General features: G+C 50.2%; 56 protein-coding genes and 1 other annotated feature. Of the genes, 24 read left to right on the forward strand and 32 right to left on the reverse strand.

Features of this window, described 5'->3' with window-relative positions:
- Positions 1 to 233 precede the first annotated feature (233 nt).
- The 3 genes from clpB to rluD all read right to left on the reverse strand — a co-directional run bounded on the left by clpB (position 234) and on the right by rluD (position 4,644).
- On the reverse strand, positions 234 to 2,807 hold the full coding sequence (clpB, locus tag B3Z23_RS03495; protein WP_294901603.1) for an ATP-dependent chaperone ClpB: 2,574 nt from the start codon (positions 2,805 to 2,807) through the stop codon (positions 234 to 236).
- A gap of 125 nt (positions 2,808 to 2,932) precedes the next feature.
- Positions 2,933 to 3,667: a purine nucleoside phosphorylase YfiH gene (yfiH, locus tag B3Z23_RS03500; protein WP_294901606.1), complete on the reverse strand. Its 735-nt coding sequence runs from the start codon at positions 3,665 to 3,667 to the stop codon at positions 2,933 to 2,935.
- Positions 3,664 to 4,644 carry a 23S rRNA pseudouridine(1911/1915/1917) synthase RluD gene (rluD, locus tag B3Z23_RS03505; RefSeq protein ID WP_038022790.1) on the reverse strand — a complete coding sequence of 327 codons (981 nt, stop codon included), beginning with the start codon at positions 4,642 to 4,644 and terminating at the stop codon, positions 3,664 to 3,666. Before rluD ends, yfiH begins: the two co-directional genes overlap by 4 nt.
- A gap of 127 nt (positions 4,645 to 4,771) precedes the next feature.
- On the opposite strand from rluD, the gene bamD reads away from it, so the two are divergent.
- The 3 genes from bamD to pheA all read left to right on the forward strand — a co-directional run bounded on the left by bamD (position 4,772) and on the right by pheA (position 7,510).
- Entirely contained in the window at positions 4,772 to 5,512 is a 741-nt protein-coding gene (bamD, locus tag B3Z23_RS03510) for an outer membrane protein assembly factor BamD (RefSeq protein ID WP_294901608.1), read from the forward strand.
- A 256-nt stretch (positions 5,513 to 5,768) separates the two neighbouring features.
- Complete coding sequence (gene raiA, locus B3Z23_RS03515) at positions 5,769 to 6,095, forward strand: ribosome-associated translation inhibitor RaiA (RefSeq protein ID WP_294901610.1); 327 nt, start codon at positions 5,769 to 5,771, stop codon at positions 6,093 to 6,095.
- Positions 6,096 to 6,189: 94 nt separating this feature from the next.
- Positions 6,190 to 6,315, forward strand: a sequence feature (Phe leader region).
- Between the two features lie 34 nt (positions 6,316 to 6,349).
- The gene (gene pheA / locus B3Z23_RS03520) at positions 6,350 to 7,510 is read left to right on the forward strand and encodes a bifunctional chorismate mutase/prephenate dehydratase (RefSeq protein WP_294901612.1); all 1,161 of its coding nucleotides are present in this window, start codon (positions 6,350 to 6,352) and stop codon (positions 7,508 to 7,510) included.
- 58 nt (positions 7,511 to 7,568) lie between these two features.
- Here the strand turns inward: pheA and tyrA are convergent, their stop codons facing one another.
- From tyrA to B3Z23_RS03540, 4 genes are all read right to left on the reverse strand, one after another.
- On the reverse strand, positions 7,569 to 8,690 hold the full coding sequence (tyrA, locus tag B3Z23_RS03525; protein WP_294901614.1) for a bifunctional chorismate mutase/prephenate dehydrogenase: 1,122 nt from the start codon (positions 8,688 to 8,690) through the stop codon (positions 7,569 to 7,571).
- Positions 8,691 to 8,693: 3 nt separating this feature from the next.
- A complete protein-coding gene (locus B3Z23_RS03530; protein WP_294901616.1) occupies positions 8,694 to 9,770 on the reverse strand; it encodes a 3-deoxy-7-phosphoheptulonate synthase in 1,077 nt (358 codons plus the stop codon).
- 371 nt (positions 9,771 to 10,141) lie between these two features.
- Positions 10,142 to 10,924, reverse strand: a complete 783-nt coding sequence (locus tag B3Z23_RS03535; RefSeq protein WP_294901618.1) for an ABC transporter substrate-binding protein — start codon at positions 10,922 to 10,924, stop codon at positions 10,142 to 10,144.
- A gap of 87 nt (positions 10,925 to 11,011) precedes the next feature.
- Positions 11,012 to 12,184, reverse strand: a complete 1,173-nt coding sequence (locus B3Z23_RS03540) for a methionine aminotransferase (protein ID WP_294901620.1) — start codon at positions 12,182 to 12,184, stop codon at positions 11,012 to 11,014.
- A 129-nt stretch (positions 12,185 to 12,313) separates the two neighbouring features.
- On the opposite strand from B3Z23_RS03540, the gene B3Z23_RS03545 reads away from it, so the two are divergent.
- On the forward strand, positions 12,314 to 13,180 hold the full coding sequence (locus B3Z23_RS03545) for a LysR substrate-binding domain-containing protein (protein ID WP_294901622.1): 867 nt from the start codon (positions 12,314 to 12,316) through the stop codon (positions 13,178 to 13,180).
- On the opposite strand, the gene B3Z23_RS03550 is transcribed toward B3Z23_RS03545, so the two are convergent.
- Entirely contained in the window at positions 13,155 to 13,679 is a 525-nt protein-coding gene (locus B3Z23_RS03550; RefSeq protein ID WP_294901624.1) for an isochorismatase family protein, read from the reverse strand. The genes B3Z23_RS03545 and B3Z23_RS03550 overlap by 26 nt on opposite strands.
- Positions 13,680 to 13,890: 211 nt before the next feature.
- On the opposite strand from B3Z23_RS03550, the gene B3Z23_RS03555 reads away from it, so the two are divergent.
- The 3 genes from B3Z23_RS03555 (at position 13,891) to B3Z23_RS03565 (ending at position 16,194) form a co-directional block, all read left to right on the forward strand.
- Positions 13,891 to 14,655 carry a basic amino acid ABC transporter substrate-binding protein gene (locus B3Z23_RS03555; RefSeq protein ID WP_294901626.1) on the forward strand — a complete coding sequence of 255 codons (765 nt, stop codon included), beginning with the start codon at positions 13,891 to 13,893 and terminating at the stop codon, positions 14,653 to 14,655.
- A 65-nt stretch (positions 14,656 to 14,720) separates the two neighbouring features.
- The gene (locus B3Z23_RS03560; protein WP_294901628.1) at positions 14,721 to 15,485 is read left to right on the forward strand and encodes an amino acid ABC transporter permease; all 765 of its coding nucleotides are present in this window, start codon (positions 14,721 to 14,723) and stop codon (positions 15,483 to 15,485) included.
- Positions 15,472 to 16,194: an amino acid ABC transporter ATP-binding protein gene (locus tag B3Z23_RS03565; RefSeq protein ID WP_294901630.1), complete on the forward strand. Its 723-nt coding sequence runs from the start codon at positions 15,472 to 15,474 to the stop codon at positions 16,192 to 16,194. Before B3Z23_RS03560 ends, B3Z23_RS03565 begins: the two co-directional genes overlap by 14 nt.
- Before the next feature lie 49 nt (positions 16,195 to 16,243).
- Here B3Z23_RS03565 and B3Z23_RS03570 read toward each other — a convergent pair whose 3' ends face one another.
- The 7 genes from B3Z23_RS03570 to gpt form a co-directional block, all read right to left on the reverse strand.
- A complete protein-coding gene (locus tag B3Z23_RS03570) occupies positions 16,244 to 16,717 on the reverse strand; it encodes an RcnB family protein (RefSeq protein ID WP_294901632.1) in 474 nt (157 codons plus the stop codon).
- 40 nt (positions 16,718 to 16,757) lie between these two features.
- Entirely contained in the window at positions 16,758 to 17,213 is a 456-nt protein-coding gene (locus tag B3Z23_RS03575; protein WP_294901634.1) for an RcnB family protein, read from the reverse strand.
- A gap of 287 nt (positions 17,214 to 17,500) precedes the next feature.
- The gene (gene proA / locus B3Z23_RS03580) at positions 17,501 to 18,754 is read right to left on the reverse strand and encodes a glutamate-5-semialdehyde dehydrogenase (protein WP_294901637.1); all 1,254 of its coding nucleotides are present in this window, start codon (positions 18,752 to 18,754) and stop codon (positions 17,501 to 17,503) included.
- 9 nt (positions 18,755 to 18,763) lie between these two features.
- Positions 18,764 to 19,867 carry a glutamate 5-kinase gene (gene proB / locus B3Z23_RS03585; protein WP_294901639.1) on the reverse strand — a complete coding sequence of 368 codons (1,104 nt, stop codon included), beginning with the start codon at positions 19,865 to 19,867 and terminating at the stop codon, positions 18,764 to 18,766.
- Between the two features lie 538 nt (positions 19,868 to 20,405).
- The gene (gene crl, locus B3Z23_RS03590; RefSeq protein WP_294901641.1) at positions 20,406 to 20,804 is read right to left on the reverse strand and encodes a sigma factor-binding protein Crl; all 399 of its coding nucleotides are present in this window, start codon (positions 20,802 to 20,804) and stop codon (positions 20,406 to 20,408) included.
- A 58-nt stretch (positions 20,805 to 20,862) separates the two neighbouring features.
- On the reverse strand, positions 20,863 to 22,110 hold the full coding sequence (gene frsA / locus B3Z23_RS03595) for an esterase FrsA (protein ID WP_294901643.1): 1,248 nt from the start codon (positions 22,108 to 22,110) through the stop codon (positions 20,863 to 20,865).
- Between the two features lie 115 nt (positions 22,111 to 22,225).
- Positions 22,226 to 22,684 carry a xanthine phosphoribosyltransferase gene (gene gpt / locus B3Z23_RS03600; RefSeq protein ID WP_038022812.1) on the reverse strand — a complete coding sequence of 153 codons (459 nt, stop codon included), beginning with the start codon at positions 22,682 to 22,684 and terminating at the stop codon, positions 22,226 to 22,228.
- Between the two features lie 251 nt (positions 22,685 to 22,935).
- On the opposite strand from gpt, the gene pepD reads away from it, so the two are divergent.
- The 3 genes from pepD (at position 22,936) to B3Z23_RS03615 (ending at position 27,359) form a co-directional block, all read left to right on the forward strand.
- Complete coding sequence (gene pepD / locus B3Z23_RS03605; protein WP_294901646.1) at positions 22,936 to 24,393, forward strand: beta-Ala-His dipeptidase; 1,458 nt, start codon at positions 22,936 to 22,938, stop codon at positions 24,391 to 24,393.
- A 459-nt stretch (positions 24,394 to 24,852) separates the two neighbouring features.
- Complete coding sequence (locus B3Z23_RS03610; protein WP_294901648.1) at positions 24,853 to 26,358, forward strand: sugar ABC transporter ATP-binding protein; 1,506 nt, start codon at positions 24,853 to 24,855, stop codon at positions 26,356 to 26,358.
- Positions 26,355 to 27,359, forward strand: coding sequence for an ABC transporter permease (locus B3Z23_RS03615; RefSeq protein WP_294901650.1), 1,005 nt, complete (start codon positions 26,355 to 26,357; stop codon positions 27,357 to 27,359). The genes B3Z23_RS03610 and B3Z23_RS03615 overlap by 4 nt, the downstream gene beginning before the upstream one ends.
- Before the next feature lie 52 nt (positions 27,360 to 27,411).
- On the opposite strand, the gene dinB is transcribed toward B3Z23_RS03615, so the two are convergent.
- Positions 27,412 to 28,467, reverse strand: a complete 1,056-nt coding sequence (gene dinB, locus B3Z23_RS03620; RefSeq protein WP_294901652.1) for a DNA polymerase IV — start codon at positions 28,465 to 28,467, stop codon at positions 27,412 to 27,414.
- Positions 28,468 to 28,729: 262 nt separating this feature from the next.
- Here dinB and dpaA point away from each other — a divergent pair, with 262 nt between their 5' ends.
- A complete protein-coding gene (dpaA, locus tag B3Z23_RS03625; RefSeq protein WP_294901733.1) occupies positions 28,730 to 29,470 on the forward strand; it encodes a peptidoglycan meso-diaminopimelic acid protein amidase in 741 nt (246 codons plus the stop codon).
- On the opposite strand, the gene B3Z23_RS03630 is transcribed toward dpaA, so the two are convergent.
- Both B3Z23_RS03630 and lpcA read right to left on the reverse strand, forming a co-directional pair.
- Positions 29,435 to 30,208: a class II glutamine amidotransferase gene (locus B3Z23_RS03630; RefSeq protein WP_294901654.1), complete on the reverse strand. Its 774-nt coding sequence runs from the start codon at positions 30,206 to 30,208 to the stop codon at positions 29,435 to 29,437. The two genes, dpaA and B3Z23_RS03630, sit on opposite strands and share 36 nt — an antisense overlap.
- A 137-nt stretch (positions 30,209 to 30,345) precedes the next feature.
- Entirely contained in the window at positions 30,346 to 30,924 is a 579-nt protein-coding gene (gene lpcA, locus B3Z23_RS03635; protein WP_294901656.1) for a D-sedoheptulose 7-phosphate isomerase, read from the reverse strand.
- A 250-nt stretch (positions 30,925 to 31,174) separates the two neighbouring features.
- On the opposite strand from lpcA, the gene fadE reads away from it, so the two are divergent.
- Entirely contained in the window at positions 31,175 to 33,625 is a 2,451-nt protein-coding gene (gene fadE / locus B3Z23_RS03640; RefSeq protein WP_294901658.1) for an acyl-CoA dehydrogenase FadE, read from the forward strand.
- A gap of 36 nt (positions 33,626 to 33,661) precedes the next feature.
- On the opposite strand, the gene mtnK is transcribed toward fadE, so the two are convergent.
- Entirely contained in the window at positions 33,662 to 34,861 is a 1,200-nt protein-coding gene (gene mtnK, locus B3Z23_RS03645; protein WP_294901660.1) for an S-methyl-5-thioribose kinase, read from the reverse strand.
- A 113-nt stretch (positions 34,862 to 34,974) separates the two neighbouring features.
- Between mtnK and mtnA the strand changes: the two genes are divergently transcribed.
- Entirely contained in the window at positions 34,975 to 36,006 is a 1,032-nt protein-coding gene (gene mtnA, locus B3Z23_RS03650) for an S-methyl-5-thioribose-1-phosphate isomerase (RefSeq protein WP_294901735.1), read from the forward strand.
- Positions 36,007 to 36,024: 18 nt separating this feature from the next.
- On the opposite strand, the gene B3Z23_RS03655 is transcribed toward mtnA, so the two are convergent.
- Positions 36,025 to 36,567 carry a 1,2-dihydroxy-3-keto-5-methylthiopentene dioxygenase gene (locus B3Z23_RS03655; RefSeq protein ID WP_294901662.1) on the reverse strand — a complete coding sequence of 181 codons (543 nt, stop codon included), beginning with the start codon at positions 36,565 to 36,567 and terminating at the stop codon, positions 36,025 to 36,027.
- 1 nt (position 36,568) lies between these two features.
- Entirely contained in the window at positions 36,569 to 37,252 is a 684-nt protein-coding gene (mtnC, locus tag B3Z23_RS03660) for an acireductone synthase (protein WP_294901665.1), read from the reverse strand.
- A gap of 199 nt (positions 37,253 to 37,451) precedes the next feature.
- Here mtnC and B3Z23_RS03665 point away from each other — a divergent pair, with 199 nt between their 5' ends.
- Together B3Z23_RS03665 and B3Z23_RS03670 are read left to right on the forward strand one after the other, a co-directional pair.
- The gene (locus B3Z23_RS03665) at positions 37,452 to 38,612 is read left to right on the forward strand and encodes a pyridoxal phosphate-dependent aminotransferase (RefSeq protein ID WP_294901667.1); all 1,161 of its coding nucleotides are present in this window, start codon (positions 37,452 to 37,454) and stop codon (positions 38,610 to 38,612) included.
- Positions 38,600 to 39,373: an amidohydrolase gene (locus B3Z23_RS03670; RefSeq protein WP_294901669.1), complete on the forward strand. Its 774-nt coding sequence runs from the start codon at positions 38,600 to 38,602 to the stop codon at positions 39,371 to 39,373. Before B3Z23_RS03665 ends, B3Z23_RS03670 begins: the two co-directional genes overlap by 13 nt.
- 54 nt (positions 39,374 to 39,427) lie before the next feature.
- On the opposite strand, the gene uraH is transcribed toward B3Z23_RS03670, so the two are convergent.
- The 9 genes from uraH to B3Z23_RS03715 all read right to left on the reverse strand — a co-directional run bounded on the left by uraH (position 39,428) and on the right by B3Z23_RS03715 (position 46,670).
- On the reverse strand, positions 39,428 to 39,763 hold the full coding sequence (gene uraH / locus B3Z23_RS03675) for a hydroxyisourate hydrolase (RefSeq protein ID WP_294901671.1): 336 nt from the start codon (positions 39,761 to 39,763) through the stop codon (positions 39,428 to 39,430).
- Complete coding sequence (gene uraD, locus B3Z23_RS03680) at positions 39,760 to 40,254, reverse strand: 2-oxo-4-hydroxy-4-carboxy-5-ureidoimidazoline decarboxylase (RefSeq protein ID WP_294901673.1); 495 nt, start codon at positions 40,252 to 40,254, stop codon at positions 39,760 to 39,762. The genes uraH and uraD overlap by 4 nt, the downstream gene beginning before the upstream one ends.
- 30 nt (positions 40,255 to 40,284) lie before the next feature.
- A complete protein-coding gene (gene hpxK, locus B3Z23_RS03685) occupies positions 40,285 to 41,556 on the reverse strand; it encodes an allantoate amidohydrolase (RefSeq protein ID WP_294901675.1) in 1,272 nt (423 codons plus the stop codon).
- Positions 41,549 to 42,793, reverse strand: a complete 1,245-nt coding sequence (locus B3Z23_RS03690; RefSeq protein WP_294901677.1) for a pyridoxal-phosphate-dependent aminotransferase family protein — start codon at positions 42,791 to 42,793, stop codon at positions 41,549 to 41,551. The genes hpxK and B3Z23_RS03690 overlap by 8 nt, the downstream gene beginning before the upstream one ends.
- A 23-nt stretch (positions 42,794 to 42,816) precedes the next feature.
- Positions 42,817 to 43,548: an amino acid ABC transporter ATP-binding protein gene (locus B3Z23_RS03695; RefSeq protein ID WP_294901680.1), complete on the reverse strand. Its 732-nt coding sequence runs from the start codon at positions 43,546 to 43,548 to the stop codon at positions 42,817 to 42,819.
- Positions 43,529 to 44,185: an amino acid ABC transporter permease gene (locus B3Z23_RS03700; RefSeq protein ID WP_294901682.1), complete on the reverse strand. Its 657-nt coding sequence runs from the start codon at positions 44,183 to 44,185 to the stop codon at positions 43,529 to 43,531. The genes B3Z23_RS03695 and B3Z23_RS03700 overlap by 20 nt, the downstream gene beginning before the upstream one ends.
- Positions 44,182 to 44,850 carry an amino acid ABC transporter permease gene (locus B3Z23_RS03705; protein WP_294901684.1) on the reverse strand — a complete coding sequence of 223 codons (669 nt, stop codon included), beginning with the start codon at positions 44,848 to 44,850 and terminating at the stop codon, positions 44,182 to 44,184. The genes B3Z23_RS03700 and B3Z23_RS03705 overlap by 4 nt, the downstream gene beginning before the upstream one ends.
- Before the next feature lie 8 nt (positions 44,851 to 44,858).
- Positions 44,859 to 45,644: a transporter substrate-binding domain-containing protein gene (locus B3Z23_RS03710; RefSeq protein WP_294901686.1), complete on the reverse strand. Its 786-nt coding sequence runs from the start codon at positions 45,642 to 45,644 to the stop codon at positions 44,859 to 44,861.
- A gap of 186 nt (positions 45,645 to 45,830) precedes the next feature.
- Positions 45,831 to 46,670 (reverse strand): MurR/RpiR family transcriptional regulator, encoded by an 840-nt coding sequence (locus tag B3Z23_RS03715; protein WP_294901688.1) that lies wholly within the window; start codon positions 46,668 to 46,670, stop codon positions 45,831 to 45,833.
- Positions 46,671 to 46,810: 140 nt separating this feature from the next.
- Between B3Z23_RS03715 and B3Z23_RS03720 the strand changes: the two genes are divergently transcribed.
- The 4 genes from B3Z23_RS03720 to hpxZ are packed head-to-tail and all read left to right on the forward strand — an operon-like array spanning position 46,811 to position 50,372.
- Positions 46,811 to 48,397, forward strand: coding sequence for a gamma-glutamyltransferase family protein (locus B3Z23_RS03720; protein WP_294901690.1), 1,587 nt, complete (start codon positions 46,811 to 46,813; stop codon positions 48,395 to 48,397).
- A 12-nt stretch (positions 48,398 to 48,409) separates the two neighbouring features.
- Positions 48,410 to 48,595, forward strand: coding sequence for an oxalurate catabolism protein HpxX (hpxX, locus tag B3Z23_RS03725; protein WP_038022849.1), 186 nt, complete (start codon positions 48,410 to 48,412; stop codon positions 48,593 to 48,595).
- Entirely contained in the window at positions 48,592 to 49,992 is a 1,401-nt protein-coding gene (locus tag B3Z23_RS03730) for an AtzE family amidohydrolase (RefSeq protein WP_294901692.1), read from the forward strand. The genes hpxX and B3Z23_RS03730 overlap by 4 nt, the downstream gene beginning before the upstream one ends.
- The gene (gene hpxZ, locus B3Z23_RS03735; RefSeq protein WP_294901694.1) at positions 49,989 to 50,372 is read left to right on the forward strand and encodes an oxalurate catabolism protein HpxZ; all 384 of its coding nucleotides are present in this window, start codon (positions 49,989 to 49,991) and stop codon (positions 50,370 to 50,372) included. The genes B3Z23_RS03730 and hpxZ overlap by 4 nt, the downstream gene beginning before the upstream one ends.
- A 48-nt stretch (positions 50,373 to 50,420) precedes the next feature.
- On the opposite strand, the gene puuE is transcribed toward hpxZ, so the two are convergent.
- A complete protein-coding gene (puuE, locus tag B3Z23_RS03740) occupies positions 50,421 to 51,371 on the reverse strand; it encodes an allantoinase PuuE (protein WP_294901696.1) in 951 nt (316 codons plus the stop codon).
- 184 nt (positions 51,372 to 51,555) lie between these two features.
- Here puuE and speG point away from each other — a divergent pair, with 184 nt between their 5' ends.
- Positions 51,556 to 52,104 carry a spermidine N1-acetyltransferase gene (gene speG, locus B3Z23_RS03745; RefSeq protein WP_038022857.1) on the forward strand — a complete coding sequence of 183 codons (549 nt, stop codon included), beginning with the start codon at positions 51,556 to 51,558 and terminating at the stop codon, positions 52,102 to 52,104.
- A gap of 51 nt (positions 52,105 to 52,155) precedes the next feature.
- Here the strand turns inward: speG and B3Z23_RS03750 are convergent, their stop codons facing one another.
- A complete protein-coding gene (locus B3Z23_RS03750) occupies positions 52,156 to 52,491 on the reverse strand; it encodes a DUF2002 family protein (RefSeq protein ID WP_294901699.1) in 336 nt (111 codons plus the stop codon).
- 150 nt (positions 52,492 to 52,641) lie between these two features.
- Here B3Z23_RS03750 and B3Z23_RS03755 point away from each other — a divergent pair, with 150 nt between their 5' ends.
- The 4 genes from B3Z23_RS03755 (at position 52,642) to nrdF (ending at position 56,990) form a co-directional block, all read left to right on the forward strand.
- Positions 52,642 to 52,956, forward strand: coding sequence for a DUF883 family protein (locus tag B3Z23_RS03755; protein WP_038022860.1), 315 nt, complete (start codon positions 52,642 to 52,644; stop codon positions 52,954 to 52,956).
- Positions 52,957 to 53,489: 533 nt separating this feature from the next.
- Positions 53,490 to 53,897: a class Ib ribonucleoside-diphosphate reductase assembly flavoprotein NrdI gene (gene nrdI / locus B3Z23_RS03760; RefSeq protein WP_294901702.1), complete on the forward strand. Its 408-nt coding sequence runs from the start codon at positions 53,490 to 53,492 to the stop codon at positions 53,895 to 53,897.
- Positions 53,873 to 56,011 (forward strand): class 1b ribonucleoside-diphosphate reductase subunit alpha, encoded by a 2,139-nt coding sequence (gene nrdE, locus B3Z23_RS03765; protein WP_294901704.1) that lies wholly within the window; start codon positions 53,873 to 53,875, stop codon positions 56,009 to 56,011. The genes nrdI and nrdE overlap by 25 nt, the downstream gene beginning before the upstream one ends.
- Positions 56,012 to 56,027: 16 nt before the next feature.
- Positions 56,028 to 56,990, forward strand: a complete 963-nt coding sequence (nrdF, locus tag B3Z23_RS03770) for a class 1b ribonucleoside-diphosphate reductase subunit beta (protein ID WP_294901706.1) — start codon at positions 56,028 to 56,030, stop codon at positions 56,988 to 56,990.
- Positions 56,991 to 57,369 lie beyond the last annotated feature (379 nt).

The following is a 57,369-nucleotide window of genomic DNA, read 5'->3' on the forward strand; positions in this document are numbered from 1 at the left end:
TTTTTCTCCGGACCGAATCACTCCAGTCCCTGTCACACCTTGGCGCATCGCGCTTTGCCGTGTCAGTGGGAGCGCATTATAGGGAGATTAATTTTTCCCGCAAGGGCTATTTTGCATTCTTTTTCCGACCGCTGAAATTTTACGCATATTGCACTAAAAAACCACTACTCACCCTGCAAAAACAACAAAAGCGGGCAAAAAATGCCCGCTTTTGGGGATGCATCAGTCAGTGATTACTGATGAGCGACGATTTCTCCATCGCGTACATCCATTTCGATGAGTTTTCCAGGCACCAGATCACCAGAAAGAATCTGCTGAGCCAATGGGTTCTCGATTTCCTGCTGAATAGCTCTTTTCAGCGGCCGGGCCCCATAGACCGGGTCGAAACCTGTCTGACCCAGCAGTTTCAGGGCTTCGTCCGAAATATGTAACTCATAACCTCGTTCCTCCAGACGTTTATGCAACCGTTGCAGCTGTATCTGTGCAATTGACGCAATATGATCCGCACCCAATGGATGGAAGACCACCAGCTCATCAATACGGTTGATAAACTCAGGCCGGAAATGATGACCAACGACACTCATCACTAACGCTTTCATCTCACCATAATTCAGTTCACCAAACCGCTCCTGAATTAAGTCTGACCCCAGGTTAGAGGTCATAATAATGACGGCATTACGGAAATCGACCGTACGTCCCTGCCCGTCTGTCAGACGCCCATCATCCAGCACCTGCAACAATATGTTGAACACATCCGGATGCGCTTTCTCAACCTCGTCGAGCAAGATCACCGAATACGGACGACGTCTGACCGCTTCAGTCAGGTAACCACCCTCTTCATAGCCAACGTATCCCGGAGGCGCACCGACCAGTCTGGAAACCGAGTGTTTTTCCATAAACTCTGACATGTCAATCCGGACCATGGCCTCATCGCTGTCAAACAAGAAGTCAGCCAACGCCTTACATAGTTCAGTTTTACCCACCCCGGTAGGACCGAGAAACAGGAATGACCCCACCGGACGATTTGGGTCAGCCAGTCCCGCCCTGCTACGACGAATGGCATTGGCTACCGCTTCGACCGCTTCATCCTGACCTATCACCCGATTGTGCAGAGACTCTTCCATCCGCAACAATTTTTCACGTTCACCTTCCATCATTCTTGAGACTGGAATCCCGGTCCAGCGGGCCAACACATCGGCAATCTCTACGTCAGTTACACGGTTACGTAACATTTTCATGGATTTGCCTTCGGCCTGAGTGGCGGCTGCCAATTGTTTTTCCAGATCCGGAATTTTACCGTACTGCAGCTCTGACATTTCTGCCAGGTCCCCGGTACGACGAGCCTGCTCAAGTGACAAACGTGCCTGCTCCAGCTCAGCTTTGATATTCTGAGTCCCGGTCAGAGAAGCTTTTTCCGCTTTCCACTCTTCTTCAAGTTCAGCATACTCACGTTCTTTCTGATTCAGCTCGGTCTCCAGCATTTCCAGCCGTTTAACACTGGCATCATCAGACTCTTTTTTCAGTGCCTGCTGTTCCAGTTTTAACTGTATTATCCGACGTTCCAGACGATCCAGCGATTCTGGTTTAGAGTCGATCTGCATACGGATACTGGAAGCTGCTTCATCAATCAGATCGATTGCTTTGTCCGGTAACTGACGATCAGCGATGTAGCGGTGCGAAAGATTCGCGGCGGCAACAATTGCAGGGTCGGTGATTTGCACGTGGTGGTGTAATTCATAGCGCTCTTTCAGGCCACGCAGAATTGCAATGGTATCTTCCACTGTGGGTTCCGCCACCAGCACTTTCTGGAAACGACGCTCCAGTGCAGCATCTTTCTCAATATACTGACGATACTCATCCAGTGTTGTGGCACCGACACAGTGCAATTCCCCACGGGCCAGAGCGGGCTTCAGCATATTCCCGGCATCCATTGCTCCGTCGGCTTTACCGGCACCCACCATAGTATGTAGTTCATCAATAAACAGGATGACATTACCTTCCTGTTTCGACAGATCATTCAGCACCCCTTTCAGGCGCTCTTCAAATTCACCACGAAATTTGGCCCCGGCGACCAGTGCTCCCATGTCCAATGCCAGTACCCGACGACCTTTTAAGCCTTCAGGCACTTCACCATTGATAATACGCTGGGCAAGCCCTTCAACAATGGCGGTTTTACCCACCCCGGGCTCACCAATCAATACCGGGTTATTTTTAGTACGACGTTGCAATACCTGAATAGTGCGGCGGATTTCTTCATCCCGTCCAATGACCGGATCCAGTTTTCCTTGCTCTGCCCGCTCAGTCAGGTCAATAGTATATTTTTTTAATGCCTGCCGTTGATCTTCGGCACCTTGTTCATTCACGTTTTCGCCCCCACGCAGCTGATCGATTGCACTGGTGAGTTTCTCAGTGGAAGCACCCGCTGATTTCAGAATATCAGCCAGTGCTCCGCGGGATTCCAGCGCAGCAAGTACAAACAGTTCAGATGAGATAAAGCTGTCACCACGTTTCTGGGCCAGCTTATCGCACAAATTTAATACACGGATTAAATCAGCAGATGGCTGCACATCACCGTCGCTGCCTTCAATCTGTGGCAGCCGATTCAGGGACTGACTTATTTTCTCCTGGATTGCCGCAACATCCAGTCCGGCAGAGGAGAGTAAAGGACGTAACGATCCCCCTTCCTGAGACAGTAGGGCACTCATAAGGTGAAGAGGTTCGATAAATTGGTTGTCGTTGCCAAGGGCCAATGATTGTGCATCGGCCAAAGCTAATTGAAATTTACTGGTTAGACGATCCAGACGCATAATTCCTCCTGTTAAAGGTCAAAATGCTACAGGAGATTAAATGAGGCCAATCCCTCAAATATTCAAGTTTAATGACCCGGAAAACAAAGAAAAATTATACGTACAGGATCGTCCAGCGGCTAAGATTATATCAGCCACACTAAAGTTGCCATACGTCCTGTATTGCTCTCTCTACGGTAGGAGAAAAAATACTCACTTTCAGTATAAGTACAACGCCCGCCACCACTGACGGAATTCACCCCGGCACGGGTTAATCGCTGACGAGCCAGTAGCCAGAGATCCGCCATGTATTTGCCATTATCGTTATAAGGAAGGAAAGCCTGCTCAGCGACAGGATCCACCGCGATAAATGCATCACGAACTTCCGGACCGACCTCAAATGCCTGTGGACCGATAGCGGGTCCCATCCAGGCCAGGATTTCTGAAGGCGGGCAGCTAAACTCCGCCAGGGTTTTTTCCAACACCCCCTGACATAACCCACGCCAGCCGGCATGAGCGGCGGCAACTTGCCGCCCGTCAGCAGAACAGAAAATCACCGGCAGGCAGTCAGCAGTCATCACTGCACACACCTGACCCGACAGAGTAGTCTGGCAGGCATCAGCAATCAGTGGCCCCGTGGATACCGCGGGTAATGACTGTACATCAGTGCCATGAACCTGAGTCAGCCAGTCGGGCATGGCCGGCAACCCGGCAAGCCCGCACAGCAGCTCGCGATTTTTCTGTACCGTCTGCGGACAATCCCGGACATGAGCTCCCAGATTAAGACTGTTCCACGGAGCCTGGCTAAATCCGCCAATTCGGGTGGTGGAACAAGCTCTCACATTCGCGGGTGCCGGCCAGTCCGGGATAATCAGACTCATAACCAGTCCATTTCGTCTTTGTGCAGGGCCGTATCTGCTTTCAGTGCATCAATCAGCTCAACCATATCCTGAGGCAGTTCCGCATGCCATTCCATCTGAATTCCAGTAATAGGGTGATACAAACGCAACATTGTGGCATGCAGCGCCTGCCTGTCAAAGCTTCGTAACACGGCAATAAACTCTTCCGAGGCACCTTTCGGCGGCCGCGGGCGCCCTCCATACAGTGGGTCGCCAATTAACGGATGGCTCAGATGTGCCATATGAACGCGGATCTGGTGAGTACGGCCGGTTTCCAGCCTCAAACGTAACCGGGTGGATGCACGGAAATGCTCCATAATCCGATAGTGGGTCACTGCTGGTTTTCCCATAGGATGCACACTCATGTGGGTACGCTTGGTGGGATGTCGCGAGATGGGCTCATCCACACTCCCGCCCGCGGTCATAGTGCCCAGTGCTACCGCCTCATATTCGCGGGTGATTTCACGACGCTGCAAACAGTCCACCAGATGAGTCTGTGCAGGAACGGTTTTGGCCACGACCATCAGCCCGGTGGTATCTTTATCCAGACGATGCACGATACCGGCGCGGGGTACATCTGCAATGGCAGGATAATGATGTAATAATGCATTCAATACAGTACCATCCGGATTACCGGCACCAGGATGCACGACCAGACCACGGGGTTTGTTAATAACGAGGATATCATCATCCTCATAAACAATATCAAGTGCGATATCCTGAGGTTCCCAGCGGAGCTCCTCTTCGATTTCGGCATCAATACTGATCCGCTCACCACCGAAAACTTTTTCTTTCGGAATGGTTGCCGTTACCCCGTTAAGGGTAACCCGTCCCTGCAAAATCCAATCTTTTATGCGGGAACGTGAATAATCAGGGAACAATTCCGCCAAAGACTGATCTAACCGTTGTCCAAGTTGCGCTTCGGAGACTGTCGCGGTGAGTTGTACTTGTTGTGCCATATAAGCTTCTTTCGTTAACGTTGGGTTTCACGGCAAAGCCGTTTACTATAATGTGCTATCTTAGCTGAACATCAATGGAAGCTTCACAGAAAGCTTCCGATAAAACTTTGAGGATAATCATTTCGTCATGACGCGTATGAAACATCTGGTGGCCGTTGCCACTCTGGGCCTGGCATTGGTGGGATGTTCCGGCTCTAAAGACATTGTCCCGGACAACCCACCGTCAGTGATCTATGCAACAGCACAGCAAAAGCTGCAGGACGGTAACTTTAAAGCTGCTATTACCCAGTTGGAAGCCCTGGATAACCGTTATCCTTTCGGTCCTTATTCACAGCAGGTACAGCTTGATCTGATCTACGCCTACTACAAAAATGGTGACATGGCATTGTCACAGGCAACGATCATCCGTTTTATGCGTCTCAATCCGACCCATCCTAATATCGACTATGTACTGTACATGAAAGGTCTGACAGACATGGCTATGGATGAGTCTGCGGTCCAGCGCTTCTTTGGAATCGATCGTTCAGACAGAGACCCAACCAATGCACGCCAGGCATTCGCCGATTTTTCTCAGTTACTGCAAAGTTATCCGCAAAGCCAGTATGCTGCCGATGCCAGAAAACGGCTGGTCGCGCTAAAAGATCGTCTGGCGAAATATGAGCTCTCAGTGGTGCAATTCTATACCAAACGTGGTGCTTATGTCGCGGTTGTTAACCGTACCCAGGGTATGCTGAGTAACTATCCGGACACAGAAGCGACCCGTGAAGCATTACCGCTAATGGAAAATGCATACCGTAAAATGCAGCTCAATGGCGAAGCCGATAAAGTGGCTAAGCTCATTGCAGACAACAGCAGTCAACAAAAGTAATTCGTCTGAACGGTTCACTGTGAACTGTTTTCAGCAAAAAAGGCAGCCATATGGCTGCCTTTTCTTTTTAGTAATCCTAACGATAATGGCGGTTTTTTTGCTTTCTGGCAATGGTTAACAGGGATTTATGTGGTGTTTTTTGCAAAACGACGTTATTGACAAAAATGGACATTATTTTGTGATCCAGATCACATTATTGTTAGTGCAAGCCGTTATTCTGGTTATCAATCTGATGGTAACGAGAGAGGTAAGTGCGATGATCATGAACATCACCAGTAAACAAATGGAAATGACCGACGCTATCCGCAATCACGTTGAAGAGCGTATTACCAAGCTCGAAAAATGGCAGACGCCGCTGATCAACCCGCATATTGTACTCTCAAAAGAACCTAAAGAATTTGTCGCCGATGCGACGATTAACACCCCCAATGGCCCGTTAGTTGCCACCGGTCGTCATCAGGATATGTACACTGCAATTAATGAACTGATTACAAAACTGGAGCGCCAGTTAAATAAAGTTCAACATAAAGGGGAAGCCCGCAGAGCCGCTGCCAGCGTAAAAGATATTATCCCTACCGAATAGTTCAACCAATGAAGACGCGCCACCCGGCGCGTTTTTAGTTGACGGGCTCCGCCGCAAAAGCTAATCTCGGTTTAACTAAAACCAGGAACAGTAACATGCAAACCACAATGTTTTTCTTCTCATTCTTTTTTAGCTTCCCCCCCTCCGGGAGATGATTCGTCCTGAAAGAGTGAATGAGAAGACGAACAGAAAAGCCTCCCGAACGGGAGGCTTTTTTATTGGGTATAAAAATAACAGGAATACAGGTGACAATAATGAGTGCAGATCTCTCTTTAGACCAGCTGAGGGAAAGAATTAGCCAGCTGGACAATCAACTGCTGGCCCTGCTGGCGGAACGGCGGGATATCTCAGTTGCGGTCGGAAAATTTAAACTGACCACTCACCGCCCGGTCCGCGATATAGAAAGAGAAAAACAGCTGCTTGAACTATTGATTGATAAAGGCAAAAAACTGTCACTCGACAGCCATTTTGTTACCCGTGTTTTTCAGCTTATCATAGAAGAATCAGTGCTTACTCAACAGGCATTACTGCAAAAAGCCCTGAATCAGTCACAGGAAAACAGTGCCCGTATCGCTTTTCTTGGCCCGAAGGGGTCCTATTCTCATCTGGCCGCCCGACAGTATGCATCACGCCACTTCGATCATCTGACCGAAATTGGCTGTAATAAATTCCAGGATATCTTACAACAGGTTGACTCAGGGTTGGCTGACTATGCGGTACTGCCACTGGAAAACACCAGTTCTGGTTCAATTAATGATGTCTACGATCTGCTTCAGCATACCCGTTTGCATATCGTCGGTGAAATGACTCAGCCGATTGATCACTGTGTCCTGGTGCCGTCAGAGACCTCACTGGATGAAATTACAACGGTCTACAGCCATCCCCAACCTTTTCAACAATGCAGTCAGTTTCTTAACCGCTATCCGCACTGGAAAATTGAATATACCGAAAGTACAGCGGCAGCCATGGAGAAAGTGGCGGCGATGCAGGATAAACATGTAGCAGCGCTGGGCAGTGAAGCCGGTGGTAAACTCTACAACCTACAGGTTTTACAGCGTAACCTGGCTAACCAACAGCAGAACATGACAAGGTTTATTATTCTGGCCCGTAAACCTGTCAGAGTTTCTGAACAGGTACCGGCCAAGACCACACTACTGATGGCCACCGGACAACAATCAGGTGCATTAGTTGATGCATTGCTGGTGCTGAGAAAACAAGGGCTGGTCATGACCAAACTTGAGTCACGACCTATTCACGGAAATCCGTGGGAAGAGATGTTCTATCTGGATATTCAGGCCAATGTCCATTCGCCCGCCATGGAAGAGGCTATCGAAGAACTGACCGCACTGACCCGTTTTATCAAAATTCTCGGCTGTTATCCCGGAGATGATGTCATCCCGGTGTCTGCAGAGTGACGGAAAGACAACAGGCACCGAATTCGGTGCCTGTTGTCGTCATGTAATACGTCACCGGTTACTGGCGGTTATCATTCGCCGAACGGAGTAACCCGCGACTTTCCGCCATAAAAGAGTCAGCATAATCGCCAAACCAGTGCTCAATACGGCGGAAGCTTTCGATAAACGCCGATTTATTGCCGGTTTCCAGTAAACTGATGGCCTCACCAAACCGGGTGTAATAACGCCTTATTAATGCCAGATTGGCTTCCGAAGACATAATAATGTCAGCATATAGTTGGGGATCCTGGGCAAACAGGCGTCCTACCATCGCCAACTCCAGACGGTAAATTGGCGAAGACAGTGCCAGCAACTGCCCAAGGTCAACATTTTCCTCAGCCAGATGTAATCCGTAAGCAAAGGTCGCAAAGTGCCGCAGGGCCTGAATAAATGCCATGTTCTGGTCATGCTCTACTGCACTGGTACGATGTAAACGCGCCCCCCAAACCTGAATCTGCTCGAGCAACCACTGATAAGCTTCCGGCTGCCGTCCGTCACACCACACCACCACCTGTTTTGCCAGGCTTCCGCTGTCAGGGCCAAACATCGGGTGTAACCCGAGTACTGGTCCCGGATGAGCGGCCAGCATCGCCTGTAAAGGCTGATTTTTGATGGAGGATAAATCCAGTAAAATACATTTTTCAGGTAACGGGGGCAGTTGACCGATCACCTGCTCTGTCAGATGTATCGGCACGCTAATGATCACCATGCCGGCATCTGCCAACAGTTGTTCAGCCTGATGCCAGTCATCTTTATCCAGCGACTTCACCTGATAGCCTGACAGGGTGAGCATTTTGTTAAATAACCGCCCCATCTGCCCCTTTCCGCCAACTATCACCACCGGACCAAGATCAGGATTCAGGGTTTTGAATCCTTTATCATTTTCGCTGGAGTATGACTCACGCATAATACGGCGTAAAACATCTTCAATTAAATCAGGCGGTACGCCCAGCTGTTCAGCTTCATTACGGCGGGAAGCCAGCATACTGGCTTCCCGCTCCGGGACATAAATAGGCAATCCATAGCGGCTTTTGACTTCACCAACTTCTGCTACCAGTTCAAGACGCTTTGCCAATAACTCCAGCAGAGCTTTATCTGTTTCATCAATTTTATCGCGTAGCGCGGTTAGTTCAGCCACCATGACTCATAATACCTCTTGTGACGCCTGCAACGTAGTACACATATCCTGGTGAATATCACGCAGCAGGGTTTCTGTCGTTTCCCAACTAATACAGGCATCAGTCACCGATACCCCATAGCGCATTTCTGAACGTGGTTGTTCAGAAGACTGATTACCTTCATGCAGGTTACTTTCCAGCATCAGCCCGATAATCGAACGACTGCCATCCTTAATCTGTGACATCGCCGATTCAGCAACCGCCGCCTGCCGGCGGAAATCTTTACTGGAGTTGCCATGACTGCAATCTATCATTAAAGAAGCCCGTAATCCTGCATTCTGCATTTCTTTTTCACAGGCTGCGACATCCGCAGGGCTGTAGTTAGGTGTTTTACCGCCACGCAGAATGACATGTCCGTCGGGGTTCCCACGGGTCTGAAGTAAGCATACCTGCCCTGCCTGATTGATACCCACAAAACGGTGAGGCATTGCTGCGGCCCGTAACGCGTTAATTGCCGTACTCAGACTTCCGTCTGTACCATTCTTAAACCCGACCGGCAAAGAGAGTCCTGACGCCATTTCGCGGTGAGTCTGGGACTCTGTGGTTCTTGCACCAATGGCTGCCCAGCTGAATAAATCACCCAGGTATTGTGGTGAATTAGGGTCCAGTGCTTCGGTCGCCAGAGGCAACCCCATCGCCACTAATTTCACCAACAGATCACGGGCAATATGCAGCCCCTGCTCAACATCAAATGAACCATCCATATGAGGGTCATTAATCAGTCCTTTCCAGCCGACGGTGGTTCGGGGCTTTTCAAAGTAAACCCGCATTACCAGAAAGAGACTATCGCTGTATTTATCTGCCAGTTGTTTATAACGATGCGCATACTCCAGCGCGGCTTCCGGGTCATGAATGGAGCATGGTCCACAAACCACCAGCAAACGGCGATCTTCACCGGAAATAATCCGTGAAATCACCTGACGGGATTCAGATATCTGCGTTTCCTGCTGTTCGCTCAGTGGAAACAGAGCTTTTAACTGTTCCGGGGTAATCATGACTTGTTCATCGGCAATATGAACATTATTCAGCGTGTCTTTTTGCATGGTACTCATCCTGTAAAAATTGCAGGTCCGGGTCTGTCTCTGCTTTATGAGCCACAGACTACCACAGGTAGTAAACAATTCAATCCACAACATGTACAGTTAAGTTTACGATAGCCAAAAAAACCTTAATAACAATCTAAAAATGTAAATATTAATATACATACAAATCAGCAACTGACTGAAGTTATTAGGGATCTGCCAGACAGTCTGGCAGCACAGGCATCGATATTTTTTGAAATTATTTTTGGGAAAAGAGCAGAAAGGCAGGAGAGATAAAATACCGTCGAATGGCAGGAGGATTTAAAACATATCGAAGGTAAAACCAGAGATCCCACGGCAAACGGGATCTCTGTAAGCAGGTCAACGATGGATTATTTATTCACGCTAACATCTATCCCGGGGAAATAATGGGCTGCCAGTTTTGTCAGTGTCCCGTTCTTTTGAATCGTAGTAATCGCAGCATCCAGCTTCTGTTTCAGTGCCGTGTCGCCTTTACGCAATCCGAAACCGATACCGGTGCCTAAAATAACGTCGTCTTCCACCGGCTTACCGACAAAGCTGAAATCTTTACCTTGTGGTTTATCCAGAAAACCATCCAGCCCTGCTGCTGACATCACCAGGGTTCCGTCAAGACGGCCCGCCACCATATCGGTGTAAACCTGGTTCTGATCCTGATAAGAGACGACGTTAACCCCCTGAGTTTCCCAATGCTTTTTCGCATAAGTCTCCTGGATAGATCCCTGTAAGACACCGATGGATTTACCTTTCAGACTTTCTGCTGTCGGGCTAAGTGCCTGTCCTTTTTTAGCAATCAACATACTGGGAATACGATAGATAGGCACTGTAAAATCGATGCTTTTCGCCCTGGCTTCGGTGATATTCATCGCCGAGTTAATGGCATCAAATTTTTTCGCCTGAAGTGCCGGTATCAGAGCATCAAAACTACTTTCAACCCACTGGCATTGCAGATGAGCTGTCTGGCAGACCGCTTTACCTAACTCAATATCAAACCCGACCAGTTGCCCCTGTGAATCACGGCTTTCAAACGGAGGATATTGTGATTCTAACCCGTAACGCAATGTATCTGCACCGAAGGCCTGTAAAGCGGTACACATACCTAATACCATCCACAATGTTTTCATCTTTTTTTGCATATCTGGCACCCCAAATCTGGTTATTATTGTTATCCCCGGTCGGGGAATGGTTGTGGTTTTGTTCAGCAATCAACAGCGATGCCTGCGTCAGTCCGAAAACGAAAAACGGCAAAGCGCTTCAGCACCCGCTTTCAGTGTTTCTTCATCTTTGGCAAAAGACAAGCGGATAAATTTATTATCTGTACCCTCGGTATAAAATGCCGATAAGGGGATAGTGGCAACCCCACATTCGGTGATAAGCCGGGTGACAACTTCACTGTCAGCCTGCTGACTGAGATGTCCATATCCGGCCAGCATAAAGAATGATCCTGCACTGGGCAGTAAATGAAACGGTGAATCCACCAGCAGGCTGGCCAGCAGATCTCTTTTCTTCTGATAAAAGGCAGCCAGGCTGAGATAATGTTCCGGATGACGTAAGTATTCCGCAAACGCCCACTGCATTGGGGTGTCGGCAGAGTACATCATAAACTGATGAATCTTAATAATTTCTTCCATGATCTCTGCGGGTGCCAGGCAATAACCCACCCGCCAACCGGTCACATGAAAGGTCTTACCAAAAGAAGAGACAATTACACTACGTTCTGCCAGTTGTGCATCCGTCGCCATGCTGAGATGTGTTTGCCCATCGAAAATAATATGTTCGTACACCTCATCCGACAAAATCACAATGTCTGTATTGACGGTCAGCCGGTTCAGCTGCTGTAAATCTTCAGCCGTCAGTGTTTGCGCTCCCGGATTATGCGGGCTGTTAAGAATAATCATCCGGGTTTTAGGAGTAATGGCAGAAGCCACCGCTTGCCAGTCGATAGTAAATCCCGGAACGGTAAGTTTCAGCCCCACCGGGGTCGCTCCCTGTAAGCGAACAATGGGTGCATAACTGTCAAAAGCGGGCTCAAAGAAGATCACTTCATCCCCCTGATGGACCAGCGCCGAAATAGCCATAAACAGCCCCTGACTGGCACTGCCGGTGACCAGAACCTCATCGGCTGGGTCATATTCACGTCCATACAAATGCTGTACTTTTTCGGCAATGCCTTCACGTAACGCTGGCAGACCTGCCATCGGGGCATACTGGTTATGACCTTCGATCATCGCCTGGCTGACCGCGGTAATCAGCGTCGGATCACAAGGAAAATTAGGCGCCCCCTGAGAAAGATTAATCGCCTGATGCTTTGCAGAAAGATCACCAATAACACTAAAGATAGTGGTTCCCACATCCGGCAGTCTGGAACGTAAAGTAACAGCAGTATTTACAGTCATGCGTAACCCCTGAACGTAAAACGTGAATATATGAAATCTGACAGAGATCTATTCAACGGTGACAACAGTAGGAGAACAAGCGAAAAGTTGTCATAATAGCCATGACTATAATGCATAGCTGAGGTGTTTGTGTCGAAACGCTCCCTGCCGGTTAACGGGCTCCAGACTTTTCTGGTCACGGCCCACCATCTCAACCTGACCCATGCTGCCACCGAGTTGTGTATTACACAGGGAGCGGTCAGCAGACAAATTCAGGCGCTGGAGACCTGGTTTGGATTTCCGTTATTCAAGCGCCATGCACGCGGGCTGACTCTGACTCCTCGTGCTGAACTGCTGTTGCCCGAACTGACCCAACTGCTGGATAAACTGCACCGTCTGACAGAACAGGTCCGGCTGTCACCGGAACAGATACGTCTGAAAGCCCCCAGTTGCGCCATGCGCTGGCTGGTGCCTTTGCTGGTCTCTTTTGAACAGCATTTTCCGCAATTTCACGTGGCGCTGACGACCACGCTGGACCACCGACGGCAACTGGAGGATTTTGATGCTGCGGTGATTTATGGGGCTGCTGATTCGCCAGGGGAGATACTTTTCGAAGAAGAAATTACCCCGGTGTTGGCAGGACATCTGACTGCGCCTGAAAATTATCAGCAGCTGCAAAATTACACGTTTTTGCATCCAACCCGCGATATGTCAGACTGGCAATTATGGCTGAATAAACAATCTGCTCCACCTGAGATGATTCGCAACCAGCATTTCGGGACCATGGATTTAGCCATTAATGCAGCCGTACAAGGCTTTGGTATTACTGTGGCCGATATTCATCTTGCCGCGCCTGAAATTGCCCAGGGAAGACTGATAGCCCCCTTTGATGAGACGGCTAAAACCGGGGCCAGTTATCGGTTGTTGCACCGTAAACCTTCGGATACGAATGAACCTTTACAAACATTGCTCCACTGGCTCCACCGCTCGGTTAAACCGACTGCCAACCAGAAATAATCTGATTAGCTGGCAATACCTGTAAACGGTTACCGGGCACAGTGAGTTCCGCCCAAACTTCATTATGCTGGTCGATTAGCTGCGCTGCCGTCACTGAACTTCGCTCCGCGGTGGTATGAGCATCACCTGCCACCGTAATGGCATATCCCCTACTAGCGCCTACTTTAATGGTAGTATCTACACAGTAATCTGTTGCACAACCACAAACGGTAAAAGCCCGGGCCCCTGCTTTTGCCAGCGTTTCGGCCAGCGATGTCTGGTAAAAGCTGTCACAGGCTGTTTTACTGACATACAGAGCGTTTTCCGGCTGAAAGAGTTCAGGAACAATCTGCCATGAAGGGTGGCCAGGTTGCATTTCGCCCTCGCTATGCCGGATGAAAATGACCTGATCAGCCGCCCGGATCAATTGATTCATTACTGAGATTTTTTCTTCAGCAAGGTAGCGTTCTGTGGCCATTACCCCTTGTTGCATATCAATCACAATTAACACGTTAGCCATCACATCACCTTATGCTACTTTTCACTATTGAATGTTTAGCCTCAGGGGCTCCCCCGGAAAATCTCCCTGAGACTTCATAACAGCGGCTATCAATGAATTTTGTGCCCTGATGCGGATTAATGAGGTAATTCCCGCGGGGCAGGGTTGCAATAGCGGCTTTGCCTATGTATTTTTATGCATATTATTAGCATAAAACTACAGGGTGTATTCAATGATTAAACAACTTTTTGCCGCTGCCTGTCTGATGGCTGTCAGTTACGGCAGTTTTGCCGCCGGAGAAACTTATGTTGTCGGTTCAGGAGGAACTTATCGTCCTTTTGAATACGAAAACAGCCAGCAACAACTGGAAGGTTTTGATATTGATCTTATTAAAGCCATTGCTAAAGCTGAAGACTTTAACATCAAATTAGTGAACACCCCCTGGGAAGGTATTTTTGCCACACTGGGCAGTGGCGATCGTGACATTATTATTTCCGGTATTACTATTACCGATAAACGTAAAATGATGGTCGATTTTTCAGCCCCCTATTTCCCGGCACAACAGGTCATTGTAGTTCCACAAAACTCGAAAGTGACTTCGCTGGCCTCGCTGAAAAGTGAAAATGTCGGAGTAGTCAACTCCAGCGCAGGTGATATTGCGGTATCTGATACACTGGGACGTAACAGCACGGCCATCAAACGTTTTGATAATACCCCACTGATGCTGGAAGAGTTATCTCAGGGTGGAGTCAGTGCCGCTGTCGGAGATGTTGGAGTCATCAAATACTACATTAATCAGCATCCGGATAAACATTTTAAACTGGTTGATGACAGTAAATTTGAACATCAGTATTTCGGTATTGCAGTAGCCAAAGGAAATACCACACTGAAAAACAAACTGGATGATGGTCTGAAAAAAATTGTTGCTGACGGTACCTACGCAAAAATTTATAAAACCTGGTTCGATAACAACGTTCCAACCCTTCCTGCCGAATAATATTCGCCGTTACTCCCTCATGATACCGCGCAGGCTGTGTCATGAGGCTGCTTCAGGTAATTATCATGAGTGGATTTAACTGGGAAATCATCCGGGACTATGAGCCTTTGTTTATTGAAGGCGCCCTGATGACACTGAAATGTACGGTGATCTGTATTATCACCGGGACATTATGGGGACTGATTCTGGGGTTGGGCCGACTGGCCCGTGCTGAACATGGTCCGTGGAAATATATTCTGGCAATAATGGTGCAATTCCCGGTACGTTTTTATGTCAGTGCCATCCGTGGAACACCGCTGTTTGTTCAGATAATGGTGGTTCACTTTGCATTGATCCCGTTATTTATCAATCCGAATAACGGATTACTGGTTTCATCAGGCATTATGGGAGGCGATTTTGCCCGTACATTACGTTCGGACTACGGTGCATTTCTCTCCTGTATCGTAGCTATCACCCTGAATGCCGGAGCCTACGTTTCTGAAATTTTCAGGGCAGGAATCCAGTCAATTGATCGCGGGCAGATGGAAGCTTCAAGGGCACTGGGAATGCCGTGGTGGAAAAGTATGCGCAAGGTTATTTTGCCGCAGGCATTTCGCCGGATCCTTCCACCTCTGGGTAACAATGCTATTGCTATTGTTAAAGATTCTTCGCTGGCTTCGGCCATTGGGCTGGCAGATCTTGCTTATGCTGCCCGCACAGTTTCCGGTGCTTATGCAACCTACTGGGAACCCTACCTGACCATATCAGTCATTTACTGGGTAATAACTTTCCTGCTTGCCCGGCTCGTTGACCTGACAGAAAAAAGGCTGGCTAAAAGTGATTCACGTTAATAATTTGCATAAATACTATGGCGAGTCCCACGTATTACGCGGGATCAGTTGTGATATTCAGCCCTCTGAGGTGGTATGCATCATTGGTCCTTCAGGATCTGGAAAAAGTACTTTTCTGCGGTGTCTGAATGCACTGGAAACGGCTTCTGAAGGAGAAATTTTCCTCAACGGCCAGCCCGTGCACGACCAAAAAAGCGATTTGAATAAGATCCGGGAATCCGCAGGAATGGTATTTCAGCGTTTCAACCTGTTCCCGCATATGACAGTACTGGAAAATATCATCATGGCTCCGGTGAGCCTGAAGGGGTTATCACGGACCGTGGCGACACAGCAGGCGGAAGCATTGCTGAAAAAAGTAGGCCTGGAAGATAAGAGTAAAGCCTGGCCTGCCAGCTTATCCGGAGGACAACAACAGCGTGTTGCCATAGCCCGGGCACTGGCGATGTCACCCCAAATCATGTTGTTCGATGAACCCACTTCGGCTCTGGACCCCGAATTAGTCGGCGAGGTACTGGAAGTGATGAAAACCCTGGCCCGCGAAGGCATGACCATGGTGATAGTCACACATGAGATGACCTTTGCACGCGAAGTCGCAGACCGGGTTATTTTCATCGATCAGGGAATTATTCAGGAACAGGGGCGACCTGAAGAGATCTTCTCCCACCCACAGAACCCGCGAACCCAAAGTTTTCTCAGTAAAGTCCTCTAAAAAAAAAGCATCCGGCAAGCCGGATGCTTTTATCTCTGCATGACATCACTCAGGGATGTAATGCGCTGTTCAGGATAATTGAAGTAATCACACCACTGGCAATCGCCACCAGCACATAATTACCATCAACATATGACCAACGGTGGCCGTAAGGTGGTGGTGGCAATCCACGGTTATGCCAGTCATTCACCCAATAGCGCGGGCCGCGGTACTCATGCGGGAAACGACGTCCGGGTTCGAAACGATGTCCCTGCCAGGCAAAGGAATTGCCACGACCCGGCCCACCGCCCTGCCAGTGAGGTCCGCCGTGCGGACCACCATGAAAGCCACCTCCATGATCGCCATGAAAGCCACCGCCAGGCCATCCATGAGGCCCGCCTTGTGGACCACGCCCCCCCTCCTGATGATGCCCCCCTCCCCGTTGATCCCACTGTCCATGGTCATCTGCACTGGCAGGGACAGAAGATATCACGCTGACTAACATCACAGCAGAGGTCAGTATCGCTATCCGTGACTTTTTCATCTTTCTCCTCCGGAAAATCATGACTTCAGGGGCCTGTCGGTTAATGCGACAGCACACCGTTTAGAATAATCGATGTGATAATCCCGGTGGCTGCAGCCATCAGTACATAGTTGCCGTTAATATTTGCCCAGTAATGTCCCCGGGGTGGCTGAGATAAGCCACGGGCACGCCAGTCATCGACACGGTACTGAGCGCCACGATAGCTCTCGGGGGCTGGATGGCCTCTGCGGAAATCATTGCCGTGAAATGCGAATCGTGACACCTGCTGACGATTTGGCTGCCCACGATCGCGGTTATCCGCCTGTTGTGGACGATTCTGTCCACCTTGATGCAGGGGCCCTCGCTCCTGACCCTGTGGCCCCTGTCCCTGGTGATCATTTTGCTGATGTGGCACCGGACGGCCCTGGTCATCACCAGGTGCAGCCATTGCTGAAGAAATACTGACACCGTTGGTAATGAGTAAGGTGGTTAATAAAGCCATTGTGGTACGTTTCATTGTTATGTTCCTCACAGATGATATGCGGGTAATTATGGATAAGGCCTGTGAGCATTTTATGAAGATAATTCCTGGTTTAACCGGCTGGAGTGTGAGCAGTCATTACACCGGCTAATTTCCTTAACGCAATCCTTACAATACGTTGAAATTAATGATAATTCGCAGGCTAAAATAACTTTTTTAACGAGGCTGTCGAAAGGAAACTTAACGCAGATCTGAGGAGAGAAATGTTGTCATAGCAGTCATAACAGAGACCCTCCCGGCCTGATGGCAGGAAGGGTCACAGATTACCGGCGAAGGGTATCATCACCCCAGGCAATCCATTTATAAGTGGTCAGTGCTTCCAGTCCCATGGGACCACGGGCATGCAGTTTCTGAGTACTGACTGCCACCTCTGCGCCCAGGCCGAACTGCCCGCCATCAGTAAAACGAGTACTGGCATTAACATATACCGCCGATGAATCGACTTTATTCACAAAGTCATTGGCATTTTTCAGGTTGCGGGTAAGAATACCGTCAGAATGCTGCGTACCGTGCTCACGGATATGGCTGACGGCATCATCCAGGCCAGCGACCTGCTTAATATTCAAATCCAGTGACAGCCATTCATCGTCATAATCACCTTCTGAGACCGCGACGGCGTCTGGTTGAAAATGTCGAACCTGTGACAGAATATTCTGGTCAGCATGTAAGATAATTTGCTCTTCTGCCATCCTGCGGCAGAATTTCGGCAGAAACTCTGCCGTAATATCCTGATGAATGAGCAACGTCTCCAGTGAGTTACAGGCACTCGGGCGCTGTTTTTTAGCATTGACAATAACATCGAGTGCCGCATCAGTTTCCATCGTTTCATCGATATACAGATGACAAACACCGATTCCTCCGGTAATTACCGGAATCGTTGATTGCTCACGACAAAGTTTATGCAGACCAGCCCCGCCCCGCGGGATCAACATGTCAATATAGCGGTCCAGTTTCAGCATTTCTGTCACCAGTTGACGATCAGGATTATCAATCGCCTGGATTGCCGCTTTTGGAAGACCATGTTCCGCCAGCGCTTGCTGGATGACACTGACTGTCATGGCATTCGTTCTGACCGTCTCCTTACCCCCGCGTAAAATGACCGCATTACCCGTCTTAAGGCATAATGAGGCAACGTCTACGGTGACATTTGGCCGGGCTTCATAAATAACGCCGATGACTCCTAACGGGACGCGACGACGTTCAATACGCAGGCCACTGTCCAACAGGCCGCCGTCAATCAGTTGTCCAACCGGGTCTGCCAGGTTGCAGACCTGACGCACATCATCGGCAATCCCCTTCAGGCGTTCCGGTGTCAGTGTTAAACGGTCCAGCAGAGCATCACCCATTCCGTTAACCCTGGCTTCAGCAACATCTTCGGCATTGGCCCGCAGAATAGCCTCTGAGTCCTGCTCCAATTGACTGGCAATGGTCAACAAAACCTGATTTTTTTGTTCTGTGCTAAGCACAGAGAGTTGGTATGACGCAGCCCGCGCGGCTTTACCCATAGTCTCAAGCATGATAATTCCTTAACTGACAATCATGTCGTCACGGTGTACCGCGACTGAACCGTATTCATAACCCAGAATTTCACTGATTTGCTGACTATGATGCCCTGCAATCATCCGTAATGCATCACTGTTATAACGCGAAACCCCATGAGCAATATCCCTGCCTTGCAGGCTGCGGATTGAAATCACTTCGCCGCGGGAAAAATCGCCCTGAATATGACGAATACCTTTGGGTAACAGAGAACTTCCCCGTTCCAGTAACGCATTCAGAGCTCCGTCATCGATGGTAATTGAACCGGCAGGAGGAGCTCCGAAGATCCAATGCTTACGGTTTTCCAGGCGGTTTTTCTGCGCATGGAATAAGGTGCCAGCCGGATGCCCGTTCAGCACCTCATTAATTAATACTGGCTGGTTGCCGCTGGCTATAATCACATCAATACCCGCGCGACACGCCACATCAGCCGCCTGCAACTTGGTCGCCATTCCGCCGGTACCCAGACCAGAGACACTGCCACCCGCAATCATTCGTAGCTCATCATCAATCACATGCACATCGGTGATCAGCTTAGCTTCCGGGTTACTGCGAGGATCTGCGGTAAACAGGCCCTGCTGGTCGGTCAGCAGAAGTAATTTATCGGCACCTGACAAAATGGCGGCCAGTGCGGATAAATTATCATTATCTCCGACTTTTATTTCTGCGGTGGCTACCGCATCATTTTCATTGATCACCGGGATAATCCGGTTATCCAGCAGCGCATGTAACATATCCCGGGCATTCAGAAAACGTTCTCTGTCTTCCATATCGGCGCGGGTCAGCAACATCTGTCCGACATGCAAACCATAGATGCCAAATAACTGTTCCCATAACTGAATCAGCTGGCTCTGACCTACTGCGGCCAGCAGTTGTTTAGAGGCAATGGTGGGGGGCAGTTCGGGGTAACCCAGATGTTCACGTCCTGCGGCAATCGCGCCAGAGGTCACAATAACAATCCGGTGTCCGGCATCAATGGCCTGAGCACATTGTCTTACCAGTTCTACAATATGCGCACGATTTAACCGGCGAGATCCACCGGTCAGTACGCTGGTTCCCAATTTGACCACCAGGGTCTGACTGCCACTCATATTTCCTGCCATTTAACCAATAAACAAACCTTCCTTTTAGCAGGTGTCGGGCGTGAATCCAACCCTTATTCAGTAACTAACCAAAGATAAAAATATTTATCCGTTCTGCGGGCAGAGGCAGACGTTTTGGCCGCACAAAACAGGCGTTATATTAATGCACCTGCTACTGCGCTAAAACCACTATAAGAGCGGATGGGCGGCCCTGCCCCGTGAAACATTTCCGGAATAGCATTAACTAATGCCTGGTTAAACCCGGAGTTAAACTCTACAGGTCAGTCCTGACTCCGGAGAAAACACTGCCACGACTCACCGGCCACATGAATCCACATTGATTAAGTTTGGGCAAGCAAAGGGGTATAAACATGCTTAAAAGAAATGTCGATACGCTGAACATTACAATCACGGGCAGTGACTTCAGCCAACAAAGAGGCTTTGTCCAGCAGGGACTTTCATGGACAAAAGTATAGGCGAAACGCTATACCAGAACAGAAAGGAGACACACGGATGCAGGGCAGTACAAACTCTGCCCTGCACATGTTTACTCAGAATGCTGAACGAATTTTTCTGCCCCTGCCGCGGGTTTTAGCTCAATATTGAGCTGAGTGAGCAGAGCCTCAAGACGGGGAAAAAACTTTTGTAAAGTCTGTTCCACACCGTCCTTATCTTCCGCTTTCTTTATCACGGTTTCCTGCCAGTCGCCTTCTTTGTCAAATAACCCGTAAGCATACTGGTAAGTAAAATGATCATCCTGTGCTTCTAATGTCAGCCACCAGCCCCAAAACTCACGATTTTCAGGTGCCGGTTTGACATTCACACAGACAGCAAGGCAATCGAAAAAAAAGTTCTCCGCCCCGCATTGGTTTTCCCTGAGATAAGGCCCCAGTTCGTTAAAACGCTTTAAAAGACGTCCTCTCAGTTGTCCGCCAGGTAATGCCATGACTTCACCTCCGTTATAAGATGAGTCAATTTTTAACAAAGCTGTCAATAATCGCAACTTATCTTTTTAACAGCGCGGCCAGCCAGTCACTGATCTCTGTCGTCGTACGTTGAAAAGATTTCATTACCGGTTTATCGGCAATCCAGACTAATTTCCCCTTAGCCGAAGAGTTACAGATCAGTTCAGAATCTTCGGCAGGGCTATAGAGATTATTCTTCTGACATGCCGATAACATAGGTACCGGAGTACGCCTGCCGAGTAAGCCCTGGGTTTTCAGTGAATAAGCATTCATTTCCGTAGACAGTGTCGCATCGCTACGGGTTGCTTTCCCGAGACGGCTGGCCAGAATATCCAGAAACATATCAGGCACGGCTTGCTGTAACGAAGGATCCGTCAGTAAACCATGTACAATAGGTTCCTGACAGGCCACGGCACGCAACCTTGGAATTTCCAGATATGCCAGCCTGACGGCGACATTCGCCCCAAAGCGGTGGCCCCAGACCCCCACCCGTCGGTGGTCAATCCATGGAACATCGCTCAGTTGCCTGAGTACCTGCTGATGCAACATGCTGGTATCCTGAGTCAGACGCCAGCGGGAACTGTAGCCGACCGATGGCATATCCAGGGTGAGCATCGCCAACCCCCGGGGCGCCAGATAGTCATGAAATAACCGGAAATGGTCAAGCTGGAGTGTATCCAACCCACCACACAGCATGACGACCGGATAAGGGGGTTTTACCTGTTCGGGCATATGCAAAAAAGCGTTAACGGTTTTACCGTCTTCCAATTTGAAACTGAGAGATTTCAGTTCACCCGATAAAAATCCCGTCGCCTGTTCATAGGCTCGGTAAGCCAGAACTTGTGCCTGATCTGCCAGTTCGTCACCATTTAAATGGGGGTAGGCTGCCACGCTGAATAAATTCGCGGCATGCAACCAGTATTTACCTGCCGAAGCCGGGTCCCGTTGCTGCTGTGCCAGTTGCTGCCAGCGGGCAGCCTGGACTGACCACTCATAAATCCAGTTACCATTACGGTATCCACGAACGGTATCCAGTTGTTGTTCGTTAGTTCGGGCAAGAGAACTCGCCGCCACCCGGGAAAGCACCTCATTGATTTCAATAGCCGGCACTCCTCGCCAGTTCCAGACCAGTGGCGTGAGTGTCCGGTACCAACGTTGTGGTGATTTAGCCGACATGACAGAGGACGAACCTGCCGAATTCGTCGCAATATGGCGGACTAAGGATGAGGTTTCAGGGTGTTCAAATCGGGGCTTAAACAGCTCTTCACTAAGATTTTTCTCCGGCATAGCCACAGCTCCGTGGGCGGAAAATAATGAAGTAGTGTACCTGAGAGAATACGACGAGGCGATGACGGAAAACAAAAAGCAGCATCCTTAAAATTCAGGATGCTGCCAGGCAATATTAGTCTTTAACGATGGGTGGTACGTAAGCCACTCCCATATCCCAGGGCTGCTCGATCCAGGTATTCTGTGGAATATCGATCACGTAGTCATCCACCAGAGGCCGGCCAGCAGGCTTAGCAAAAATGGTAACGAAATGCGCTTTAGGATACATATCGCGAATGGCTTTCGCGGTACCGCCGGTATCGACTAAATCATCGATAACAATAAAGCCTTCGCCATCACCTTCTGCGCGTTTAACAACTTTCATATCACGTTGATGGTCATGATCGTAACTGGAGATACAGACTGTATCAACGTGACGGATCCCTAATTCACGGGCCAGCAGTGCAGCGGGTACCAGCCCACCACGGCTGACAGCAATGATACCTGTCCACTGTTCCACCGGCAGTAAACGCCGGGCGAGATTACGGGCATGGATTTGTAACATATCCCAGGTGACGACGTATTTTTCGCTCATTTAAAGGAGTCCCGGCCAATACAGATGACCTAAATTAAGTGCAAGGGTAAAAAGTTTGCGCGAGATTATAAGGATATGCAGCACTAAAAACCAGCACCAGCTACCTCCAGGGGCTTTTTTTACTCCTCAATTTCCCCGCCGGTCAGCAAACGATGGTATTCTCAGGCCATGCCGGCAGAGAAGTTTCCGTACTCTGCCAGACCAATGTAAACCCGGGCAGACCTGACCCGCAACGTTACAGGAGAGTAATTGTGTCTGAACTGTCTCAGCTTTCTCCACAGCCTTTGTGGGATATATTCGCGAAAATCTGTTCTATTCCACATCCTTCATATCATGAAGAAGCCTTAGCACAGCATATTATGAACTGGTCCAGAGAGCAGGGATTATGGTGTGAACGGGATAACGCCGGAAATATTCTGATTCGTAAACCGGCGACCCCTGGCATGGAAAACCGGACACCCGTCGCCCTGCAGGCCCATCTGGATATGGTACCGCAAAAAAATAATGACACTGTTCATGATTTTACCACTGACCCAATCCGCCCTTATGTGGACGGTGAGTGGCTGAAAGCCCGCGGCACCACTCTGGGGGCAGACAATGGGATTGGAATGGCCTCCGCCCTGGCCGTGCTGGCCGACGATAATGTGGCACACGGTCCTCTCGAAGTGCTGCTCACCATGACGGAGGAAGCCGGAATGGATGGTGCATTCGGCTTACAGTCTGACTGGCTTCAGGCCGATATTCTGATCAACACCGATTCGGAAGAAGAAGGTGAGATCTATATGGGATGTGCCGGAGGCATCGACTGCGTGACAGAACTGCCTATACAACGTGAAGCGGTAACCGCAGGTTATGAACCGCTAAAACTGACGTTAAAAGGGTTACGCGGTGGCCACTCCGGTGCAAATATTCATATGGGGCTGGGCAACGCGAATAAACTACTGGCCCGCTTTCTGGTTAGCGTGAGTAAAAAAGTCGATCTGCAATTGATTGACTTTAACGGTGGTACTTTACGCAATGCCATTCCTCGTGAAGCCTTTGCCACCCTGGCTGTCAGTCAGAAAGATCGTTCACTCTTCGATAGGTCCGTCAGCGATTATCAACAGTTGCTAAGAAACGAAGCTGGCCCGAAAGACGAAAATGTTGTGTTAGTGACCGAGGCAGCCACCCCAGCACAACCGGCATTAACCGCCGCCAGCCGTGACACTTTTCTGCACTTACTGAATGCAATCCCTAACGGGGTGATTCGTAATTCAGATGTTGCTGTCGGCGTAGTAGAAACCTCTCTGAATGTCGGCGTGGTTACACTCAGTGATGATACTGCCGAAATCATGAGTCTGGTACGCTCGCTTATCGACAGTGGCAAAGAGTATGTGGTCGATACCCTGACCTCGCTGGGCAGTCTGGCTGGAGCCAAAACGCTGGCATCGGGTAGTTATCCTGGCTGGGAGCCGGATAAAAACTCGCCAATCATGGCAAAGACCCGGGAAATTTATCAGCAATTGTTCGGTAAACTGCCTGATATTCAGGTGATCCATGCCGGTCTGGAATGCGGATTATTCAAAAAACCTTATCCACATTTAGATATGGTCTCGATCGGTCCAACCATTACCGGCCCTCACTCTCCGGATGAACAGGTTCATATAGGAAGTGTCGGTTTATACTGGCAATTACTGACCGGCCTGTTAAAAGAAATTCCGGTAAAATAATTGTCCGCACTGCGGTTACTCCCGAATATTCGGGACTGAACGAAAGCCAGAGCCCCACTCTGGCTTTTTTGTCAGCGTTTCGCTGTATCTGCCTGGCCACACTCATGCACTACGTTGCTCAAATGAGATCCGTTACTGTAACCACAACCTTCTCCTTTCTGTGGGGAATACTCTCTTGTGCAAACAGAGATGTTATGTCGGTATTAAATATTCACAAGAAAATATAACCGATAAGCTCCTCCTATTAAAATTTCTCAGCATCGAATCTTTCACCAATAATAGTCAAAAATATGAATTTAGATGCTAAAAATTCCTTCATTAATAGATAATCCAAACCTTATTTTCGGACTTCTGGATGGCTAAACTTCTTTTGTGATAGCTTATGCTGCCTGTCTCTCAGGAAGCTCTGGTTTCAGACAGAAACCCTGTAGTCATTACTTAGCTGTGAATGGATAAATTATGGCCGATGCTCACCGCCTCGAAATGCGCAATATATCGATTAATTTTGCCGGATTCGCCGCGCTGGATAATGTTAATTTCCTCCTGGAAGGCCATTCGGTACATGCCCTGACAGGTGCCAATGGCGCCGGTAAATCAACGCTGATGGCAGTGTTATCTGGTGCACATTCCCATTATCAGGGGGAGATATTGCTGGATGGTCAGCCATTGAATATCCGTACACCACTGCAGGCTAAGCAGGCGGGAATTCATCTGGTTCAGCAGGAAGTGGATAATGGCCTAATCCCGACACTCAGCGTGGCTGAAAATATCATGCTGGATAACCTGGCGGCTCCGGGACAGATCTGTCGTTGGGGAGAAATATACCGTCAGGCCGCAGCGTTGTTAAAACAACTCAATGTTTCCCTCGATTTGCGTCAGCCAGCAGAACGATGCTCACTGGCAGAAAAACAACAAATCCTGCTGGCCCGCGCTTTGTCTCATCGGTGTCGTTTCCTGATCCTTGATGAACCTACAGCCCCACTGGATCAAAATGAAAGTGAGCAACTGTTCAGAGTGGTACGACACCTCCAGCAACAAGGGATCGGTGTTGTATTTATTTCCCATCGTATTCATGAATTAAAAACTATCTGCGATCAACTGACCGTATTGCGTGACGGGAAACTGATTGAAACCACCAGAATGGATGCACTGAGCGGCGAACAGATTGTTGAGAAAATGATAGGCCATACACTAAACGATCTGTATCCGCCGCCGCGCCCGGCTCCTTCCACACAACAGTTGCTGAGTGTGGAAGGATTACACGACAAAAACCTGTTACAGGATATCAGTCTGACACTGTATAAGGGTGAAATACTCGGTATTGCAGGACTTGCCGGAGCGGGCAAGACAGAATTGTGTAAAGCCCTGTTTGGTGCATCCAAAAGCAAACTGACCCGCGCACAATTACACGGGAAACCCTGGAAACCCCGTTCCCCCGCCGATTCTGTTGCCGCGGGCATTGCCCTGGTACCCGAGGAGCGCCGAAAAGAAGGTATTTTTATTGATGAATCGGTGGCAATGAATCTGTCGGTCAGTGCAGACGATCGCTTTTCTTCTCATGGATTTTTCAGCGTAAAACAGTCAGTACAATGGGCACAACAGATTATCAGCAAACTTGCCGTGAAAAGCAGGGGCCCTCAGCAGATATTACGACGGCTGTCCGGAGGAAATCAGCAAAAGGTTGCCATCGGTAAATGGCTGGCCAGTGAGTCTGACATCCTGATTTTCGATGAACCGACAAAAGGTGTCGATGTTAAAGCCAAATCTGATCTTTTCTGGTTAGTCGATCAGCTTGCCAGAGAAGGCAAAGGGATAATCTATGCTTCCGGCGAATTTGCCGAACTGGTCGGATTATGTGACCGAATCTGTGTTCTCTGGGACGGCAGGATCGTCGCCGAACTGGAGGGCAAACATGCCAGTGAAGAAACACTGTTACTTTATTCAACCGGAGGAACTCCTGCGTGAGCAGCACCCCTAATTCACCCGCTTCAACAACCCACTGGCACCAGCGGTTTTTTGATTTCCTGTACAAATGGGGAATGTTACTCACCATGGTTATCCTGTTGGCTGGCTTCGGTCTGACAGCCAACGGATTCCTGGAGCCTGATAACCTGCTGAACATTTTACGCTCCATCGCGATTGTCACAGTCATTGCCATGGCGGTAGCGGTTTCACTGACCGTTGGCGGGTTTGATCTGTCGGTGGGTTCCACGGCATCATTAGCCAATGCTCTGGTGATTTCAATGTTTGTCTGGCACGGCTACGGTACTACCACAGCCATCCTTATCACACTGGCTTTGTGTCTGCTGGTCGGGCTATTTAACAGCTTTCTGATTGTGGTCCTGCGCATTCCGGATATGCTGGCAACTCTGGCCACATTATTCGTGGTGCAGGGAGTCGCCATGACATACAGCTATGGCGGTTCCATCACTCAAAATATGGTAATGCCAAGCGGAGATATGGCTGAAGGCATTATCCCGGCAAACTTCAGCGTACTGGGTGAAATTCCAGGCATTGTGATCATCATGCTGGTTGTGACGGTGATTGCCCAGATTGGCCTGTCACTCACTAAACACGGCCGCCGGATGTATGCACTGGGAGGTAACCCCGAAGCCGCACGCCTTTCCGGCATCCGTACCACCCGTTATCGTGTTGCCGCCTACCTTCTGGCGTCATTGCTTGCCGGGCTTGGGGGTATTTTACTGGCTTCCCGTATCGGTTCATCACAGGTGAATGCCGGAAGTGGTTATCTGATGGATGCCGTCGCCGCCGCATGGATTGGCTTATCACTGGCCGGATCAGGAAAACCCAATGCCCTCGGCACACTGATTGGTGCCATTATTCTGGGTGTACTGCAAAATGGTCTGGTGATGTTATCTGTGCCCTATTATGCGATGGACATAATCAAAGGGCTGGTACTGGCTCTGGCGCTGGCACTGACCTATTTCCGGGGACGTCAGGCATAACCTACCCCGGGCCGGCACCTGATATCAGTGCCGGCCTGGAGTCGATAAATAATTACAGTCCTAACAGCAGCTGCCGCTCGGCATAAGGGTCAGGTAGCGTCACCTGCAGTCCCACCAGTCGGACCCCTCTGCCTGCTCGCCGTTCATCCCAACTCTCCCTCGCAATCGCCAGTAAATCCTGTTTATTCAGTACCTGCCAGACATGCTCACGGCTGGTTTGCTGAAAATCAGAAAATTTAAATTTCACCCCTTGCCGGGAAATGCGTAAATCAGGGCGAACTTTTCTCAGACGACGCTCCAGTTCAGGATAGAGTAATTCCAGAACTTCAAGACACTGCTCCCAACGATCGATATCTTTCTCCAGTGTCGTTTCTACTCCTACCGATTTGCGCTGCCGGTCAGCAATAATATTCCGCTCATCAATCCCATGGCTGCGCTCCCAAAGGACCCGTCCAAATTTACCAAAACTTTTCAGCAACAACGACAGCTCCGCCTGCCTGACATCCGCACAGGTTTTCAGCCCCATATCTGCCAGCTTTTTGGCTGATACCTGCCCTACTCCCGGAATTTTCTCCAGCGGCAACTGACAGATAAAACTATCCATTGCGTCGGGAGTAATGACGAACTGGCCATTGGGTTTATTCAGATCAGAAGCGATTTTGGCCAGGAACTTAATCGGCGCGACTCCGGCAGAAGCAGTGAGCCGTAATTCCTGCCAGATGGCCAGGCGAATATCCCTGGCAATCAGGGTCGCCGAACCATGAAACTGTGTACAGTCACTGACATCAAGATAGGCTTCATCGAGAGAGAGCGGTTCAATCAGTGAGGTATAGCGGGCAAAAATTTGTCGGATATGTTCAGAAACCTGTTTATAAACATCAAAACGGCCGGGGAGCAAGGTTAAGTGCGGACATAGCCTAAGGGCTGTTGCCGTCGGCATGGCACTCCTGACCCCGAATTTTCTGGCCGGATAATTAGCCGTGCTAATCACCCCGCGGCGTTCCCGGCTGCCACCTATCGCCAGAGGAATATCCTGCAGTGATGGATTATCGCGCATTTCCACGGCTGCATAAAAACAGTCCATATCGACATGAATGATTTTACGCATCCTTCAGACCCCGCTAAAAACAGAGTGACCACTGTATAAATGTTCAGTTAAAATTTCAACTATTGAGTGTCTGTGTACCTGTCTGCTTTTTAAACAGCGTCAGAAATCTGACAGACCCAACTATTGGAACAAATATATGCGTCTGTTGCTTGATAAAACTGCTGACAATGCTAATGTTTCGCTAAACCACCGCGATGTCAGATTAATCCGTAGCGATGGTATAAAAGACAGTATTCTCTCACTCTTTGTTCAAGGTAGCAGCATGCGTAAAATCGCACTTTTTCTTGCGATGCTTTTAATCCCGGCCTATTGTCTGGCGATGTTTGAGACTCCGGTCTCTCCACAGCAACCCGTCAGTAAAGAACTAAAACAACAATTGCTGGGTACCCCGGTATTTATTCAGATCTTTAAACAAGAACGTACGCTCGATCTGTACGGAAAAATCGGCAATGAATACCGGTTGCTGAACAGTTTTCGTATCTGTGATTTTTCCGGAGGTCTTGGGCCGAAACGAGTCGAGGGTGATTTTAAAAGCCCTGAAGGATTCTATTCCGTCAGGCTTAATCAGTTAAAACCTGACAGCCATTTCTACCGCGCCATTAATATTGGTTTCCCAAACCAGTATGATCGTGAGAATGGATACAGCGGTAACTATCTGATGATTCATGGTAACTGTGTATCCATTGGCTGTTATGCCATGACGAATGCCTATATGGATCAAATCTATACCTATGTGAATGCTGCACTGCGAAATGGCCAGTCTCAGGTTGAGGTGAACATTTTTCCGTTCCGGATGACCGACAGCAATATGCTACGCCACCGGGATTCGGCTTACATCGGTTTCTGGAAGCAGCTGAAACCAGGGTATGACTATTTTCTGAAGTATAAGCAGCCGCCGAACGTAACCGTTAATAACGGGCAATATGTTCTGAATCAGAACCCGTTCAGCAACAGCTCAGAGAATGCTTCAAAGACCTTCCTGGCGCTCACCCAGACAAAATAACTGCCATTCACCTGGCGCAATTTTGTGCCAGGTTTCATTCCCCGTTAATGGCTGAGTGGCTACCACCGTCACCACATCGTTCGGAGTTGTCTGTTGCTGAAAATCAATTTCAACATCCTGATCAAGAAGAGTCGCTTTGCCAAACGGGGCTCTGCGGGTGATCCAGTGCAGATTGGTCGAGCAGTAAGCCATCAGATAGCGCCCGTCCGACAGCAGCATATTAAAGACCCCCATTTGCTGTAGCTCAGCAGCCAGAGTCGCGATATACCTGAAAACCGCCGGCCAGTTCCCCGGCGTACGCGGATAACGGGTCGCAAGTTTATGCAGGATCCAACAAAATGCCTTTTCACTGTCGGTTTCACCGACCGGACGATAATTTCCGCTATCCAGTTTCTGGTATCCGTTGAGTTGTCCGTTATGCGCATAAGTCCAGTGACGTCCCCAAAGTTCACGGGTAAACGGGTGAGTATTTTCCAGCGAGACTATACCGCGATTAGCCTGACGAATATGAGCAATCACCGAATGAGATTTAATGGGATAATCACGGACCAGGCTGGCAATCGGCGAATCAATACTCGGCAGAGGATCTTTAAACGTCCGGCATCCCTTTCCTTCATAGAAAGTAATACCCCAGCCATCTTTATGCGGTCCGGTCCCCCCACCGCGCTGAACCAGCCCGGTAAAACTGAAACAGATATCGGTCGGCACATTGGCGCTCATCCCGAGCAGTTCACACATCAGTTAAAACCTCGTTAAATTCCCGTCATCAGGCGCTATATGCAGCAGATAAGTAAAGAGATAGCATGCAGGCCATCCTCTGGCAAGTCGTCAGAGGCAGCCAGGTGGAGTATTTCAGCAGGTGGGGCAGGATATGATTATTTCGCCATCTCTTTTTCTATCAGCAGGATCAAAATATGGATAACTTTAATATGAATTTCCTGAATGCGATCGGCGAAACCAAAATGAGGTACACGAATTTCAACATCCGCACTACCGTCCATCTGACCGCCATCTTTTCCTGTCAGAGTGATCACTTTCATCCCCTGAGCACGTGCTGCTTCAATGGCTTTAATAATATTAGCCGAATTTCCCGACGTGGAAATACCCAACAGAACATCCCCTGCACGCCCCACACCTTCAATATAGCGTGAGAAAACATGGTCATAGCCATAGTCATTACTGACACAGGAGATATGGCTGACATCCGAAATCGCAATCGCCGGGTATGCCGGGCGGTTATCCCGGTAACGACCCGTTAATTCCTCGGCGAAATGCATAGCATCACAATGGGAACCACCGTTGCCACAGGACAGTACTTTTCCTCCGGCTTTAAAACTGTCGGCCAGCAACACCGCTGCCTGCTGAATAGCCTGAATATTGTTTTCATCTTTCAGGAAGTTGTTAAGCGTTTCTGCTGCTTCATTCAATTCTGAACGAATAATATCCTGGTACATAGGGGATGTCCTTGATCGGAAAATTAACGCCGCCAGTTTAGCCCAATCATCGGGCAGTGCAAGCCCGTGACAGGGTTATCCTGCTCAGATTGTTATCCCGGTCGCGCCTGTCAGCAAAATGCTGTCGGTGAGCAGGGATTCTGTGAGATGGGTTGTAATTATTATGTAAACTTATTGATAAATGATTCCAGCTAAATTACACCATAATGATAACAGGTCAGACCTCTTACCTTAAATGGAGCAGTTTACTATGATCATACTCAGTATACTCGCCACCCTGGTGCTGATTGCCGTGCTTATCGGCCTGCGCCTGACATTGCAAACTTCCAGCCTGATTCTGGCTGCCTTCGGGGTGATCCTGGCCCTGTCCGGAATCTGGAATGCATGGGTATTGTTACCTGTGTTCCTTATTCTGCTGATTCTTAATGTGCCAGCCTTGCGTCAGCCACTGATCAGCCGGGCGGTGATGAACAGGTTCAGCAAAGTAATGCCGGCAATGTCAACCACTGAAAAAGAAGCCATCGATGCAGGAACGACCTGGTGGGAAGGCGATTTATTCAGTGGCCGTCCGGACTGGCAGAAACTCCACAGTTACCGTCAACCGCAACTTAGCCCGGAAGAGCAGGCTTTTCTGGACGGTCCGGTCACCGAAGCTTGTCGTATGGCTTGCGATTTTCAAATCAGTCATGAACTGGCCGATCTACCGCCTGAACTTTGGCAGTATCTGAAAGATCACCGCTTCTTTGCCATGATCATTAAGAAAGAGTATGGCGGCCTGGAATTTTCTGCCTATGCACAGTCTCTGGTATTACAGAAACTGGCCGGGGTCTCCGGTATTCTGGCAATTACTGTCGGGGTACCTAACTCCCTTGGTCCGGGCGAATTGCTGCAACATTACGGAACGGATGAACAAAAGCAGCATTACCTGCCACGACTGGCACGTGGTGAAGAGATTCCCTGCTTTGCTTTGACCAGTCCTGAAGCAGGTTCAGATGCTGGTGCAATACCCGATATCGGTGTGGTCTGTTATGGCGAATGGCAGGGGAAACAGGTGGTTGGTATGCGCCTGACCTGGAACAAACGCTATATCACCCTGGCGCCCATTGCCACAGTACTGGGTCTGGCTTTCAAACTGTACGATCCGGAGCATCTTTTGGGTGAGAACACCAGTCCCGGTATTACCTGTGCCCTCATTCCGGTCGCGACCCCTGGCGTGGAAATTGGTCGTCGTCATTTCCCGCTGAATATCCCTTTCCAGAACGGTCCAACCCGCGGCAAAGATATCTTTGTTCCACTCGATTACATCATTGGTGGTCCGAAAATGGCGGGTCAGGGATGGCGGATGCTGGTTGAATGCCTGGCTGTTGGACGGGGAATCACACTGCCTTCAAACTCGACCGGCAGTCTGAAAACCATTGCCCTGGCAACGGGTGCTTATGCACGAATTCGTCGCCAGTTCCGTATTCCCATTGGAAAAATGGAGGGAATTGAAGAACCGCTGGCTCGTATTGCAGGTAACAGCTATGTAATGGACGCCGCAGCATCACTGATTACTTACGGTATTGTGGCCGGGGAAAAACCTGCCGTGTTATCCGCTATCGTCAAATATCACTGTACCGACCGTGGCCAGCGCAGCATTATCGACGCCATGGACATCGCTGGGGGTAAAGGGATTATGCTGGGCAAAAGTAATTTCCTTGCCCGGGCCTATCAGGGAGCGCCGATCGCAATTACCGTAGAAGGGGCAAATATTCTGACCCGCAGCATGATTATCTTTGGACAGGGAGCTATTCGTTGTCACCCCTTCCTGTTAAAAGAGATCACTGCCGCTCAACAGAAGGATTTGAACGGGTTTGATGATGCGCTGTTCAGGCACATCGGCCACGTAGCCGCTAATCTGCTGTGCAGTTTGTGGCTGGGGATCACTCACGGTAAAGGTAGTCGTACTCCGGTCAGTGATTCCACCCGCAGTGCCTATCAGCAACTTAACCGTCTGAGTGCCAACCTGGCATTGCTGGCAGATATTGCCATGGCAGCCCTGGGGGGCAGTCTGAAGCGCCGTGAACGTACCTCTGCGCGGCTGGGAGATATTCTGAGTCAGCTCTATCTGGCTTCGGCGGCACTGAAACGTTTTCATGATGAGGGACGTCAGCGGGAAGATTTGCCCCTGGTGGAATGGGCAGTCAGTGACGCCGTTAACCGTGCAGATACCGCCATCGAAGAATTGTTGCGTAATTTCCCGGTAAGGTGGCTGGCGGGAATATTACGGCTGTTCATCTTTCCTGCCGGCCGTTACAGCCAGGGGCCGACTGACCGGCTGGATCACAAACTGGCTCAACTCCTGCAAACCCCCTCAGAGACGCGCTCACGCCTGGGCCGGGGACAGTACCTGGAAGCCAGTGAAAACAACCCGGCAGGGCTGGCTGAACAGGCACTGAATGATATTATTGCGGCAGAAAACCTGATGGACAGAGTATCCCCTCAGTTGAAGAAAAAAACGCAATTTGTCCGGCTCAATGAGCTGGCAACTGAAGGTCTGAAAGAAGGATGGCTGACCAGTGAAGAGGCCGAAATATTACGCCGTGCAGAAGTAAGCCGGTTGCAGACCATTAATGTTGATGACTTTGCTGCAGATGCACTGGCCGCAGCAAGTGAGACATCAGTCGCAACCAGTGATCCTCATCCGGGAAAAGCCGCCTGAATCACTGAGACGGATCCTGCCGCTGGCAGGATCCGTTTATCCGGCAGTCTGCCGGATACGGGCCACCAGAGCATCAGCATCCTGAAGTTGATCTGCCGCAAGAATTAAGGTACGCCCCAGAGTAATAGCATGACGCAGACAATCGGTGCGCATCCTGTCATCACTGATTTCACTTATATCCGCGACATGTGACATTCCTACTGTGCGCCGGATAAGCTCTGTCCCGCTAAATCCGATAGCATCCTGCCAGACTTTCTGCATAAACAGCTCCGCATAACCGGGAACCGCCAAAGCGATATCACGGCTCTGTTTGCAGCGGGATAAAAACTCCGCTTTAAAGGTTTGCCACAGGGTCACAATATCTGCCAGACGTTGTTCTCTGGCGTCAACCGCTTCTTCGGGAGGCAGTAATCCCGGCAGACCACAGTAGTTCAGTAATAGGTTACCGATAGCAGTACCCATATCAAAACCCATCGGCCCGTAATATCCAAATTCGGCGTCGATAGCTTTCAGACCCGTTTCTGTTACGAAGATAGAGCCGGAGTGAATATCCCCGTGTAACAACGCTTCGGCATGGGTCAGGAAGGTATATTTCAGTGATGCAATTCTCAGACGCAACTCACTATCGTTGCGTAAAGAAGCGACTAACGGCTCCAGATCCTCAGGGTAATCATTTCTCGGATGTTCTGTGTAAGGATCATTGAAGAAAAGATCTTCGGTGATCTCACACATCTCCGGATTAATAAACTGCGCTACGCGCGCTTTCTTTTCGTGAGCATGCAGGGCAAAGTCGGAGCCAGAAAACAATACACTGGCCAGATAATGCCCCAATTGTGCTGCCGCCTGAGGATAATACTGCCCCCGGACTAATTCGCCACGCCAGATTCGGTAGTCAGAAAGATCCTCCATCACCATCACCGCCAGTTCCGGATCATAGTGCGTGACATTTACTGTGTGCTCAGGACAAAAATGATAATGCTCGATCAGTGTCTCTGCCTCCAGCCGGGCACGATCCAGTGTCAGTGGCCAGGACTCACCAACACAGCGGACATAGGGCAGAGCCTGTTTGACAATGACACGGCTGATCCCCTGCTGATCGAGAATTTTAAACACCAGATTCAGGTTACCATCGCCAACCTCCAGCGCATCCACCAGCGTTTCCGGGTGTTCCAGACCGGAAAATTTTCTGGCATATTCCACAGCATCTGTGGCGGTGAAGGTTCGATATTGCGACATTGCCTGTATCCTCTCTGCTGATAACTTGTTATTTTAAGCCGTTCAGACGTCTACACATCCATCACGCATATTGGCATACTAACAGCCCGTTGAGCAACCCGGAAATGATAATGATGCAAAACCTGCAAACCACCAGCCTGAGAATTGTCAGTAACCAGTTGTGCATACTGGACCAACAGGCTTTGCCTCAGGAAAAAAACTGGCTGAGTGCCCATACCACTGCACAGCTGGTTGAGCATATTCATGCGTTACGGGTCAGAGGTGCGCCACTGATTGGTCTGTCTGCATCACTGTTACTGGCTTTACAAGCCGGAGCGGGAATGTCACGCAATGAGCTGAAGGAATCATTACAGACTCTGCGGGCTGCACGCCCGACGGCGGTTAATCTGATGAATAACCTCGACAGGATGTCACAGGCACTGGCGGCTGAGCAGTATGTCACTGCCATGGAAGAGGAAGCTCTGCGGCTGGTCAACGAAGACCGTCAGTTATGTGACAACATTGCCGCAGCCGGAGCGCCGCTGATCTCTCCCGGCAGTCAACTTCTGACACACTGTAACACTGGCGGTCTGGCCACAGCCGGGGTAGGAACCGCCCTCGGCGTGATTCTGCGGGGCTGGCAGCAAGGTAATGTGGCGAACGTCTGGGTGGGCGAGACCCGGCCATTGTTGCAAGGGGGCCGACTGACGGCGTGGGAGCTATCGGAAGCCGGAGTGCCCTGCCAGTTAATCACCGACAGTATGGCAGCAGCCCTCATGGCTGAAGGTAAAGTCGATGCTGTCTGGGTGGGAGCTGACCGGATTGCCGCTAACGGCGATGTGGCGAATAAGATAGGCACTTACAGTCTGGCGGTACTGGCCCGTTATCACGGGATTCCATTTTATGTTGCCGCCCCTCAGACCACTCTGGACCGCCACTGCCCGACAGGGAAACAGATTCCGATTGAACAGCGTGCCGCAGCCGAAGTTACCGGAGTTTCCGGCAGCTTCGGGGCGGTACAGTGGGCCCCGGCAAATACCCGGGTACATAATCCGGCGTTTGATGTCACTCCGGCTAACCTTATCAGCGGCTGGGTACTGGACAGTGGAGTGGTGACTCCGCAACAGGTCGCTGAAGGCATATTCCGGCCAACAAACATCCGTTAATAACCCCCCTATCCCCGGTCAGGCCAGACGGGGATAACTATCAGCAATTTTGTCGCCGGTGAAACGGGCCACCCAGCCTTCCGGATTATCGAAAATCCGGATCGCGGTAAAATTGGGCTCTGACCCCATATCGAACCAGTGTGCCGTCCCTGCTGGCACCGAGATCAGATCATTCTTCACACACAGGATCTGGTACACATGTCCGTCGAGATGCAGACAAAATAACCCTTCACCTTCGACAAAGAACCGCACTTCATCTTCGCCATGAGTATGCTCTGACAAAAACTTATCACGAAGTACCTGCTTATCCGGATGGTTAGCCCGCATGCTGATCACATCCCAACTCTGGTAGCCTTTTTCTGCTACCAGCTTTTCTATCTCATGCTGATAAGCCTGCAGCACGCTATCGGGGGTCGGATTATCCCCTAAATCACGATCGGCTGCCCAGCGTTCAAACCGGACATGCTTCTCCGCCAGTTTGTGATGAATTTCTGCAGCATCTTCACTATGCCATACTGGCTGGCTGGCATCGCTGTCAGTAAATATCGTCAAAGCACTCATCTCAGATCTCCTGCGGGTTAATCTGCTCAAAACTGCTCACCTGTAGGTGAACACTTTCATTATCTGCATCGTCGCGGATCAACTGCCGCGTTTTCCAACCGGCCTGCTGTGCCGCATCCAGTTCCTGACGGATGTCGGACAAAAACAGTAACTGCCCTGCATCAATGCCCAACTGACGTGCGATATTCCGGTAAGACTCCACTTCCCGCTTGGCACCCACATGTGTATCAAAATAACCACTGAACAGGCTATTGATATCACCGGCATCACTGTAACCAAATAACAGTTTTTGTGCGGCGACCGAACCTGAGGAGTAGACATAAAGTGCCAGCCCTAGCTGATGCCAGCGGCTCAGTGCCGGCAGCACATCCGGGTATAAATGGCCGGTAAAACTGCCGTTCAGATAACCTTCCCGCCATATCATCCCCTGTAATGCTTTCAGCGCGGTAGATTTACGATCTTCATCCATAAACCGGTACAGAGCAGCAATCAGTTGCTCTCTGTCAGCCGAGGGTTGGGCAATCTCTGTTTTAAGAGCCTCAAGCGCCTGAAGTACTTCAGGCTGGTCACTGTGTTGATTAATCCATGTCGCCAGATGCTGACGTGCATACGGAAATAATACCTGGTGCACAAAGCGGATATCACTGGTTGTTCCTTCAATATCCGTCACAATTGCTCGAATCATTCACCCTCCGCAGCATAGCTGCCTGTGGTCTGCAAAACAGACATTATTTTTTTAGGTTCAGCAACGTAAATGACTATTTAGCCATCTAAGTGTCTTGATTGCCAAATATTACCATCCTGTTTATAGTGGCATCAATAAAGGTATAACTGACCAGTGATTAATCTTTCATCCGGACAGCCGCAGATAAGGCAGAGTAATAATGACGCAGCAGACCTTCACTCCCGAAAGCAAGCTCCCTGCTCTGGGAACCACTATTTTCAGTCAGATGAGTGCCCTGGCACAACAACACAACGCGATTAACCTGTCACAGGGATTTCCTGATTTCGATGGCCCGGAGTATCTGCAACAGCGCCTGGCCTGGCACGTCAGCCAGGGAGCAAACCAGTATGCCCCGATGACCGGGACTCAGCCGTTGCGTGAAGCCATTGCTGAAAAAACTCACCGCTGCTATGACTACACGCCGGATGTGAATACCGATATCACGGTCACCGCGGGTGCTACCGAAGCCCTGTTTGCGGCGATCACCGCACTGGTGCGGCCTGGCGATGAAGTGATCTGCTTCGATCCCAGCTACGACAGCTATGCACCCGCTGTAGAATTATCCGGAGGCATACTGAAACGTATTGCATTGCAGCCGCCGGGATTTCATCCGGACTGGCAGGCATTTGATCAGTTACTGAGTGATAAGACCCGGTTAGTGATCCTCAACACACCGCACAATCCAACAGCCACTGTCTGGCAGAGCAGCGATTTTGCCAGCCTTTGGCAGGCAATTCAGTCCCGGGAAATCTATGTCCTGAGTGACGAAGTTTATGAGCATATCTGCTTTGCACCTGCCGGGCATGTCAGCCTGCTACAGCACCCGCAATTACGTGAGCGTGGTATTGCGGTATCGTCATTTGGTAAAACATTCCACATGACGGGCTGGAAGGTGGGCTACTGTGTGGCTCCTGCCGCTATTTCGGCTGAAATTCGCAAGGTTCACCAGTTCCTGACGTTTGCCGTCAATACCCCGGCTCAGTTAGCATTGGCGGATATGCTGCGTCAGGAGCCAGCGCATTATCTGGAATTACCGGAATTCTACCGCAGTCGCCGGGATTTCCTGACCAATGCTTTGCAGAATAGTCGTTTTAAAGTTCTGCCTTGTGAAGGGACCTACTTCCTGTTACTCGATTACAGTGCAATATCAGACATGGATGACGTGAATTTCTGTCTGTGGCTGACCAAAGAAGTCGGTGTGGCGGCCATTCCGTTATCGGTTTTTTGTGCCGGTGAGTTTCCTCACAAGCTGGTCCGGCTCTGTTTTGCGAAACAGGAATCCACATTGCAGGCCGCTGCGGAGAAATTATGTCAGATCTAAAAGTCGCACTGTTGCAGCAACCTCTGGTATGGATGGATGGTGAAGCTAACTTTCGCCATTTTGAACAGGCGCTGAACGAAGTTACCGAAGCTGATTTGATTCTGCTGCCGGAAATGTTCACCACCGGTTTTGCCATGGAAGCGGCCAAAAGTTCACTGCCTGAGCCGGTGGTCATTGAATGGTTACATACTCAGGCCAGCCGTTTTCAGGCCCTGGTGGGGGGCAGTGTCGCACTACAAACTCCGGAAGGTGCAGTCAACCGCTTTTTATTGGTCACCCCGGAAGGCGAGGTTCATCGTTATGATAAACGTCACTTGTTCCGTATGGCGGATGAACATCACTATTATCAGGCCGGCAAGCAACGAGTGATCGTTGAATGGCGTGGCTGGAGGATTCTTCCACAGGTCTGTTATGACCTGCGTTTCCCGGTATTCTCCCGCAACCGCAATGATTATGATCTGGCGCTGTATATCGCCAGCTGGCCGGCACCACGCAGCCAACACTGGCAGGCACTGCTGCTCGCCAGGGCTATCGAAAATCAGGTTTACGTCATGGGCTGCAACCGTGTCGGGGATGACGCGAACAACCACAGCTACAGTGGTGACAGCAGAATCATCAGCCCGACAGGTGACTTTCTGGCGACATTACCGGCCAGTCAACCCGCGGTTGCTCAGGCAGTACTGTCAATGAATGAGCTACAGGCCTATCGCGAGCGCTTCCCGGCCTGGCGTGATGCTGACGATTTTACCGTGGATTTATAAAAATCACTGACGGCTGACCGGGGAGATTTTCCTCAGCCAGCCGTAAATTTTACCTCAGCTACCGCGATAAGTTGACCATGACCACGGCGTAATTAAAAACGGCAGATGGTAATAGCTGCCTGCTTCCGGGATCAAAAAATCGATCTGCGCGGTGAGGTACAAAGACTGACGTCCGCTTACCGCAAAATAGTCACCAATTTCTGCCGTCAGCCGGTAATGTCCCGGGGTCACCGGTTCCGTGGTCAGTGATTTCAGTCGCCCGTCATTGTCCGTTTTTCCCTGCCCTGTCAGTGACCAGCCTTCAGGTGACTGCTGCTCCAGAGTTATTCTGACATCACGGGCGGGTTTTCCCAGCGCGGTGTCCAGAATATGGGTAGTGATTGTGCTCATGAAAAGATCTCCTGCAAACGCAATAACGTGATCTCACGCAGTTGCTGAATGCTTTCCTGTATCTCGGTGGTGTCATCATTATTCAGGCGTTGCTCCAGGCAAGCCAGAATATCCTGCGGGCTGCGCCCTTTGGCCCTGATCAAAAAAATACGACCGAACCGCTGTTCATAGGCACGATTTCCTTCCGCCATCTGTTGTTTTATCTGACTATCCGCTGAGAGTACAGCGGACTGCTCAGAACGGGATGCCGTAGCATGCGACTGACTACCGGTCGCTTTTTCCCCAATTCGCGGATGGGCACTGAGTGCCTGCAGGAGTTCAGCCTGCTGCCAGTGGTCTGTCAGGCCCCGGGCGACTTCCAGCAACTGAGAGACTGAATCAAAGGGTCTGGCTGCCACCAGTGGCTGCTGCCAGCTCTCTATTGCAACACAGGCCTCAATAGCAGCTTTGGCTTCAGATAGCGAAAGCTGATTAAACTGAACAATATTCATCTGATAACCGTTCTCCGTATCGTGGATAGCTCAGGCGACAGTCTTATACTGCTCAGCCACCTGCTGAATCGCCAGCAGGTAGGCACGGATTGCTAACGCGACATCATCTGCAGTGACCGACTCATCAGGATGATGGCTGATACCGCCGGCACAGCGGACAAACAGCATGGCAACCGGCCAACATTCGGCAATCGCGATCGCATCATGCCCCGCCCCACTGGGAAGTAACATCGATTTCCCCTGGACTTCTGTCACCGCATCGGTCAGTGCCTGTTGCAACCGTTTATCACAGGCGGTCGCCGGGATACCATAGAACTCTTCAGCACTGAACTGTAATCCACGACGCAGGGCAATTTGCTTCCCCTGCTCCAGCAACGTTTCCAGCAGATCCGCCAGCGGTTCATCCTGCGGTCCACGGATATCCAGCGACAGATTTGCTTCACCGGCAATCACATTAACGGCTCCGGGTGCACAGGAAATGGTACCCACAGTGGCCACCAGCTGAGAACCACGCTGTTGAGTACAGCTTTCGATAAACACCATCCATTCTGCCGCCGCCGCCAGGGCATCTTTACGATGAGTCATCGGAACCGTACCGGCGTGTCCGGCAAGCCCGGTAAAGCGACAGTTTAGTCGCTTCGCTCCATTAATAGCCGTCACCACCCCGAGTGCCAGTCCGGCATCTTCCAGGCAAGGTCCCTGCTCAATATGCAACTCCAGATAGGCAACGATATCTTCAGGTCGCCGTGCTGCTCCACCGATTTTAGCCGCATCCAGCCCACAGGCCTGCATGGCCTGAGCGACCGTAATACCTTCGGCATCGGGATGACTCACCCAGGATTCCGGCCAGCGCCCGGTGATCCCTCGACTCCCCAGCAAGGTAATACCAAACCGGGTGCCTTCTTCATCGGCAAAACCAACCACTTCAACAGCTACCGGCAAACGGATATTTTGCTGATTCAGCCAACTGACGGTCTCAATGGCCGTTAATACCCCCAGCGGACCATCATAACGACCGGCGTTTCTGACGCTATCCAGATGGGAGCCCAGCAGAATTGCCGGAGCACCGGCGGTCTGACCTTCGTAACGGCCGCAAATATTTCCCACTTCATCCTGCCACGTCCGCATACCTGCCGCCTGCATCCACTCAGCTACCTGCTGATTGGCCCGCAGGTGCTCCGGCGACAAATAAACACGGGTCAGCTGACCCTGTGTTTCACTAATGGCTGCCAGTTCATCACTGCGGGTCATCACACGATGACCTGCCTGCTGTGACTGGACAGAACTCATCCGGTTATCCATGGTTGCCTTCCGTCTGATAATGCTCCCAGGCCGCCTGCATCGCCGCCCCCTGGACCGTGCTATATTTCAGCTGATTAAGTACCGCTTCAAGTGCCGTCAACGTCTGCAATACACACTGCTTACGGGCGTTATAACCCATGGTGCCAATTCGCCAGACTTTACCGTGCAGCGGACCAAAGGAAGTGCCGATTTCGATACCAAAATCGTTTAGCATCATGCTGCGAACCTGGTCTCCGTTCACCTGCTGTGGGATAACCACTCCCAGCACATTATTCATTTTATGGCTGATATCACCGAAAACCTCTAACCCCATGGCCTGAATGCCCTTCAGCATGGCATCACCATGCAGTTTATGCCGCACAATCCCCGCTTCCAGGCCTTCCTGCAAAATAATTTGCGCACATTCCCGGGCTGCAAAGAGTGCACTGGTGGCTTCAGTGTGGTGATTTAACCGCTCTGGCCCCCAGTAATCCATGATCATCCCCAGATCAAAATAGTTGGAATAGATCATTTCCTCGTTGCCGTCCTGGTGATCGACGGTACGGATCCCCTGCTCGACCCGCTTGCGCTGACGGATAACCGCTTCCATCGCCGGGCTCAGGGTCACCGGAGAGGTTCCGGAAGGCCCTCCCAGACATTTTTGCATCCCGGCAGAAACGGCATCCAGCCCCCATGCATCGGTTTCCAGTGCGTTGCCGCCCAGGGATGCCGTAGCATCGGTATAGAACAGTACGTCATATTTACGGCAGATCGCCCCCAGTTCATTCAGGGGTTGCAGCATCGTGGTGGAAGTGTCGCCTTGTACGGTCAGTAACAGCCGTGGTCTGATTTTACGAATCGCATCTTCAATCTGATCGGGGGTAAACACTTCACCCCACGGGACTTCAATGGTATGAACTTCTGCGCGACAGCGGTGGGCTATTTCACATAACAGGTGTCCGAACCGACCAAATACCGGCACCAGCACCTTATCGCCAGGTTTAATCGCCGAGACTAATATCGCTTCAATTCCGGCACGAGAGGTTCCGTTTACCAGCATGGTCCACTGATTTTGGGTACAAAACACTCCGCGATACAGTGACATCACCTCATTCATATAACCGGTCATCGCCGGATCATACTGGCCGAGTAACTGGCTGGACATTGCCCGCAACACCTGAGGATAAGCGTTAATCGGGCCCGGGCCCATCAGTAAGCGTTGTGGTGGATTTAAGGGTGAAAACTGGCTGAGTTCCATAACTCGTTCCTTTGAAATTGAGATTACAAATGTACCGTCGAGATAAATTGTTTCAGTTCGGCCGTGGCTGGCTGAGCAAACAGCGTTTTACTGTCACCCTGCTCCCAGACTTTTCCCTGGTGCATAAACACTACCCGGTCCCCGACATTTCTGGCGAAATTCATCTCATGAGTGACCAGAATGAGTGTCATACCATCAGCCGCTAATTGTTCCAGCACGCGCAAAACCTCCCCCACCAGCTCCGGGTCAAGCGCAGAGGTAATTTCATCACACAGCAACACTTTGGGGTTCATCGCCAGTGCCCTGGCGATGGCGACGCGCTGTTGCTGACCTCCGGACAGGCTGGCGGGTGAATAATGAATACGTTCACCCAGACCGACCTTCTCCAGCATCCGGGTGGCCAGTTCCTGACTTTCGGCTTTAGATTTCTTCAACACCAGACGCGGTGCCAACATCACATTCTCCAGAGCCGTCATATGCGGGAACAGATTAAAACTCTGAAACACCATCCCCACAGACTGACTGATGGTCTTTGCCTGGCTGTCCTGGCTGGTGATGGTCATCCCTCCCAGTTTGATGCTCCCTTCCTGGTAACTTTCCAGTCCGTTGATGCATCGCAGCAGAGTACTTTTCCCGGAACCACTCCTGCCAATAATGGAAACCACTTCTCCGGCATCGATATCCAGATCGATACCTTTTAGCACATGGTTATCACCGTAATACTTTTGCATCTGATTAATGGTGATGAGAGGCATCGAATTTCTTCTCCAGATATTGGCTGTAACGGGACAGCGGATAACACAAAATAAAGTAACCCAGCGCCACCAGAGCAAATACTTTGAACGGCTCAAAGGTGACATTGGTTAGCATGGTGCCGGCTTTCATTATCTCGACAAAGCCGATCACCGAGGCCAGCGCGGTACCTTTGATCACCTGAACGGCGAAGCCCACTGTCGGCGCAATAGCGATTCGCAGAGCCTGCGGAATAATCACATGCAACAGTGTCTGTCTAAAACTCAGCCCGATACAGCGGCAGGCTTCCCATTGGCCTTTGGGTAACGCCCGAATACTGCCGTACCAGATATCCAGTAAATACGCACTGGTATACAGGGTCAGCGCCAGTGAAGCCGCCGTCCAGGGAGATACATCAATGCCGAACAGCGCTACGCCGAAAAATGCCAGAAATAGCTGCATCAGTAACGGTGTCCCCTGAAATAATCCGCAGTAGCCACGCACCAGCAACTGCAGACTGCGGTAACGGCTCATCCGAAATAACAGTAACGGGATGGTTGTCAGGGTGCCCCCGACAAACGCTACTAAAGACAACAGCACCGTCCAGCGTCCTGCGAGTATTAAATTGCGGATAATATCCCAGTCCGAAAACGTCATCATACTGAAGTTACCCCCAACCACCGGCGTCCGGCCATTAACAGCAACTGACGCATCCCGATGGAGAGCAGCAAATAAATTGCCGTCGTCACCAGGTAGACTTCAAAGCTCAGAAAGGTTCGTGACTGAATCAGGCTGCTTTGAAAAGTCAGCTCCTGATACGACACCTGAGACACGACCGAGGATCCCAACATCACGATAATGCATTGCCCAACCAGTGAAGGATAAATGCGCTGTAACGCCGGGGGTAAAATGACCCGGGTAAAAGTCTGTAGCCGGGTAAACCCTAACACCCGGCATGCTTCCCACTGTCCTTTAGGTGTCACCTGAATCCCGGCCCGAATAATCTCTGTACTGTAGGCACCCAGATTAATGATCATCGTCAGTAGCGCGGCCTCCCCTGCCGTCAGCCTGATACCGACATTTGGCAGTCCAAAGACAATAAAAAATAACTGCACCATAAACGGAGTATTACGGATAATCGCGACATATCCTGCCCACAGACGACTGAACACTGTCAGTTTTCCGCTACGTAAAGCCGCACCGAAAATCCCCAGCGCAATACCGCCCACAGTAGCCAGAAAACTTAGCTGGATGGTCACCCATAATCCGGAGATTAGTTCATGGCGATACGGCCAGAGCGCCGGGAAATTAAGATGCTCGGTCATAGCAGCCCTTATTTCCCTAAGTCAGCCGGTAACGGTGCTTTCATCCATTTTTCTGACATCTGATTCAAGGTGCCATCTTTGATACCCTCAGCAATCAGGGTATTTACTTCCTGCTTCAGCGCCGGTTCGTCTTTTCTCAGACCGATATAGCAGGGAGAGTCTTTGAGCATAAACTGAGCGACAGGGGCATCAGAAGGATGCTGACGTGCGATAGCCGCAACCACCAGATTACCGGTCGCGACATACTGAACCTGACCAGAAAGGTAGGCCGACAGTGTGGTATTGTTGTCTTCATAACGTTGAATAGTGACATCTTTCGGGGCGATACCGGTCAGTACCATATCTTCCACCGCACCACGGGTCACGCCGACGGTTTTGCCACTCAGGGCTGACACATCCTTCAGCGTCTGACCTTTAGGACCGAAAACCCCCAGGAAGAAAGGCGCATAGGCGTTACTGAAATCGATCACTTTCTCACGTTCAGCATTTTTCCCCAGGCTGGAAATCACCAAGTCAACTTTGTCAGTCTGCAGATAAGCCACACGGTTAGCACTGCTTACCGGCACCATCTGTAACTTTAGTTTCATCTCCTTTGCCAGGTATCTGGCCATGTCAATATCATAACCTTGCGGCTGGAGATCGGTGCCGACCGATCCAAAGGGTGCAAAATCCTGTGGCACCGCAATACGAATGACACCTCTTTTCTGAATATCCTGCCACTGGTCAGCAAGGGCCATGCTGGTTTGAGCCGCCAGTAAAGCCACTCCTGCAAATACCATCATCAACTTTTTCATATTTTCCTCTGGCCTCAATTGAAACAAAAGATTCTTTTGAATTGATGTTTGCAACTAATGTGCCAAATGCATAGAGAAAAAAATTTGTTTAAAACCAGTATGGTTTAGCGAAAGTCTGAATTACTGGTTATTTCTGAGCGCAACGTTTCGCACAAAAACAATGCAATGCACCATAACAGTGCCCCATTAACGTCTCTCCAGCTCGTCCAGCTGTTGGTACAAATCGGCAATCTGATGAATCCGCTGTCGCCCTTCAGTCAACATTTCATGCAGTAAGGCATTTGACAGCAGATTGACCATGCTCATTGCCGCACTGTAACTGTCAAATGCAGAAACGCTTTCCAGAGGGGCGGCCAGCTGCCAGCTTGCCAGGCCTTGCAAAAGCGGCACCTGTGGCTCACTCAACAGCACTGTCGGAACAGACTGACGTTGCAGCTGTTCGAGTACCCGCCGGATAATCGATGGACGCCGACGGAATCCCACCACCACCACCACATCTTCGTGACTGAGATCAGCCAGTTCTTCCGACAATGTTTGTCCAGGTGAGGGCAATAATGAAACCTGGCTTCTTACCTGCATCAGTTGCAGGCGTAAGTGCATCGCGACAGGATAGGAGTTACGCAAGCCGATAATAACGACCCGCCTTGACTGACTAAGTGACTGAATAATTTCGGTAAACTGCTGCGCATCAATCGCATTCGTCCAGCTGGTCAGGTTTGCCATTTCCTGCTTATAATGCCGGGCAAGTAACGTATTTCCCTGAACGGCATCACGATTATCCGTCAGAGGCATCCCTGACTGGCGTAATGTCCGCAGTTCATCATGCATATCTTTATATTTTTCATAGCCCAGCCGTTTGAATAACCGGCTGACGGTAGCTTTTGAAACTCCGCTCAGTCGGGCCAGCTCGGCACTGTTGTAACTGATCAAATCATCGAAGTGATCAAAAACAAAATCAGCAACCCGTTTTTCCCGCGGAGATAACCGGGCGTAATGGCTTTCCAGCCGTTGATCAAGTTGTTTCATCATCATTCCTGCAACGTTTGTTACAACAAAAGCTAGCACAATTCGATCCATAGTGATGCGCGGCCACCGAAAATTCAGCAAAGCGGAACAAAAATTGCTAGGAAAGGGGTATCTCAGCAAGTCCTGTAATTGAGGAACTCATGAATCAAAGTAATATGGCTCCTAATGGTATGACCGTCACGCCACACCATCTGGCCAGCGAAAGTGCTCTGGCAGTGTTACGCCGTGGCGGTAACGCCATTGAAGCAATGGTCGCGGCAGCGGCAACTATCGCAGTGGTATACCCGCATATGAATGGCCTGGGAGGCGACAGTTTTTGGCTGATAGTCCCACCGAAAGGACAACCACTGGCTGTCGATGCCAGTGGTGCAGCAGGCAGCCTGGCGTCGGTTGAATTTTACGCCGGCATGAACAGCATCCCTTACCGGGGTCCGAAAGCCGCACTGACCGTTGCCGGTACCGTCAGTGGCTGGCAGGAAGCACTGACCATTTCTGAAGAACTGGGTTTCCCGCCCGCCTCTGTCGGAGACTTACTGGGGGATGCAATCCGCTACGCAACCGACGGCATTCCGGTGTCGCAGTCACAGGCCGCCGCCAGTTCAGCCAAACTCGGCGAATTGCAACACCAGCCCGGGTTTGCCGACACCTATCTTCCGGGCGGTCAGGTACCACAGGCCGGCAGCCGGTTTAAACAAACTGCGCTGGCCTCAACACTGAATACGCTTGCTGACCAGGGGCTTGACAGTTTTTATCGTGGTCCGCTGGCCGAAAAAATTGCCCGGGGAATGGCTGAACTGGGCATGCCGGTTACGCTGAAAGATTTACAGCAACATCGTGCCCGCCGCCGATCCCCCCTGGAACTGCAACACAGTACAGGTACGCTGTATAATCTGACGCCACCTACCCAGGGGCTGGTTTCGCTGGCTATTGCCGGCATCACTGATCGACTGGATATGCCGGCAGCAGATGAAGTCGGGAGTATCCACCGGATTGTTGAAGCGACTAAACAGGCTTTCAGCCTGCGGGATAAATACCTTACCGATCCCCGTGAAATGACCATTGACGCGCAAAACTTGCTGAATGCTGACACACTCGATCAACTGACCGCCCGCATTGATCTCACCAAAGCCGCTCCGACAGAAGGGCAGCGGAATCCTGGTGATACTGTGTGGATGGGTGTTATAGACAGCCAGGGAATGGCCGTGTCATTTATTCAAAGTCTGTATCATGAATTCGGCAGCGGTGTGGTCATTCCTGAAACCGGGCTTATCTGGCAGAACCGGGGAGCCTCTTTTACCCTGAAACCCGATCAGTTGTTGACTCTCGCGCCCGGCAAACAACCATTCCACACGCTGAACCCGGCGGCTGCACGCCTGAATGATGGCCGTGTAATGGTCTATGGTTCGATGGGCGGCGATGGTCAGCCACAAACTCAGGCCACTCTGTTTACCCGCCATATTCAGCAGAACATTCCTTTACAGCAGGCAATCTCGGCGCCGCGCTGGTTACTCGGCCGCACCTGGGGACAATCATCAGAATCCCTCAAACTTGAAGGCCGTTTCAGTGAGAGCGTGGTCGGAGCTCTGCGGGACATGGGACACGATGTCGAAATTCTTGACGATTATAGCGAGGCCGTCGGCCATGCTGGAGCTATTGTACGGCACAGCAATGGCATGCTCGAAGGAGCGTATGATCCACGCAGTAACGGCAGTGCAGCAGGTTTCTGAGGAGAACACTTAATGACACAACCCGTCGAATGGTCAGAATATCTGGCGCATATGGAAAAAATTTTAGACCTCGAGCTGAACGAGGAGAGGCGTGCGGAATTACTGGTACAGATCACCCGGATTGCCGGTATGGCACAACCTCTGATGGACTATCCGCTGGATGATCGTCTGGAAATCGCAGGGGTCTACCGGTTATGAATCTGAATGAAATGACGATCAGTGCATTACAGCAGGCACGGTTGCGTGGTGAAGTCAGCGCCCGTGAAATTGCCAGCCATACCCTGCAATCAATCGCCGAATATAACCCACAAATTAATGCCTGGACGGAGGTCACCAGTGAACGCATGTTGCAGGAAGCCGACCAGGTCGATAAACAACAGCAGCAGGGGAACCACGGCGGCCCACTGAGTGGTATTCCTTATGCAGTGAAGAATCTGTTTGATATCAAAGGATATTCTACTGTGGCGGGCGCCCGCCTGTTTGCCGGACGTCCTCCGGCGACGGAAGACGCCTATGCAGTGAAACGCCTCAGCCAGTCGGGCGCACTGCTCTCCGGTATGCTGAATATGGATGCTTACGCTTACGGGTTTACCACAGAAAACAGCCATTATGGCCCCTGCCATAATCCACGTGATTTAGAGCGTATTGCCGGAGGATCCTCGGGAGGGTCAGCGGCGGCTGTCGCAGCAGGGTTGATCCCCTTTTCACTGGGCACTGATACCAATGGCTCTATTCGTGTGCCATCGGCGTTATGTGGGGTGTTTGGTCTGAAACCGACCTACGGTCGACTGTCGCGCCAGGGATCTCACCCTTTTGTGGCCAGTCTGGATCATATCGGCCCTTTTGCCCGCAATGTTGAAGACCTGGCACTGGTGTATGACTGCCTGCAGGGCCTGGATCCGAACGATGCGTTCCAGTCCCCGCGTGCGGCAGAACCGGTTCTCTCACTTACCTCACCTGCAGGATCACTCCGGGTGGGTGTTCTGGGCGGCTATTTTTCTCAATGGTGTGATGATGAAGCCCGCCAGGCGGTAGCTGTCGTCGCAAAGGCGCTGAATGCTGGCGATGAAATCATGTGGGAAGATGCTGCGCTGGCTCGCTCTGCCGCGTTTATTATCAGTGCCAGTGAGGGCGGTAATCAGTATCTGCCGGCATTACGCCAACATCCGGAACTGTTTGAAATTCACTCGCGTGAAAGATTGCTGGCGGGCGCCATGCTGCCTGGCAGCTGGTACGTTCAGGCTCAGCGATTCCGTCGCCATTTCAGCCAGCAGGTGCTGCCGGTGTTTAATGACGTGGATATTCTGTTGGCCCCGGCGACACCCTGCAGCGCGACCGTGATTAATCAGGAAACAATGCTGATTAATCAGCAACAGTTGCCGGTACGTGCCAGTATGGGAATGCTGACGCAGCCAGTTTCCTTCTTAGGATTGCCGGTATGTACCGTTCCGCTACCCGCGGCTAACGGTCTTTCCGTCGGTGTACAAATTATTGCGGCGCCGTTCAAGGAAGCTCACGCCCTGCAGGCCGCCCGAATCCTGGAACAGCAACAGATAACCCTGCCACCTTTTACCCTCAGGAATAATGCTGAATGACCACGCCCGTTATTAATGCACCGGATGTATTAGAAGAGGTTACCACCCAGTTCTACCGCTACGAAAAAGCGCTGACCGGGAATGATATTGACGTGCTGGATGAGCTCTTCTGGCACAGTTCATTTACCGTGCGCCTCGGTGCCGGTGAAAACCTCTACGGTATTGAACAGATCCAGGCTTTTCGTGCTGCCCGCCCTTCGAAGGGGTTGGATCGAACACTACACAATACCGTTATCACCACCTACGGTAATGATTTTGCCGTATGCAGTACCGAGTTTACCCGTGCCAATACCGATAAAATCGGTCGTCAGCAACAAAGCTGGGTACGTTTCCCCGAAGGCTGGCGAATTGTTGCCGCACAGGTCAGTCTGATGTCATAAAGAATGGTCCCCGGTCCACCGGGGGCCATGTTGATACCTCCCGGGGAATCAGGAGGCAGGATGCGTCTTCATCCAGTGGTCGGCAATTTGCTGACGGGTACATACCCAGACATCAGGATACTGACTGATATGATCAAGGAAACGCTGTAACGCCCGGAAGCGGCCAGGCCTTCCCAGAATCCGGCAATGCATCCCCACAGACATCATTTTCGGCGCGGTTTCTCCTTCTGCATACAGTACATCGAAGCTGTCACGCAAATAGCTAAAAAAGTGGTCCGCGGTATTGAAGCCCTGAGGTGTGGCAAAGCGCATATCGTTACACTCAAGGGTATAAGGGATAACCAGATGCTGGCGGGTTTCCCCGGAAGCGCAGGTCACCGGCGTCCAGAACGGCAGATCATCGCCATAATTATCGCTGTCATACTGGAATCCGCCCTCTTCTACCAGTAACTGTCGGGTATTCGGGCTGTCACGTCCGGTATACCAGCCCGTAGGCGGCTTGCCGAATAATTCCGTCAGGACTTCAATGGCCTGCTTCATGTGCCGACGTTCTTGTTCCGGCGGCATATCCTGATAGTGAATCCAGCGCCAGCCATGACTGACCACATCGTAATTCGCTGCCTTGATCGCTGTGACTATCTCCGGATTGCGGGCCAGTGCCATTGCGACACCAAACACGGTCAGTGGCAAGCCACGTTTAACAAACTCCCCATGGATTCGCCAGAACCCAGCCCTCGAACCATATTCATACATTGAATCCATCGACATATGCTGTGCAGGAAAGCTGGCTGCGCCGACGATATCCGACAAAAATTGCTCAGATCCGGCATCCCCGTGCCAGATATGATTCTCTGCGCCCTCTTCATAATTCAGGACAAACTGTACTGCCACTCTGGCGCCCCCGGGCCAGTTCGCTGCCGGAGGTTTACCGGCATAACCGATCAAATCACGCGGATAATCATCCGTCAGTCCGTACTGTTGTATATTACTTTTTGGCATTACTGCTGTCTCCTGATCCAGAGGAGTACCCTTATCCTCTGTTAACGTTAAACTGATTAATGCAAGCTCTGTGCCAGAAATTTTTACTGCGCGTTATACTAGATTTAAACTGTCGTCTGCTACCGCAGCTAACATCAGATAAACCGCGAAAAAGCTGCTTTACTGGCCAAAAAAGGAACAGGCAATGACCATAAAACTTCGCCCGCTGGAGCGGGAAGACCTGCATTTTGTTCACCAGCTGGACAATAATGCCAGTGTAATGCGCTATTGGTTTGAAGAACCTTATGAAGCCTTTGTCGAACTCTCTGATCTCTACAATAAGCATATTCATGATCAGACGGAACGTCGTTTTGTCGTCGAACACGAAGGGGAGAATGCAGGTTTGGTTGAGCTGGTAGAAATTAATCATGTCCACCGGCGGGCTGAATTTCAGATCATTATCGATCCGCTGCATCAGGGAAAAGGGCTGGCCAGTCAGGCCGCCAAACTGGCGATGGAATACGGATTTTCGGTACTCAATTTATATAAGTTGTATCTGATAGTGGATCAGGAAAACGAAAAAGCCATTCATATTTACACCAAACTGGGTTTCGAAACGGAAGGCGTGCTGAAACACGAATTTTTTATTAACGGTGAGTATCGCAATACCATCCGGATGTGTATTTTTCAGCATCAGTTTCTTGAAAAATATAAGACCGAACGTTCACCGATGCTGGGGCCAACCGCCCAGTAACCGGATTCCGGTAAACCGCAGAGGCTACTACTCTGCGATTTACCGTTTACTTTAGCCAAATACCCCACGGATATAGCGTTCCAGTGCCATTCTGGAACTAAATCCGTGTGGAATACCATAATGTTCATTTGAATCTGCCGCCAGATAGAGCGGAAATTCTTTGTAGTGATCAGAGGTTTTTATCTCTGAGGCTGGCTCAGCAAAAGTATGACTTTTTTCTTTTAAGGTCGGATGAATCACCAGAGCTGTTCTCCCCAGTCGCGCTTCCCGGTTCACATAGACATAGCTCTCGCCCCGACGATAGCCGTAGGCTTTGGGTGTGACTATATCCATTTCAAACCCGGCATTTTCCAATACACGAGCCACTTCATCCGGACGTAAATACATAGTTAATCCCCTTATACTTTTATGCCATGTAACTTTAGCGCAGGTGCAGTATCCTGTAGCCCGGATCATTCGGAATCTTCTCTAACTGTCAGCAATCTGTTGCAGCCCGTCTATAATTATTAACCTGTGCTGATAAAACCGGAGAAAAAAATGGCAACTCAAGTAGAAAAATCACAGATTGATCAGAGCGAACTGGAAGTGAGTGAACTGGCAGACAGCCTGGAGGCTTTGCTGAAGTCCTATAGCGATGATGCAAAAGGCGGGCTCGAGGAAGCACAAAAAAATGCCGAGAAATTGTTGAAGAAGGCTCGTGCTTCACTGAATGAAGGCCAGGAAACGCTTAAAGATAAATTTTACCAGTCCGGCTGTAGTGCCGATAGCTGGGTCCGTGACAATCCCCTGCCGGCTGCAGGTATCGGGGCCGCACTGGGTGTCGTATTTGGTCTGTTGTTAGCACGGCGCTAAGTTAACACCGGTTGACTGACTTACTGTCAGGTCAATTTTCACTGCCACCCAAACCTGGCGGTGGTCATCTTTAAAGGACGCTGAATTGCGTCCTTTATGTTTTGAGTCTTTTTCCTGGCCTTATCTGCCCCCCAGCTCCCTGTCATTTATCCGGGTATCCGGGCAAACGTGATATCCCGACAGATGCAAACCGCCACAACGTTATCATTCAGGATAAATGTCGGGAGAATAAAACCTATTCCGCCGGCAAAGAAAATCCATGAATTTTTTTTGTGCCGCCAGGCCATAGTTAATGCACCTTCCCGACAGGTCGACGCCCCTCTTTGTGAAACACCACATATAGTGCATGTTGATATTCACATAAACCAGATATAGTATCTTTCCATCGCAACGTTCAGACCAGGCCACCTGTAACTTTATCATTACAGGTTTTTTTGAAGCCGTAAACAGTAATACGAATCAGAATTAAATTCATTTTCATTTAATGATGAGGACGTTTTCAGTGACAATCAGAGCAACGGAGATAAAGGCACATGTTTCCACTCATTTACTTTTCCAGTCGTTCAGAAAACACGCACCGGTTCGTCACCCGCCTGGGATTAGAAGCGAAACGCATCCCGCTGGATGCACCGGCCTCCTTTGAAGTCACACAGCCCTTTCTACTGGTGGTACCCAGCTATGGAGGTGGAGAAATACGGGGGAGTGTACCTCGTCAGGTGATCCACTTTTTGAATAACCCCCGCTATCGGGAATATCTGTACGGTGTCATTGGTACCGGCAATCGTAATTTCGGCTCCGGTTACTGTCTGGCCGGCAAAATTATCGCCCAAAAATGCGGTGTGCCCTGCATAGGCAACGTAGAACTGATGGGCACCCCCGAAGATCTCATTAACGTCCGCTGCGGAGTAGAGAAATTATGGCAACAACACACACAATGCTAAGCCCTGCCGAAGATTTTCATGCCCTGAATGCCATGCTTAATCTGTACGACGAACAGGGAAATATCCCTTTTGAAAAGGACCTGCAGGCTGCTGACCTCTACATCCGGGACTCCGTTGCCTCACGCACGGTTAAGTTCTCCGGGATTGCCGACAGGCTGCGCTATCTGGTGGATGAAGGATATTATGAAGCTGAGGTTTTTAATCAATATCCCTTCAGTTTTGTTACCGGACTCCACCAGCAGGCAGAGGAGGCCGGACATCGTTTTACCACTTTTCTCGGTGCTTTAAAGTTTTATCAAAGCTATGCGCTGAAGACTTTCGATGGCAGTCAGTATCTGGAAAATTTTAGCCAGCGCTGTTGTATGGTGGCACTCACCCTGGCCCGGGGTGTTCAGACTCTGGCGGTGGATATCCTGAACGATATTTTGCACGGACGTTTCCAGCCTGCCACCCCCACCTTCCTAAACTGTGGGAAACAACAGCGGGGAGAGTTTGTTTCCTGCTTCCTGTTACGCATTGAAGACAATATGGAATCAATCGGCCGGGCGGTAAACTCGGCCCTGCAACTCTCCCGTCGTGGAGGTGGCGTGGCATTCTGTCTGAGCAACCTGCGTGAACAAGGTGCTCCAATTAAAAAAATTGCCCGCCAGTCATCCGGGGTGATCCCGGTGATGAAAATGCTGGAAGATGCCTTTTCCTATGCCAACCAACTCGGTGCCCGCCAGGGAGCCGGTGCAGTCTGGCTGCATGCTCATCATCCGGATATTTTGCATTTTCTTGATACCAAACGGGAAAATGCGGATGAAAAAATCCGCATCAAAACCTTATCTCTGGGTGTGGTTCTGCCGGATATTACTTTCCATCTCGCCAGAGAAAATCAGTCGATGGCATTGTTTTCACCCTATGACGTAGAACGTGTCTGCGGTAGCGCGTTTGCGGATATCAGTATCAATGATCGCTACGACGAATTTGTGGCGGATGATCGTATTCAAAAAACGTGGATTTCCGCCCGCGGCCTGTTCCAGACGCTGGCCGCCATCCAGTTCGAGTCGGGATATCCCTATCTGATGTTTGAAGATACCGTCAACCGTCATAACCCGCTGGCCGGCAGAATCAATATGAGCAACCTGTGTTCAGAAATTTTGCAGGTTAACCAAGCCAGTGAATTCCGCGAAGATCTGAGCTATCGCCATATAGGAAAAGACATCTCCTGTAATCTGGGTTCTCTGAATATCGCCAAAGTTATGGATGCCGGGCAGCCGGAACGTACCGTGAATGTAGCGATCCGGGCACTGACCGCCGTTTCTGATATGAGTGAAATGAATTCTGTTCCTTCTGTCGCGGCAGGGAACAGGGCCTCTCATGCCATCGGCTTGGGGCAGATGAACCTGCACGGTTATCTGGCACGGGAACACATTATGTACGGATCCCCGGAAGCGCTGGATTTCACGAACATCTATTTCTGTTGCATCGCTTATTACGCGCTAAAAACCTCCTGTGAGATAGCCAGAGAACGCCAACAACGCTTTGCGGGGTTTGAACAATCGGCTTATGCCAGCGGGAAGTTTTTCGATAAATACACCTCGCAGCCCTGGTTACCCGCCACTGCCCGTGCCGCAGAGCTGTTTCAAAATGCCGGGATAACATTGCCTTCCATGGATGACTGGCAACAGTTACGCCAGCAGGTCATGATTCATGGCTTATATCACAGCAATTTACAGGCGGTACCACCGACCGGCTCAATTTCCTACATCAACCATGCCACGTCGAGTATTCACCCGATTGCGGCGAAGATAGAAATTCGTAAAGAAGGGAAACTCGGCCGGGTCTACTACCCTGCTCCTTATCTGACCAATGATAATCAGGCCTACTACGCCGATGCTTATCAGTTAGGCCCGCAGGCGATTATTGATACTTATGCTGAAGCCACACAGCATGTTGATCAGGGATTATCGCTAACTCTGTTTTTCAACGCAGATGTGACCACTCGCGATATTAATAAGGCGCAGATTTATGCCTGGAAGAAAGGGATCAAGACCCTGTATTACATCCGTCTGCGCCAGGCCGCGCTGAAGGGCACTGAGCTACAAGGCTGTGTCGCCTGTGCCCTGTAAACCAGGAGAAAATATTATGCATAAACTCAATCAGGTTCAGGCCATTAACTGGAATCGTCTTCAGGACGATAAAGACCTGGAAGTCTGGAATCGTTTAACCAGTAATTTCTGGTTGCCGGAAAAAATCCCCTTATCTAACGATAGGGTAAGCTGGCAGACCCTGAGTCCTGCGATTCAAACCCTCACCCTGCGGGTATTTACCGGTCTGACATTACTGGATACTGTTCAAAATAACGTCGGGGCTGTGGCAATGATGGCAGATGCAACAACCCCTCATGAAGAGGCGGTCTTTTCCAATATCTGCTTTATGGAAGCCGTTCACGCCCGCTCCTACAGCTCAATATTTTCTACACTCTGCCAGTCCGCAGATGTCGATGATGCTTACCGCTGGAGTGAACATAACCAGGCTCTGCAACATAAGGCGACCATTATCCTGCAGCACTATGCAGCGGACGATGCGCTAAAAAAGAAAATAGCCAGCGTATTTCTTGAATCATTTTTATTTTATTCAGGCTTCTGGTTGCCCATGCATCTGTCCAGTCGTGGACAACTGACCAACACTGCCGATTTGATCCGGTTAATAATTCGCGATGAAGCTGTACATGGTTATTATATAGGCTATAAGTTTCAGCAACAATTACACCAATTGCCGACACAAACACAGGATGAATTAGAGCAGTATGCACGGCAATTATTACAGAAATTATATCTGAATGAACTGACATACAGTGAAGAATTGTATGTCGGTACCCCGTGGGTTGATGAAGTAAAAATGTTCCTGAGATACAACGCAAATAAGGCCTTAATGAATCTGGGTTATGATGCATTATTTCCTGCCAGCGAATGTAATGTCAGTGCCGAAATACTCACGTCATTATCGCCAAATGCAGATGAAAATCATGATTTTTTTTCAGGATCTGGTTCATCCTACGTCATAGGAAATCTGGCTGTGACTGAAGATGACGACTGGAATTTTTGACCAAAATACCGGAGAGGGTTTCTCCGGTATTTCCCCCGAAAATCTTTGTTGCACGCCGAATAATCCACCTGGCAAAACGCCGAAATTTCTGCCGACATCCATAAATGTTTACAATGCTATTTCATCAGGTTAAAAACAGTACCGCAGATTATTATTAACAATCAGTTTACCTGAAACAGTAAATACTCCTGACAGTATCGCCCCCTCCCGAACCCCCTGATATCACTGGTATCACCGGAAATATCCTGCTTCGTCGCCCGCAAATTAGAAAAATCAAGGGTTGTCAGATAATCTCAGTATGGTACGGTTATATATGTACATTACCTTCCGGACACTATAACCCCATGAGAAAATAAATATAACTCAGGATAATACGACT

Source organism: Tatumella sp. UBA2305, from assembly GCF_002345795.1.
GTDB classification, from domain to species: Bacteria; Pseudomonadota; Gammaproteobacteria; order Enterobacterales; family Enterobacteriaceae; genus Tatumella; species Tatumella morbirosei.

Bases quoted from the DNA above. Each gene is read 5' to 3' on its own strand.
- clpB (WP_294901603.1), bottom strand. From the start codon at position 2,807: ATGCGTCTGGATCGTCTAACCAGTAAATTTCAATTAGCTTTGGCCGAT.
- yfiH (WP_294901606.1), bottom strand. From the start codon at position 3,667: ATGAGTCTGATTATCCCGGACTGGCCGGCACCCGCGAATGTGAGAGCT.
- rluD (WP_038022790.1), bottom strand. From the start codon at position 4,644: ATGGCACAACAAGTACAACTCACCGCGACAGTCTCCGAAGCGCAACTT.
- bamD (WP_294901608.1), top strand. From the start codon at position 4,772: ATGACGCGTATGAAACATCTGGTGGCCGTTGCCACTCTGGGCCTGGCA.
- raiA (WP_294901610.1), top strand. From the start codon at position 5,769: ATGATCATGAACATCACCAGTAAACAAATGGAAATGACCGACGCTATC.
- pheA (WP_294901612.1), top strand. From the start codon at position 6,350: ATGAGTGCAGATCTCTCTTTAGACCAGCTGAGGGAAAGAATTAGCCAG.
- tyrA (WP_294901614.1), bottom strand. From the start codon at position 8,690: ATGGTGGCTGAACTAACCGCGCTACGCGATAAAATTGATGAAACAGAT.
- B3Z23_RS03530 (WP_294901616.1), bottom strand. From the start codon at position 9,770: ATGCAAAAAGACACGCTGAATAATGTTCATATTGCCGATGAACAAGTC.
- B3Z23_RS03535 (WP_294901618.1), bottom strand. From the start codon at position 10,924: ATGCAAAAAAAGATGAAAACATTGTGGATGGTATTAGGTATGTGTACC.
- B3Z23_RS03540 (WP_294901620.1), bottom strand. From the start codon at position 12,184: ATGACTGTAAATACTGCTGTTACTTTACGTTCCAGACTGCCGGATGTG.
- B3Z23_RS03550 (WP_294901624.1), bottom strand. From the start codon at position 13,679: ATGGCTAACGTGTTAATTGTGATTGATATGCAACAAGGGGTAATGGCC.
- B3Z23_RS03555 (WP_294901626.1), top strand. From the start codon at position 13,891: ATGATTAAACAACTTTTTGCCGCTGCCTGTCTGATGGCTGTCAGTTAC.
- B3Z23_RS03560 (WP_294901628.1), top strand. From the start codon at position 14,721: ATGAGTGGATTTAACTGGGAAATCATCCGGGACTATGAGCCTTTGTTT.
- B3Z23_RS03570 (WP_294901632.1), bottom strand. From the start codon at position 16,717: ATGAAAAAGTCACGGATAGCGATACTGACCTCTGCTGTGATGTTAGTC.
- B3Z23_RS03575 (WP_294901634.1), bottom strand. From the start codon at position 17,213: ATGAAACGTACCACAATGGCTTTATTAACCACCTTACTCATTACCAAC.
- proA (WP_294901637.1), bottom strand. From the start codon at position 18,754: ATGCTTGAGACTATGGGTAAAGCCGCGCGGGCTGCGTCATACCAACTC.
- proB (WP_294901639.1), bottom strand. From the start codon at position 19,867: ATGAGTGGCAGTCAGACCCTGGTGGTCAAATTGGGAACCAGCGTACTG.
- crl (WP_294901641.1), bottom strand. From the start codon at position 20,804: ATGGCATTACCTGGCGGACAACTGAGAGGACGTCTTTTAAAGCGTTTT.
- frsA (WP_294901643.1), bottom strand. From the start codon at position 22,110: ATGCCGGAGAAAAATCTTAGTGAAGAGCTGTTTAAGCCCCGATTTGAA.
- gpt (WP_038022812.1), bottom strand. From the start codon at position 22,684: ATGAGCGAAAAATACGTCGTCACCTGGGATATGTTACAAATCCATGCC.
- B3Z23_RS03610 (WP_294901648.1), top strand. From the start codon at position 24,853: ATGGCCGATGCTCACCGCCTCGAAATGCGCAATATATCGATTAATTTT.
- dinB (WP_294901652.1), bottom strand. From the start codon at position 28,467: ATGCGTAAAATCATTCATGTCGATATGGACTGTTTTTATGCAGCCGTG.
- dpaA (WP_294901733.1), top strand. From the start codon at position 28,730: ATGCGTAAAATCGCACTTTTTCTTGCGATGCTTTTAATCCCGGCCTAT.
- B3Z23_RS03630 (WP_294901654.1), bottom strand. From the start codon at position 30,208: ATGTGTGAACTGCTCGGGATGAGCGCCAATGTGCCGACCGATATCTGT.
- lpcA (WP_294901656.1), bottom strand. From the start codon at position 30,924: ATGTACCAGGATATTATTCGTTCAGAATTGAATGAAGCAGCAGAAACG.
- fadE (WP_294901658.1), top strand. From the start codon at position 31,175: ATGATCATACTCAGTATACTCGCCACCCTGGTGCTGATTGCCGTGCTT.
- mtnK (WP_294901660.1), bottom strand. From the start codon at position 34,861: ATGTCGCAATATCGAACCTTCACCGCCACAGATGCTGTGGAATATGCC.
- mtnA (WP_294901735.1), top strand. From the start codon at position 34,975: ATGCAAAACCTGCAAACCACCAGCCTGAGAATTGTCAGTAACCAGTTG.
- B3Z23_RS03655 (WP_294901662.1), bottom strand. From the start codon at position 36,567: ATGAGTGCTTTGACGATATTTACTGACAGCGATGCCAGCCAGCCAGTA.
- mtnC (WP_294901665.1), bottom strand. From the start codon at position 37,252: ATGATTCGAGCAATTGTGACGGATATTGAAGGAACAACCAGTGATATC.
- B3Z23_RS03665 (WP_294901667.1), top strand. From the start codon at position 37,452: ATGACGCAGCAGACCTTCACTCCCGAAAGCAAGCTCCCTGCTCTGGGA.
- B3Z23_RS03670 (WP_294901669.1), top strand. From the start codon at position 38,600: ATGTCAGATCTAAAAGTCGCACTGTTGCAGCAACCTCTGGTATGGATG.
- uraH (WP_294901671.1), bottom strand. From the start codon at position 39,763: ATGAGCACAATCACTACCCATATTCTGGACACCGCGCTGGGAAAACCC.
- uraD (WP_294901673.1), bottom strand. From the start codon at position 40,254: ATGAATATTGTTCAGTTTAATCAGCTTTCGCTATCTGAAGCCAAAGCT.
- hpxK (WP_294901675.1), bottom strand. From the start codon at position 41,556: ATGGATAACCGGATGAGTTCTGTCCAGTCACAGCAGGCAGGTCATCGT.
- B3Z23_RS03690 (WP_294901677.1), bottom strand. From the start codon at position 42,793: ATGGAACTCAGCCAGTTTTCACCCTTAAATCCACCACAACGCTTACTG.
- B3Z23_RS03695 (WP_294901680.1), bottom strand. From the start codon at position 43,548: ATGCCTCTCATCACCATTAATCAGATGCAAAAGTATTACGGTGATAAC.
- B3Z23_RS03700 (WP_294901682.1), bottom strand. From the start codon at position 44,185: ATGATGACGTTTTCGGACTGGGATATTATCCGCAATTTAATACTCGCA.
- B3Z23_RS03705 (WP_294901684.1), bottom strand. From the start codon at position 44,850: ATGACCGAGCATCTTAATTTCCCGGCGCTCTGGCCGTATCGCCATGAA.
- B3Z23_RS03710 (WP_294901686.1), bottom strand. From the start codon at position 45,644: ATGAAAAAGTTGATGATGGTATTTGCAGGAGTGGCTTTACTGGCGGCT.
- B3Z23_RS03715 (WP_294901688.1), bottom strand. From the start codon at position 46,670: ATGAAACAACTTGATCAACGGCTGGAAAGCCATTACGCCCGGTTATCT.
- B3Z23_RS03720 (WP_294901690.1), top strand. From the start codon at position 46,811: ATGAATCAAAGTAATATGGCTCCTAATGGTATGACCGTCACGCCACAC.
- hpxX (WP_038022849.1), top strand. From the start codon at position 48,410: ATGACACAACCCGTCGAATGGTCAGAATATCTGGCGCATATGGAAAAA.
- B3Z23_RS03730 (WP_294901692.1), top strand. From the start codon at position 48,592: ATGAATCTGAATGAAATGACGATCAGTGCATTACAGCAGGCACGGTTG.
- hpxZ (WP_294901694.1), top strand. From the start codon at position 49,989: ATGACCACGCCCGTTATTAATGCACCGGATGTATTAGAAGAGGTTACC.
- puuE (WP_294901696.1), bottom strand. From the start codon at position 51,371: ATGCCAAAAAGTAATATACAACAGTACGGACTGACGGATGATTATCCG.
- speG (WP_038022857.1), top strand. From the start codon at position 51,556: ATGACCATAAAACTTCGCCCGCTGGAGCGGGAAGACCTGCATTTTGTT.
- B3Z23_RS03750 (WP_294901699.1), bottom strand. From the start codon at position 52,491: ATGTATTTACGTCCGGATGAAGTGGCTCGTGTATTGGAAAATGCCGGG.
- B3Z23_RS03755 (WP_038022860.1), top strand. From the start codon at position 52,642: ATGGCAACTCAAGTAGAAAAATCACAGATTGATCAGAGCGAACTGGAA.
- nrdI (WP_294901702.1), top strand. From the start codon at position 53,490: ATGTTTCCACTCATTTACTTTTCCAGTCGTTCAGAAAACACGCACCGG.
- nrdE (WP_294901704.1), top strand. From the start codon at position 53,873: ATGGCAACAACACACACAATGCTAAGCCCTGCCGAAGATTTTCATGCC.
- nrdF (WP_294901706.1), top strand. From the start codon at position 56,028: ATGCATAAACTCAATCAGGTTCAGGCCATTAACTGGAATCGTCTTCAG.